Raw genomic sequence first — 56971 nt, 5'->3', positions numbered from 1 at the left:
AGGGGGCGCCGACGATCTCTTCGATCTCCTGCAAGGCACGCGTGAGCGCAGGCTGGGTCACGTTCAAGACGCGTGAGGCGCGAAGCAGGCTCTTTTGCCGGTCCAGCGCCTCGATGACACGTAGATGCCGGACCTTGATGCGGTGTTCGAAGAACACGGAGGACATGGTCATGGGGGTGGGCCTTACGTTGGGAAGTCGGATGGAAGCGCCCGGTCGGTGGCCGGGACGCGCAGCTCAGCGCGCCTCGGGCACACGCCGGGTCTGCATGAAGTCTTCGAACGACTCGCCGCGCATGATGGCGTAGACCTGCAGATTGGTCATGCGCACCACGCGGGCGAACTTCTCGATTACAAAAGAATTGGCGCCGTACTGCACCAGTCCCAGCCAGTCGCGCGCGCGGATCAGTGCCTTCTCACGCTCGGTGAGCTCGGCTTCCTGCATCAACACTTCAGCATCCTGCAAAAAGCGATCGCGCCATGGGGCGCGGATCATGTGCCAGAAGAAACGATTGAGGCGCAGTGCGCGATTGCTGGTACGCAGATCGAACAGATAAGTGCCGTCGATCTTGTCCATGCCGTCAACTTGCGGATTCATATGCAGGCCCTCATGCCGCGTTGGCGGTACGCGCCAGCAGCTCTGCCGAGCGCGGTGCATCGGCGCGCTCTTCGCCAGGCTCGTACAACACCACGGTCATCGCGGTGGTCGTCATCAGGTAGTAGTTTTGATGCAGTTTGCGGATCGGCCCATCCAATGCGCCGCGCATGGCCAGCCACATGATCTGCTCCACGCTCTCGGCACCGCCCAGGCGCACGTAGTCGGTGTGGGTGAGATCGGTCAGCGTTTCCGGCGCGTGCTGGAAGCGGTCCAGAAACTCCATGTCCCAGTCGGTGTTGTTGAAGCCGGTGCGCTCGCCATGGATCTGGTGGGATAGCCCGCCGGTACCGACGACCACCACCCTGAGATCTTGCGGATAGGACTCGATCGCACGACGCACCGCCTGGCCCAGCCGGTAGCAGCGGCGTGCGGTCGGCAGCGGGTATTGCAGGACGTTGATCGCAATCGGCACCACCGTGCCCGGCCAGTCAGGTACATGCGGCCACAGCAGCGGCAGCGGCGCAGCGCAGCCATGGTCGATCGGCTTGTCCTGAAAGACGGTCAGGTCGAATTCGTCGTTGACCAGGCACTCGGCGATATGCGCCTGCAGCTGCACATCGCCGCGGATCGGCGGCAGATTCCGCAGCCCTGCGCCTTCGTCGGCAACCGGAAAGTGCTCGCCGACGCCTAGCGCAAAGGTCGGATACAGATCGAAGAAGAAGGTCGTGCAGTGGTCGTTGTAGAAGAACACCAGCACGTCGGCCCGTTGTTCGGCCAGCCATTCGGCCACCGGCGTATAGCCGTCGAACAACGGCTTCCACACCGGATCCTGCTGTTTGCCCTTGTCGTAGGCCACGCCGATGGTGGGAACGTGCGAGGTTCCGATGCCGCCGATGATGCTAGCCATGCTTTGCTCCTGCGATGCGCCTCTACCAGGGAGGGCAGAGCGCACGTCATTGATTGAGTCAGGATCGACGGTGCAATGGATCCCAACACGGGCCACCACCCACTCTGGATGGCTAAAACGGTATCCTTGGGATCCAAATTGCCATCAAGCGATCTCATCCGCAAGTTTTTTATACAAGTAATTGCGAGTTTCCCCTTCGAAGGAACGTGCGCTGCGGTACGGCGCGAGAGAATGGAGCCAATGGCGAACAACCACCGATTGCAAGCGGTCCAGCAGCTGCGCGAATTGATCCTGTGCGGCACCTTCGCCCCGGGCGAGCGCATCACCGAGGCGGCCCTGGCCGAGCGCATGGCCATTTCGCGCACCCCCATACGCCAAGCACTGCCGGCGTTATGCCAGGAGGGCCTGCTGGTGCAGGCCGGCAAGCGTGGCTATGCGGTACGGCGCTTCAGCCAGCAGGAAAGCCTGGATGCCCTGGCGGTGCGTGCGCTGATGGAAGGCATGGCCGCGCGCACCGTGGCCGAACAGGGCGCGTCCACCGCATTGCTCTCTACGCTGCATGATTGTCTGTGCGAAGGCGACCGGCTGTTTGCCAAACGCAGCCTGGATGCCGGCGATGAGCAGGCCTATGGCGCGATCAATGCCCGCTTCCATCGCGCCATCGTGGTGGCGGCCAACAAACCAATTCTTACCGAGACGGTGGACCGCTGCACGCTGGTGCCGTTCGTCAGCCCGGTCAACGTGGTGTTCGGCCAGCGCTCTGCCACGCTAGCCTATGACGATCTCTATTACGGGCACCGCCAGCATGGCGCAATCGTCGCCGCCATCGAACAACGCGATGGCGCGCGCGCCGAATTGTTGTTCCGCGAACATGCCAATACGCAGCGGCACAGCATGGGGTTGTGAGTCTTCGGAATGGACGGTGCCGTGTGGAGGCAATGGCATCGATGCGCGTGTGGCGCTGGTCAGTCGTAGCTACCAGGCACGCGCGTCAACAGCAAACCACAGCGTTGTCCCACCATGCATGCCGACCACGACGGTCGGCGTGCATGGCAGCGTGCATGGCTATAACGAATGCACGAACATCAGATTGAAACTATTGCCAGCCACTGAATTCTCCACCTTGAGCGGCATGTACACGTTGAAATTGAACAGGTTCTTTTGGTCCATCCGCCAGGACAGACCAAGACCCAGATACACCTGCATGCGCTTGCTGTCCGGCACGCGCTGATCATTGGTGCGGTTGTCTTTCAATTGCTGCAGGTAGTAACCGTTCAGACCCACCCGCCACTGCTCGTTGAGTTTGAAAGAGGTGGCCAGATTGACCCAAACCGCATCGCCAGCCTGGCCATTGCGGAAACGGAACCCGGGAATCGGCGGCACACCGCCAGCGCGGCTGGTGCGAAAGTTGTAGAGATAATTGATGCGCGCGCTGGTTTCCCAGTCATCGCGGGGCTGCACGGTGAATGCCCAATGCGGCGCCACCGACCAGAACCCGGTGCTTTGGTTGATCGCCGTGTCGCGGTCGAACTTGCCTACCGGCGCAAACGCATCGATCGCAAAACGCTGAAAAAAGAACACCCGCCCATCGCGCATCACCGGCGGCATCTGCAGTGCCGGCCCGAACGAAATGTCGCCCATGCCGAAGCCGTTGCTGCTCAATCGCACCGGGCTGTCAGCGGCGAACGCGGTGTCGTAATTGACCAGCGGCACGATGGCGTTGAAGCTCAACGAACCGCTTTTCCACGTGTAGGGCGTCACATAGATGAGCTGCGTGAGCAACACACTGACATCAACCTGCGGGTCGCGAAAGGCAGGCGAATCGTCGCCGCTCGCGTTCTTGATGGCATTCAAGTTGTAGTGACGCAGATATTCGATGACGGTCCAGCCGGGCGTCATCGAGCCGAAGCCGTCCATGAAACTGGTGCCGCCAAGATTGATGCCTTGTGGAGGCGCTGCCGTTTCCGGCACGGCTTGCGCCAGCGCAGCGCTCGGCAATGCGCCAGCGAACAACGCCCCCACAACCAATGAGCACGGCCGGCGTGACAGTGCACGTAACAGGACAGAGCGACGACGGGCGGGGATGCGAACGCGTTCCACTGGGCGAATCTCCAATGCAAAGGGATGGATGACTGCGAGCGCGGCGTGGGGGGGAGAGCAGGACGGCAACGCGCGGCGCGAAACGCGCGCCAGCACCGTGCCCATGCGGGTGATTGCGGCTCAGCTGCCGATGCGCAGCAGCAACGTTCCAAGGCGTTGCTTGAACAACCAACGCTCCTGCTCGAAGACCAGCACATCGTCGAAACTGCCGAGCAGCGCGGGCGATTGCGCCGTCCACGGCGGCGACATCGAGGTATCGGCGGCGGTGTAGAGCAGCACGTTGCTGTGCGCGTGCGCCACCGTGGGCGATTGAATGTTGACCAGGGTGTTGAGCATCAGATGACACGTGGTCCGCGGCGGGCGCTCGCGGAAGGCCTGCAGAATCGCCACGCGGCCATGCACCGGCGCGTCGGGGGCGCTCGGGCGCGCGAACACGCCATCGTCAGTGAACAATGCAGCGAGCTGCTCGTGCTCGTGGCGATCGTTGTACAGCGCGAACCGGCGAATCAATTGCTCGCAGGCAATGATGATCGATGCATCGTCGTGCATGCAGCCTCCCTGAATTCCAGCAACACCAGTCGGCCCGGTCAGCAGCTGCCGCTGTGACGCAGACACTGCTTCACCTGCCCCATCACGCGGCCTGCAACCAGTCGCGCAACGCCGTCGTCACAGCAGCGGCTGCCTCGACCGGCGCCATATGCCCGCAATCTTCGAACACGGCCAGGCGCGCCTGCGGCATCTGCCGCGCCATGTCCTGATGCCGCGCCAGCGGGCTCCAGGCATCCTGGCGCCCGACCCCCAGCAAGGTGGGGCAGCGGATCTGCGCAAGCACCGGCGCGGCATCGGGTCGCTCCAGCAACGCGTTGACCTGGCCGGCGAAGCTCTGCGCGGTTTGGCGCTGCACCATCGCGCTGAGGTCTTGCATCAAGCCGGCATCGGCGATGCGTGCGGGGTGCAGCATCGGTGGCAGCCAGGCCCGCGCCAGCGCCTGCATGCCTTGCGTCTGCGCCAGATCCACCAGCGCCTGACGTTCCTCGCGTTCGCCATCGCGACGCGGCGCAATGCCGGTATCGAGCAGTGCCAGCCGCGTCACGCGCTCGGGCGCCTGACGCATGATGTCCAGCGCAACCCGCCCACCCATCGAATGCCCGGCCAGCGCAAACAGCGGCGGCGCAACAGCTAACACGTGGGCAGCCATCTGTCCGATGCTGTCGAACCCGGGGAAATCCAGCACCTGCACATCCACCAGATCTGACAGCGCGTTGCGCTGCGGTTGCCAGATGGCGGCGTCGCAGAGCAGGCCGCAGAGCAGCAGCAAGGTGGGTTTGGACGTGTGCAAAACGGAAGTCATGGCGCGACTGTAGCCACGCTGGCCGCGTGCGTCGTATGGAAGATGCGGCCTACGCTATAAGCGTGGAGACATAAATCGACGCTGCCGGCTACCCTGGGGCGGGCCGACAGACGCCAGGCGACTTACGCGCCGCCGCCGGAGGCGCGTTGCCACAACACATCGACCAGCGGCGGCAGCCTGCCGGCCAGGCCGAGCACCGATCCACGCAGCAGGGTCAGATGCATCTCGTCGTTGGAAAACACGTTGTTGATCGCATCGAAACCGTAGGCGGCCACGGTATTTTCGCTGCGGCGGGTGCGTGCCCAGCGCTGCAGGCGATGCGGCGCGGCCCAGTCCGCACGTTTGGCGAGCGCACCGCGCACTTCCGCGCGCAACGCGGCGACATCGCGCAGGCCCAGGTTGACGCCCTGCCCCGCCAGCGGATGCACCACATGCGCCGCGTCGCCCAGGGTCAGCACGCGGCCACTGACGTACTGCTCCACCAATTGCCGTTGCAGCGGAAATGCCGTGCGTGCGGAGGCCACACGCACTTCACCCAGCCGCGCGGCAAAGGCTTGGGTGAGTTCGCGCGAGAACGCCGCATCGTCCAGTTCCAGCACACGTTCGGCCTCGTTATCGGGCAACGTCCAGACAATCGAACTACGGCCATCGGCAAACGGCAGGAACGCCAGCGGCCCGGTGGTCAGAAAGCGCTGCCAGGCAGTGGCTTGGTGCGGCTGTTCGGTCTCCACGAACGCAACCACGCCGCGTTGTGCGTAGGCGTGCCGCGACACCGGCAGGCCGGTCAACTCGCGCAAGGTGGACGAGGCGCCATCGGCCGCGATGGCGATGGCCGCTTCCAGGCGGCTGCCATCGTCCAGGCGCAGGCGCACGCTGCTGGCGTCCTGCTCAAGCTCGACCACACGCGCCGGGCAATGCACCTGGATCCCGGCACTGTGCACGGCCGCCCACAGGCGATCGACCAGCAGCGCATGTTCGACGATCCAGCCGAGTTGTTCGCGGCCCAACGTATCGGCGTCGAAACGCAGCTCGCCACCACCGCCGGCGTCCCAGACCCGCATACGCCGGTACGGCTGCACGCGCGCGGCGCGCACGCTGGCCCACACGCCGAGACTCTCGAGCAGCTTGGCGTTGTCGGCGGCAAAGGCATACACACGCAGATCGGGCTGATCGGCATGCCAGCGCGCGGGCTCGCGCCCTTCCACCAGCGCAACGCTCAAACCTGCGTCGGCCAATGCCAGCGCGCAGGCGGCGCCAACCGCGCCGCCGCCGACGATCACCGCATCGCGCGTGCCGCGCCGGCTCATGCGATCCCCCGGCACAACTGCGGCACATCGCCACGGAAACCCATTGCCCCGCCGACCAGCATCGATTGCAGCGGCGCGGCCTGCGAGGTCGCGAGCAATCCCAGGCTGCGTAGCGGCCGCAGCAGCGGTGCCGGATTGCCGGTCAGCCGCGCCAGCCCGCTGGAGAAGCCGATCGTCTGCTCGCGGTCCACGCGTCGACGCGCCACATACTCGGCCAGCAACGCGCCGGCCCCGGCATCGCTGCGATCGTGCTCGATCAGTTCAGCGAGCGTCAGCGCATCGCGCAATCCCAGATTGAAGCCCTGCGCGCCGATGGGGTGCAGGGTCTGCGCGGCGTTGCCGAGCAACACCACGCGCTCGGCGACCAGGTCGTTGGCCAGCACCTGCACCAGCGGGTATGCGCTGCGTTCGCCGCTGGCGACAAAGCGACCGGCGCGCCAGCCGGCCGCACGCTGCAGCCGGGCCAGCCAGCCTGCCTCGTCCAGCGCGGCGACCACCTCGGCCTCGGCGCGCGCCACGCAGTGGATCGCGCCGTAGTGACGATCGCCCCGCGGCAGCAGCGCGGTCGGCCCATGTTCGCCGAAGCGCTCCCATGCGGTGCCATCCGGCGGCCTCGAAGCGCGCACGCGGGCGACGAACAAGGTCTGCAGGAAGTCGTGCGTGTCGGTCGCGATATGCAGCAGTTCGCGCACCGCGCTGTGCGTGCCATCGGCACCGACCACCAGCTTGGCGCGGACGCGCTGCTCGCCGTCGTCGCTCGCCAGCCGTACCGTACGCACGCCATCCTGCACCGGCTCCACGCCGATGCAGCGCGCCGGACGATACCGGCGCAGCCGCGTCAGTTCATCCAGGCGTGCCTGCAGGGCATCGCCGAAGTCGCGGGCCACCACCACTTGCCCAAAGCTGTCGCGCCCGTAGTCGGCGGCGTCCAGCTGCACGCGCCCGAAATCGCCGGCGCGGCTGACATGGATGCGCCGGATCGGCCCGGGCGGGCTGCGCAACTTGGCCATTACGCCCAGCACGCCCAACGCGTTGACGGTGGCGGCGGCGAAACTCAGATTGCGTTGGTCAAACACAGCCGGCGGGGTGCCGGCCGGAGTGGCTTCCACCAAGCCGACATCCAGGCCGAGGCGGTCCAGCGCAATCGCCAGGCTGGAGCCGACCAGGCCGCCGCCAACGATCAGAACGTCATGTGAGTCTGTCATCGGCACATGATAAGCCCTCGCCCGCAACGCATTGCGCGCGCCGGATGAGACACGTTGACGCGCCTGCCCGGTCCGCTGCGCCCTGACGACCTGCCCGTCGCCGGGCGCAGTGCAGCTGGTGGTGGCGCGAGTGCGCGGGGTTCCACGCTACACTCCCGGACCTGCAATCCGGCGACTTCCGCGCATGACTTCCCGCTCGCACGACACCCTGATTCTGAGCCTGCTCGCCATCCTGATGGCGGCGACGCGGATCAATCACTTCGCGCCGCTCCCGGACGCGTCCTGGGCAGTATTCTTCATCGGCGGGTTTCATCTGGCGGAGCGCAGCAAAGTTGCGTTCCCGCTGCTGATGGGCCTGGCAGTCGCGGTGGACTGGCTGGTGATCACCCGGCAGGGCATGAGCTTCTGGCAGCATTACTGCGTGTCGCCGGCGTACTGGTGCCTGATCCCGGCGTACTTCGCGCTGTGGGCCGGTGGGGTGTGGCTGCGCCGGCATTATCACGGGGCGCAGTGGTCTGCGCTGGTCGCGCTGGCACCTGCGCTGCTCATCGCAGTGGCGCTGTGTCAGCTGATTGCCCAGGGCAGTTTTTACTGGATCAGCGCCAGCGTGAGTGACCCCACATTCGCCGGCTGGTTCAAGAACTACAGCGACTGGCTATGGCCGTACCTGCGCAGCGCTGCGCTGTACGTCGCGGTTGCTGCCGTGATCCAGGTGGTTGCCGAGCGGCTGGCCGCCCCGCACCGCCAGCGCCAGGTCGGCTGAGTCATGGGCAACCGGCTTTCACGTATCTATACGCGCACCGGCGACGACGGCAGCACCGGGTTGGGCGATGGCAGCCGGACCGGCAAGGACGCCTTGCGCGTCAATGCCTATGGCACCGTGGATGAGGCCAATTCGGTGCTAGGCGTGCTGTTGGCTGCGCCCGGCGTGCCCCCCGCGGTCTCCGAGCTGCTGACCACCGTGCAGCACCAGCTGTTCGACCTGGGCGGCGAGCTCTGCATCCCCGGCCATGCCGCGATTCAGGCGGCCGATATCCAGGCCCTGGAACGCCACCTGGACCACTTCAACGAGAGCTTGCCTCCATTGCAGGAATTCATCCTGCCGGCCGGCGGCGAGGCTGCCGCGCGCTGCCACCTGGCCCGTACCATCGTGCGCAGGGCCGAGCGCGAGACCGTGGCGCTGTCGCGCCAGGAAGCGGTGCGCAGCGAGGCGATCGGCTATCTCAACCGTCTGTCCGACCTGCTGTTCGTGCTGGCGCGTGTACTTGCCCGTGTCGATGGTCAGCAGGAAGTGCTGTGGCGGCACGACCGGCGGCGCGGTTGACCATGTGCGCGGCACGGCAAAAAGGCTAACGTCACCTCATGCTGGTCTTTACCCACCCCGCCTGCCTCGGTCACGACGCCGGCCCTGAGCACCCCGAAAGCCCGGCCCGCCTCGAAGCAGTGGTCGAGGCCCTGCGCACAGCCTTTCCGGACCTGGACTGGCGCGAGGCGCCGCTGGCCAAGCTGGGCGACCTGTGCCGCGTGCACGAGCGCGAACAGGTGGACGCGGTGCTGGAAACCGCCTTCGAAGGCTATCGCCAACTCGATGTGGACACCCGCATGGTGCCGGCATCGCGTGCTGCGGCCCTGCGCGCCGCGGGCGCCGGCATCGCCGCCGTGGACGCGGTGATGCAGGACCTGACCCGCACCGCCTTTTGCGCCGTCCGCCCCCCGGCCACCACGCTACCGCGCAGGTGTCGATGGGGTTCTGCCTGTTCAATAACATCGCCGTGGCCGCCGCCCATGCACGCGACCGGCACGGCCTGGAGCGCATCACCATCGTCGATTTCGACGTGCACCACGGCAACGGCACCCAGGCGATCTTCGAGCGCGACCCGGCTGTGCAGTATCTGAGCACGCATCAGTCCGGGCTGTACCCGCACTCGGGCAGCGTGCACGAGCGCGGGGTCGGCAACATCCACAATCTGCTGCTACCGCCAGGCAGCGATGGCTTGCGCTTCCGCAATGTGTGGGAAGACGAGATGCTGCCGCTGATCGACGCCTTCCGCCCGCAGCTAATCCTGATTTCGGCCGGCTTCGACGCACATCTGCGCGATCCGCTGGCCGATTTGATGCTGGACGGCGACGATTTCGCCTGGCTGACCGGCGCATTGCGCGCCCTCGCTGAGCGGCATGCGCGGGGCCGGGTGGTGTCCATGCTGGAGGGCGGCTACGACCTGCAGGCCTTGCGCGAGAGCAGTGTCGCCCACGTGGCCGCCCTGCGCTGACCCTTTATCGCGCGCCGGTCGCGCCCCTTTTGCGATGAACCTCGCCCTCTCCGCACCGGCACTCTTCATTGCCCCTATGCGGGGTATGCGGCAAGCTAGTCGCCATTTTATTGGTTGAACCACGCGTGCGCCGAGCTCTCCGCCTGCTGCCCCTGCCCTTGAGCATCGCCATCTGCCTCCCGGCAATGGCTGCCGACAAGCCGTTGAACTGGGGTTTGTGCCCGGCCGTGGATCCCCTGCCAGGCTTCGACGGCGCACCCGCCGCCGACGCCAAGGCGGCCGAAATGCGCCAGCAGCTGCCGACCGACATCGAGGGAGACCAGCTGTCCGGCACCAGCACCACCCCGCAGTACCAGGGAAACGTGGCGCTCAAGCGCGGCGACCAGTTCCTGGGTGCCGACAACCTGCGCATGGACACCGAGACCGGCAATTACATCGCCGAAGGCAATGTCCGCTACCAGGACACCTCCTTCCGCATGGTCGCCGACCGCGCCGAAGGCAATCAGGACACCGACGCCCACAAGGTCACCAACATCCAGTACCAGTTGGTGGACCGGCGCGGCAATGGTGCGGCCGAATCGGTGGATCTGCAGGGCCAGGTTGGGCAGATGCACCGTTCAACCTACACCACCTGCGATCCCTCACAGCCGATCTGGCGCGTGCGTGCGCCGGAGATCGACGTCGACAACGAAGAAGGCTTCGGCACCGCACGCAATGCCGTGCTGCAGATCGGCAAGGTGCCGGTGCTGTACTTCCCTTGGTTCAAGTTCCCGATCGACGACCGCCGCCAGACCGGCCTGCTGTTTCCGCAGTTCGGCCTGTCCGGCCGCAACGGCTTCGACTACCTGCAGCCGATCTACCTAAACCTGGCGCCGAACTACGACGCGACCCTGCTGCCGCGCTACATGAGCAAGCGCGGTTTCATGTTCGGCACCGAGTTTCGGTATCTGTACGAAGGCGGTCGCGGCGAGATCACCGGCAACTATCTGCCCAACGACAAGTTGCGCGAGAAGGACCGTGGCAATGTCTTCTACAGCGGTTACCACAACCTCAATTCCCACTGGCAGGCGCGCAGCAGCATCTCCTGGGTCAGCGACACCCGCTATGTGGAAGATTTCACCAGCCGCCTGAACGGTATGGGCTCGGCGTCCAGCCTGCAGAGCACTGTCGGCATCTACGGCACCGGCGAGACCTGGACCGCCGGCCTGATGGCTGACCGTTGGCAGCTGACCGACTACACGCTGGACGAGCAGGCGCTGCCCTACAACCGGCAGCCGCGTGTGTATTTCACCTGGGAGAAGCCATTCGGCATCTTCGAAGCCGGCGTCTACGCCGAAGCCGTGCGTTTCACCCATGACGACTCCTACTTTGTCCAGCCTCCGAGCCCTAGCGCTCCAGGCGAAACAAACAACCGCGACGATAGCGACGAGTACGTCCGCACCAACATCCGCAACAAGGAATACGGCAGCGGCTCGCGCCTGGACGTCAAGCCTTACATCTCGATGCCACTGTCAGGCGCGGCTTGGTTCGTGACGCCAACGGTCGCGTGGCGTTACACCGCCTACCAGCTGGATTCGACCGTCGCGAATACCCCCCCGTTGACCGGCAACCGCACGCCCACGCGCAGTCTGCCGATCGCCTCGCTGGACGCAGGGCTTTACTTCGATCGCGAGACCTCGCTGTTTGGCACCAACTATCTCAATACGTTGGAGCCGCGCATGTACTACTTGTACGTGCCATATCGCGACCAGGACGACTTGCCGGTCTTCGATACCCGTCCGTTCACATTCAGCTACGGACAGCTGTTCCGCGACACCCGCTACACCGGCGCCGACCGCCAGAACGATGCCAATCAGCTGACCCTGGCCGTAACGTCGCGCTGGCTGCGCCAGGAGGATGGCCGCGAGAAGCTGTCATTGAGCGCCGGCCAGATTCTGTACTTCAACGACTCGCTGGTCACCATCAACAACAGCAACAACTCTGCTGCCGGTAGCGAACAGACTGTCGAGCAAGGCAAGTCCGCCTGGGTGGCCGATGCCAACTACATGATCAATGACCGCTGGTCGATGGGCGCCACGTATCAGTGGAATCCGAACTCGCGCAAGGAAGATCTTGCCAGCCTGCGTACGCGGTATCTGCTCAACAACGACGGCATCGTCAATCTGGCATACCGTTACCGCCGCAACCTCATCGACAATAGTGACCAGCTCAAGCAGGCCGATTTCTCGTTCCTGTATCCGATCAACCCCACCTGGAGTGCGGTCGGTCGTTATTACTACTCGTTGTTGGACCGCAAGCCGCTGGAAATCATCGGTGGCGTGCAGTGGGACAGCTGCTGCCTGGCAGTGCGCGCGCTGGTGCGCCGGTTCGTGCGCAACCGCGATGGCGAGATGGACAACTCCATCCAGTTCGAGTTCGTACTCAAGGGCTTGAGTTCGTTTGGTCAGAACACGGACCGCACTTTGCGCCGTGCTATTCTCGGCTATTACCGCGACGACCTGTACCTGGTCCCGCCCAGCAACACCACGACCAATCCGGACGATTACGATCCGAACCTGATTCCATGACCAAGCCTTTCTCTGTTCTTCTTGCCTCGTTGCTGGTGATCACCAGCACGGTCTCGCCGCTGGCATCGGCGCAGCAATCCCAGCCACTGGACCGCATTGCCGCCATCGTCGACGAAGACGTGGTGCTGCAGAGCGAGCTCGACCGTGCCGTACGCAACGTCAAGTCGCAGTACGCCGGCCGGGAAAACCAGCTGCCGCCGGACGATGTCCTGCAGCGGCAGGTGCTTGAGCGCTTGGTTCTGGTCAAGTTACAGGTCGGCCGTGCGGATGGCAGCGGTATCCGCGTCAGCGACGAGGAGCTCAACCGCGCCATTGCCAGCATTGCCCAGCAGAACGGCACCACGGTGGATGGCCTGCGCCAGAAGCTGGCGGCCGACGGCATGGCGTACGGCGATTTCCGCTCCTCGGTGCGCGACGAAATCATCGTGCAGCGCCTGCGTCAAAGCTTTGCGCAGAGCCGGATCAGCGTCAGCGAAGGCGAAGTGGATACCGCGCTGGCCCAGCAGGCCACGACCGGCAGCCAGTATCACTTGGCACACATCCTGGTGGGCCTGCCGGAAGGTGCGACTGCCGACCAGATCGCCACCGGTCAAAAGAAGGTCGATGGCGTCAAGGCCTTGATCGACAAGGGCGAACTGGACTTCTCCGCTGCAGCGGTGCGTTATTCGGATAGCCCGAATGCGCTGGAAGGCGGCGACCTGGGCTGGCGCAGCCTGGACGAAATCCCCAATGCGTTTGCCCAGCTGATCCGCGACATGCAGCCTGGCCAGGTGGCTGGCCCGCTGCGTGGCCCGAGCGGCTTCCAGCTGCTCAAGCTGGTGGAGATGCGCGACGCCAATGCCGGCGGCGAAAAGAAGATGGTCACCGAATACAACGCGCGCCACATTCTGGTCCGCATCGGCGACAACCAGACCGACGCGCAGGCCAAGGCCAAGATCGACACGCTGCGGGCACGCATTGCGGGTGGCGCCGAGTTCCAGGCCACGGCCAAGGAGTCCTCCGAGGACACCAACAGCCGCGGCCAGGGTGGCGACCTGGGCTGGTTCCCGGCCGATGCGTTCGGCCCGGACTTCGGCAAGCAGGTCGAGGGCCTGGCCGATGGCGCGGTATCCGAACCGTTCCGTACCCAGGCCGGTTGGCATATCGTGCAGCGCGTCGGCAGCCGTCAGACCGACATCAGTGCCGAAAACCAGCGTGCGCAGATCCGTGAAACGATCGGCCGTCGCAAGCTGGAAGAGGAATACAACCGCTACCTGCAGGAACTGCGTGGCGAGGCGTATGTGAGCTACCGCACCGGCGATCGTGCCGACGGCAATGCCACCGCCGAGCCCACCAAGAGCGCAGGACCGGCCACCCCGACCCCGCCGCCGGCACAGCCGGCGCGCTGAGTCGGTGATGGTGCCGTCGCTCGCGCTGGTGCCAGGCGAGCCGGCCGGAATCGGGCCGGAGCTGTGCATCCGGCTCGTCCAGCAGCCGCGCTCCGATGCGCGGCTGGTTGCTTACGCCGACCCCGATACCCTGAACAGCGCCGCAAAGGCGCTGTCTTTGTCTGTGCGCTTGCTCGACCCAGACCAGCCGGCACGCATGCCTGGCGATTTGCCGCTGTTTCCGATTCGCCAAACCGTCCCGACCCGCTTCGGCACTGCCGACCCGGCCAATGCAGCGGCCGTCATTGCCGGCCTGCGGACCGCTGCAGGCGACTGCCTTGCCGGCCACCTGCAAGGCATCGTGACCGGCCCGGTGCACAAGGCGGTCGTCAATGCTGGCGGTATCGCCTACACCGGCACCACCGAATTGCTGGCCGAGCAGGCCCAATGCCCGGTGGTGATGATGCTGGCCAACAGCATCGTGCGTGTGGCGCTAGTGACCACGCACCTGCCGCTGCGCGCGGTGGCCGATGCGATCACTGCCGACGCGGTTGAGCGCTGCCTGCGCATCACCCATGCCGCGATGCATCGCGACTTCGGCTTGGAACATCCGCGTATCGCCGTGCTCGGCCTCAACCCGCATGCAGGCGAGGACGGCCACCTGGGCCGCGAAGAACTGGACATCATCATCCCGCTGCTGACGCAGCTGCGTGGCGAAGGCATGCAATTGATCGGCCCGTTGCCGGCGGATACCGCATTCCTGCCGCAGAAGCTGCGTGGCTTCGACGCGGTGGTGGCGATGTACCACGACCAGGGCCTGCCGGTACTCAAATACAGCGGTTTCGAGCAAGCGGTGAACATCACCCTGGGCCTGCCCTACCCGCGCGTGGCGGTGGATCACGGCACCGCGCTGGAATTGGCCGGACGCGGCATCGCCGATCCGTCCAGCCTGATGGCGGCCACTGCGTTATGCGCCCGTCTGGCGGCACGCAGCTAACACCGCGCCGCTGGTGCGCGATTGCCGCAGGCTATGCGAGTCAGTTAACTGTTGCAGCCTGACACGCAGCACCGACGCCGCGTGCAGCCGCCGGCTCCGTTAAACTGCGCGCATGAATTCTTCCTTCAGCGCACCGGCCAAGAAGTCGCTTGGCCAGCACTTTCTTGCCGACCGGTATTACATCGACCGGATCGTCCAGGCGGTGGACCCGCGCGCCGGCCAGCACCTGGTCGAAATCGGCCCCGGACAGGGCGCCATCACCTTCCCGCTGCTGCGCAAGCACGGCGCACTGACCGTGATCGAATTCGACCGCGACCTGATCGCACCGTTGACCGAGGCGGCCGCGCCGATCGGCGAACTGAGCATCATCCATCGCGACGTGCTCAGCGTGGATTTCACCGACGTGGCCAACGGCACGCCGATCCGGCTGGTCGGCAACCTGCCTTACAACATCTCCTCGCCGATCCTGTTCCATGCGCTGGACCACGCCGCTGCGGTGGCCGACATGCACTTCATGCTGCAGAAGGAAGTGGTTGACCGCATGGCCGCCGGTCCCGGCAGCAAGGTCTACGGCCGGCTCAGCGTAATGCTGCAGGCGTACTGCGAAGTCACCGCGCTGTTCGTGGTGCCGCCGGGCGCATTCCGGCCGCCACCGAAGGTGGACTCGGCGGTGGTGCGATTAGTGCCGCGCGACCCGGCGACGGTCATGATCAACGACCGCCGCCGCTTTGCCGATGTGGTGCGCGCCGGCTTCGGGCAGCGTCGAAAGACATTGCGCAATGCCTTGTCCACCGTGTGCGAACCCGCGCATTTTGAGGCAGCCGGCGTGCGTCCGGATGCCCGCGCCGAACAACTCGAGGTCGCCGATTTCATCCGGCTGGCCAATGTCGAGCTGGCTTGAGCGCCGCTCCCACACTGTTTTATTTAGACTTTTCCCATGCAAGATGATCCCCGCTATCGGGTCGAGGTCGAGGTGTCGCCGCGCTTCCTCGCCCATCAATCGACCCCGGAAGAGGGCCGCTATGCCTTCGCCTACAGCATCCGCATCCACAACGCGGGCGCTGTGCCTGCACGCCTGATCGCACGCCATTGGCAGATCACCGATGCCAACGGCCGCACCGAAGAGGTGGACGGCGAAGGCGTGGTCGGCGAGCAGCCGTGGCTACGCCCCGGCGAAGCCTTCCATTACACCTCCGGTGTGCTGCTGGAAACCGAGCAGGGCCAGATGCAAGGCCACTACGACATGGTGGCCGACGATGGCACCGAATTCACCGCCCCGATCGCCGCCTTCGTGCTGAGCGTACCCAGGACGCTGCACTGATGACCGCTGGATTGATGGAGCGCACGCGATGAGCGTCTGGGCAATTGGCGACCTGCAAGGCTGCTACGACATTACCCAGCGATTGCTGGAGAAGATCAATTTCGATCCTGCACAGGACACGCTGTGGTTCTGCGGCGATCTGGTCAACCGCGGCGGCCAATCGCTGGAAACGCTGCGGCTGGTGCATTCGCTGCGCGCGCACAGCGTGGTGGTGCTGGGCAACCACGACCTGTCGCTGTTGGCGATTGGTGCGCGTTCGGAAGAAGAGCAGCGCAAGGTCAACCCGGATCTGCAGCGCATCGTGCTGGCCGAGGACCGCGACGTGCTGCTGGACTGGCTGCGCATGCAGAAGCTGGCGCACGTGGACCGCGAACTGGGCTGGATGATGATCCATGCGGGGCTGGCGCCGAAGTGGACCACGCAGCTTGCCGAAAAACACGCGCGCGAAGTCGAGCAGCAGCTGCAGGGCGGCGGCTATCGCAAACTATTGCGCAACATGTACGGCGATCAGCCGGGCTGGTCGCCCGGCCTGAGTGGGTACGACCGCAGCCGCGCGATCATCAACCTGTTCACGCGCATGCGCTATTGCACGCCGCGCGGCCGCATCGCCACCGACGACAAGGGCACGCCGGGCACGCAGGCACAGGGTCTGTATCCGTGGTTCGAAGTGCCGGGCCGGGTCGAGCGCGATCTCAAGATCGTGTGCGGACATTGGTCTGCGCTGGGGCTGACCATTACTCAGGGCGTGCATGCCATCGATACCGGCGCGGTGTGGGGCGGCAAACTCACCGCCCTGCAACTGGATACCGACGAACTGCGCGTGGTGCAGGTGCCGGGACGCGAGGTCACTGCCCCGACCGCACCTGCCGCGAATGCACCGCGGCGTCCACGCGAAGGCCAGGGCCGCCAGCGCGGGCGAGGCCGTGGGCGCGGCAATGCGGGGAATGTCGGCAACGGCAACGCCGCGCCAGCCAAGCCGCAAGGTGGCGGCGTTCCTGAGTAAGCCGCATTGAACCTGGCGCGCCGATCGCGCGCCGCATCCTTGCCGGCTCAGCGCCGCAGGTAATCCACAAAGGAAAACGCAAATGCATGTCGGTCGTCGGCCGCATGCACATGGCGATGCGTTGGCACCCACACCGCCGGGTCGATCGGGGGGAAGTGCGTGTCGGCGCCTTCCACCGCGGTGTCGACCTCGGTCACTGCCAGCACGTCGGCGCGCTCCATCGTCAGGCGATACACCTCGCCACCGCCGATCACGCACAATTCCTGCGCGCCGCCCTGCCCGGCACGTTCGATCGCCTGATCCACCGATGCCACCGCGTGCATGCCCGCGAACGGCACCTGCCCCGAGCGCGTCAGCACCAGATTCAGGCGCCCTGGCAGCGCGCGCCCGAGCGACTGCGCAGTCTTGCGCCCCATCAGAATCGGCTTGCCCATCGTCAGCGCCTTGAAGCGCTTGAGATCGTCCGGCAGCTTCCACGGCAAATCGTTATCGCGCCCGATGGCATTGTTACGGTCGAACGCAACGACCAGAATCAGCTTCATGTGTCTGGATACAGCTCGTTATAGATCTTCATTGCAGCATGCCTGCCAAGCATCCCAAAGAACAGAGTCGCAAGGTAGAGCAGGAAGATGGCACCCAATGCCGCCTGCGATTGCTCGCCTAGCACTCTCGTCAACTCCAGTCGCTCACCTTTGTAGAAGGCAATCCCGAAAAATCCGATCGGCGCGATGAGAACAATGCTTGTCAGATTAACGAACAGACTTGCCTGCATCGCCATCAGCGAGTCGGCAAGTTTCTCTCGTGCCTTGTTCGAATTCTTCGCCATGACACGCCTCTTCTTTGTCCAATGGAGATCAGCCTGCGTCTCGTCCGTTGAGATCAGGCTTACACCGCCACCGGCGCCTTGATCGCCGGATGCGGGTCGTAGCCCTCAATGGCAATGTCCTCGAAGCGGAACGCGAACAGATCGGTGACTTCCGGATTCAGGCGCAAGGTTGGCAGCGCGCGCGGGGCGCGTGTCAGCTGCACGCGCGCCTGGTCGAAGTGGTTCGCATACAGATGCGCGTCGCCCAGCGTATGTACGAAATCGCCCACGCCCAACCCGGTGGCCTGCGCCACCATGTGCGTGAGCAGCGCATAGCTGGCGATGTTGAACGGCACACCCAAAAAAATGTCGCCGCTGCGCTGGTAGAGCTGGCAGCTGAGCTTGCCGTCGACCACATAGAACTGGAACAGGCTATGGCACGGCATCAATGCCATCTGCGACAGCTCGCCGACATTCCAGGCGCTGATGACCAGGCGACGCGAATCCGGGTTGCGTTTGATCTCATCCACCAGCCACTGCATCTGGTCAATCTCGACGCCGTCAGGGCCGGTCCAGCGCCGCCACTGCTTGCCGTAGACCGGGCCAAGGTCGCCGTTGTCGTCTGCCCATTCGTCCCAGATACGCACCTGGTTGTCTTTCAGATACCCGATATTGGTATCGCCCTGCAGGAACCACAGCAGCTCGTGGATGATCGAGCGCAGATGCAGCTTCTTGGTGGTGACCAGCGGAAAGCCGGCGTTGAGATCGAAGCGCATCTGCCAGCCGAACACGCTGCGCGTGCCGGTGCCGGTGCGGTCGGACTTTTCGGCGCCGTGTTCCAGCACATGCCGCAACAGATCCAGATACGGCTTCACTTCGCGGCCTCCACGGCCGGCACCACCGGCTGCAAGACCGGCGCACGGCGCGACATCGCCAGCAAGATCAGGCCCACCGCAATCAACGGCAAGCTCAGAATCTGGCCCATCGTCAGCCAGTTGAACGCCAGATAGCCGATCGGCGCATCCGGCACGCGCACGAATTCCACGATGAAGCGGAACACGCCGTACAGCAACGCAAACAGCCCCGACACCGCATAGCGTGCACGCGGCTTCATCGAAAATACCCACAACACGACAAACATCACCACGCCCTCCAGCACGGCCTCGTACAGCTGCGATGGGTGACGTGCGAAGCGATCCAAGGCACCTGCGGCGTATTGCGCATGAATCTGCGCTGGCGCGATGTCGGCCAGTTCGGGGGCATGCGGAAAGATCACGCCCCAGCCCGCCTGCGTGAACTTGCCCCACAACTCGCCGCCGACAAAATTGCCGAGCCTCCCGAAGCCAAGGCCCAGCGGCACCAGCGGCGCGACAAAATCCATCACGTCGAAGAAGTGCAGACGATGCTTGCGCGCCCACAGCCAGCAGGCGATCAATACGCCCAGCAGGCCTCCGTGGAAGCTCATGCCGCCTTCCCACACCTTGAACAGGATCAGCGGATTGGCCAGGAACGTCTCGAACGCATAAAACAGCATGTAGCCGATGCGCCCGCCCAGCACCACGCCGAGCATGCCGTAGAACAGCAGGTCGGAGAACCCGTCCATGTCCACGCCGGGCAGACGGCCGCGCAGGATGCGCGAGCGGCCCAGCCCCCAGGCCGAGAAGAAGGCGGCCAGGTACATCAAGCCGTACCAGTGCACCTGCACCGGGCCAAGCGAGAAGGCAATGGGGTCGATGGCGTGCAGATAGATCATGCGGACCACGTATCACAAAAAAGCGAGGCGTCTATTCTGACACCTCGCACGCTCTCAGCCTAAGAGCTGTGGCCGATCGGGCAGCTCGTCTTCATGCTGCACGTGGGCGGCACGCGGGAAATGCGCGACCAGTAGCTCGGTCACCGCTTCGATGCCGGCCAGGACGGCCGCCTCGTACTGGCGCTCGCGCAGGAATTGCTGCATGCGCCGGCACACCTCCGCCCACTGCGCCTCCGGCACCTGGCTGCGCAGGCCGCGGTCGGCAACCACTTCGATGGCGTGGTCGGCCAGCAACAGATAAATCAGCACCCCGTTATTGGCTTCGGTGTCCCAGGTACGCAGCTGGGCGAACGCCTGTTCGGCGCGCTGGCGAGCGGTGTGCCCGCGCCACAGCGCCCCGAGCGGCAGGTCCGCCTCGACCGCCACCATGATCTGGCCGGTATGGGTGCGCTCGCTGGCTGCCACGGCCGCCGCGATCGTCTCCATGCAACCGGCTGGAAACCTGCGCTGCGCCGATGGCGCGAAGAGATGCCTGAGCCACCGCATTACCAGCTCCCCGAGGCGCCACCGCCTCCCGATGATCCACCGCCGCCGCCCCAGCCGCCGCCAAAACCGCCACGGCCACCGCCCCCGAATCCTCCAAATCCACCGCCGCCCCAGCCACCGCCGCCGACAAAGCGCCCCGGCGAGCCGGAGGTCAGGCCTGCCAACAGGCCGATGACGGCTGCACCGGCGCTGGCGAACAGCAACGACGTGAACACCAGGGCGGCACCGCCGGCGGCGACACCGGTCAACACGGCGCGCAATGGCCGCGGCAAAGCGCCGAGGATGCCGCGGGCCACCATGGCGACCACAAATCCGATAAACAACGCCATGATCCAGCCGCCACCGCGTGCACCATCGCCCACGCCGCTATCGGCGTGCCCGCTGACCGGGGCCGGCAGCGCTTCGCCTTCGATCAGGCCGGCCAGCGTCGCGGTCGCGTCGCGAATGCCGCCGCCGTAGTCGCCCTCGCGAAAACGCGGCGCCAGATACTCCTGGATGATGCGGTTGGCCACGATGTCGGGGATGACGCCCTCCAGGCCATAACCGGGCTGGATGCGGACGCGGCGATCATCCTTGGCCACCAGCAACAGCACGCCATCGTCCACGCCCTTGCGCCCGATTTTCCATTGATCGAACACCCGCTGGGCGTACTGCTCGATCGCCTCCGGCTGGGTGGTCGGCACGATCAGGATCTGCAGCTGCGCGCCCTTGCGTTGCTGCAACGCCAGAGCCTGCTGCTCAAGCTGCTGGATCTGTGCCGCATCCAGGGTGCCGGTGACGTCGACCACTGGCGAGCGCAGAGGTGGGATGGCCGCAAGATCCTGCGCCAGCACCGCGGTAGGCAGCAGTAATAACGCCATTATCCAAGACACCCACATGTGCGTTTTCCGCATGACCAACTCCTACCTAATAGCTGATGGTTAATCAGCACTGACAACTAGCTCTTCCTTCTCCCTGCGGGAGAAGGTGTCCCGAAGGGGCGCATAAGGGCATGGGCGAAGCTACTGACAGAGTCGTTACACGACACCTCCGCCTCCAACCACAACCCCAGTCCCTCCCGCGAGGGATAGGGGATTGATTGCCTGCATTTGAACGTTGGTTGATCAGGCAGGCGACAGCTTGGTCGCCTTCGCCTAGGTAGCGATTCACTCAACATTCCCTGCAGCACACCATGCAGTATTTAGACTGCGCAGGTGCATCTGTTTACTGCGCAGGCTGCGGTTGCTGCTGTGGCAGTTGCTGCTGAGGCGGTTGCTGCTGTGGCAGTTGCTGCTGAGGCGGTTGCTGCTGTGGCGGTTGTTGCTGCGGCGCTTGCTGATTGCCGAAATCCACCTGCGGCGCACGCGAGATCTGCGCTTCGTTTTCCACGCTGAAATTCGGCTTGGGCTGGTAGCCGAAGATCTTGGCGGTGATCACCTGCGGGAACGAACGGATGTAGGTGTTGTAGTCCTGCACGGTCTGGATGTAACGGCCGCGCGCCACGGTGATGCGGTTCTCGGTGCCTTCCAGCTGCACCTGCAGGTCGCGGAACGACTGGTCGGACTTGAGCTGCGGGTAATTTTCGCTGACCACCAGCAACCGCGACAACGCGCTGCCCAGTTCGCCCTGCGCCTGCTGAAAACGCTTGAGCGAGGCTTCGTCATCGGCATTGACCTGGATCTGCCCGACACGTGCACGCGCATTGGTCACTTCGGTCAGCACCTGACGCTCCTGCTGTGCATATCCCTGCACGGTGCGCACCAGGTTGGGAATCAGGTCGGCACGACGCTGGTACTGATTGAGGACCTCCGACCAACCGGCCTTGACGCCCTCTTCCTTTTGCTGGATCGCGTTGTACCCGCAACCCGACAGCGAGGCGGTCAGGAGCAGCAATACCAGGGCACGCATCAGGACAGACATGCAGGCGATTCCGTTGAAAGAGAGCCGCAGCATGCCATGCGTCAGGTCAAGCCGGCATACACATGCGCCTGCCTGGCGTGCAAGGTGACGCTGCACACCAGAGACATACGCAAGCATGTCCATCGGCCCTTCATGGTGATGGCGCCACGCCCGCCACTGCCAGCTCCTGTCAGCAGCATGCATCCACACACAGATCGTGCCTTACCCGAACCGACAAACGTCTCCAAGCGGATCGCCTGAAGCCAGACGAACGGCGTCCTTACGAATGTGGCGGGCAACGTCCATGGGAAGACACAGTTGTGCTTGATCCTGCCGAGCGCACCGGCGCACAGTGAGCGATGCAGGCGCACAAACGGAGAACATCAGTAGATGTCTGTCCTCAAAAGACCCGCGGCAACAGGATCAATCCCCAGCACAGCACCACATTGATCAAAAGTAGGAACACCGCTGCCGAGCCCATGTCCTTGGCGCGGCCGGCGAGCACGTGGTGCTCGGGGCCATAGCGTTCGATCACAGCCTCGATGGCCGAATTCAACAGCTCGGCGGCCAGCACGATCAACAACGGTGCAATCAGCGCGATGCGCTCCAGCGGCGACTGACCCAGCCAGATGCCCATTGGGGCCATGACCACGGCCAGGCAGACTTCCAGGCGGAACGAGGATTCGTGCAACCAGGCAGCACGCAAGCCCTGCCACGACCAGATCGCGGCCTTGAGCATGCGGCGCGGTCCGCGCGGCACGTGTCCTAATTGATCGGCCATGCCTCAGTGCTTCCGGCCGCAAGGGCGTGTCAGGGGACGGGGAAAACGCATGGTGTGGCCGCTGCTGGGGAAAGTGCGAATCTTGCACGGTGATGGTGCGTATCGCCAGCCACGGCCGAGTTTGCCGTCAGCTTGCAGACTGCTGCACCATGGGCAGCCCGCTTCATTGTTGTAGGCCTTCCACATGACTCGATCCACCTTGCGCACACTGCTGTGCAGCCTTGCATTGCTCTCCAGCCAGGCCATCGCGCAGGCCCATCAGGCTCCGTACGCCATGCCTGCGGTGCCCGCCCAGGTGTCCAACACGGCCTGGGAAGAGGACATGCAGCGCTTTGCCGCCAGCGATGCGCGCCAGCCGCCGCCCAGACACGGCATCGTCTTTGTCGGCAGTTCGTCGATCCGCTTCTGGGACACCCTGGCGCAGGATTTCCCAGGTAAGCCGGTCATCAACCGCGGCTTCGGCGGTTCGGAAGTGCGCGACAGCACTTGGTACGCCGACCGCATCGTGATCCCGTATGCGCCACGTCAGGTGCTGCTGTATGCCGGCGATAACGATCTCAACAGCGGCCGCACGCCCGAACAGGTGCGCGATGACGTGGTGGCGTTCGTGGCACGCATCCGGCGCGACCTGCCCGATACGCGCATCAGCTATCTGTCGATCAAACCCAGCCCCTCGCGTGCGCAGTTGCTGCCGTCGGTCATCGCCGCCAATCGCCTGATCAAGGACGCACTCGCGCCGCTGCCGCGTGTGGATTTTGTCGATGTCTACACGCCCATGCTCGATGCCAGCGGCAAGCCGCGCTCCGAACTGTTTCGCGATGACATGCTGCATATGACTGCAGACGGTTATGCCCTTTGGCGCAAGGCGGTGGCGCCTGTGTTGGAACAAAAATAGGGCGTTGGCTGAGCGATCTGAGGGCGCAGGCCATCGGATCGGCTGGTTGGCGCTGAAGCGACGGACCACAGGAAGCCTCATGCACATCGGGCGCAGCAAGGATGCAGCGCGCGGCGGCGTGGATGCTGGGCGCCGTGGTATTGCAGTAGCCATCTGAATCATCGCCACCGCACGCAACGCCAACCCGTCCAAACGGCCCGGCGCATGAAGCGATGCGAATCGTTCGGCACATCCGGCGCATGGCCACCCATGCGCACCTGCTACCCTCGTGACGCTGCTATCGGTCCGCAACGACGCGCTTGGCAAACCGCAAGCGGCTTATGCCACCACCACCGCCACCGAGGTCCCCACACCTGCTTCGCTATGCAGTTCGATCCGCCAACCGAAGCGGTCGCACAGCCGCCGCACGATCGACAAGCCCAGCCCAGTGCCCTGCGGGCGCGTGGGATCAGCGCGGAAAAACGGCTCGAATGCACGCACACGCGCCTCTTCGCTCATGCCGATACCGGTATCGCGCACCACGATGCGGTCCTGGGTGACTTCCACCTCGATGCTGCCGGTGTCGGTATAGGCGCAGGCGTTGCGCAACAGATTGCTCAGCACCACCCGCATCACCCGCGGCGGCGCGAACATCTGCAGGCTGCCCTCGCCGACCATACGTAAGGAGACCGGCTTGTCGCCGAGCAATTCGCGGGCGCTCTCGACCTCCTCGCTTGCCAGCTCTGCCGCGTCGAAGGTTTCGCTTTGCGGATCGATCTCCGCTTCGCGCGCCAGGATCAGGAAGGCATCGATCACCGCTTCCATGTCGCGGCCGGCACGCTGGATGCGACGCAGGCTACGCTGGGTACGTTGCGACAGTTCGTCGTCAGCCAGTGCCATGTCGCTGGCCACACGGATCACTGTCAGTGGTGTGCGCAGCTCATGGCTGGCATCGCGGGTGAAGTTGCGTTCGCGCGCGACGTGATCGCTGACGCGTTGGCCAAGGGCATGCAATGCGGCGGCCAACTGCCGAGTTTCACCTTGCAGCTCTGCTGGTAACCGCTCCGGCGACAGCTCGTCCACATCGGGATTGCGCGGATCCCAGTGCGACACGCGTCGCGCGAGCCAGCTGATCGGCGACACCAGGCGCTTGGAAACGCGGTAGGTGAACCAGGAAACCCCATAGATTCCCAGCAGCACGATGATGGCGGGCACAACGCCGAACCACCACGTCAGATGCGCGGCACGCGAACGCGGAAATACCAGATACAGGCGCCCTTCGGGACGTTGATCCACATAGACCAGCGCATCGGCTGCCCCTACCTCGCTGAAACCCGGGGACAGTGCCTGCAGCGCGCGCGGCGCCGCATTGGCGGTAGTACCGGCAGGCGAGAAATATCCTTGGATATTGCGTGTATTGGGCGGACGGTGGTCCGGCGTACTCCTGTGCATGCGCCAGAAGTGCACTGCCTCGTCGGCAAGCACAGTGCGCACCAGGCTGTACTTAATCACAAAGGAAATCAGATACCCGCCTAGCACGATGGCCAGGCTCGCCAGCGCGACCTGAAGCAGGAAGGCAAGACGTATTTTTCTCGGGAGCCCGTGTGGCATTGCTGCATCCAGGGGAGAGCGCCGGATTATAGGCAACGCTTCCGTAAGTCCGTCGTGCAACCAGGCGGCAGCACGGGGGAACGAGCGCGCGTGTGCGCCTACAGGATCAGCCGGCCGCCAGGTGGCGGCCGGCTGGCGACATCAGGCCATCGGCTGGGCGATGTCGGCAATGCGATAGCCGGCGCTCTGCACGGTGTGCAGCAGCGGGCGATCGAACGGCTTGTCGATGATCTTGCGCAGGTTGTACAGATGGCTGCGCAGCGTGTCCGAATCGGGCAACCCATTGCCCCAGATCTCGCGCTCGATTTCCTGGCGGGTCACCACGCGCGGCGATTCGCGCATCAGGATGGTGAGCAGGCGCAGACCGATCGGCGAGAGCTGCAGCTCGGTGCCGGCACGGGTGGCACGCATGCTGACCGGGTCGAGCACCAGGTCGGCGACTTTGAGCACTTCCGAACCCACCTGACGTCGCTCGCGACGGATCAAGGCACGCAGACGTGCTTCCAGTTCCTGAATCGCGAAAGGCTTGGTCAGATAATCGTCTGCACCGAAACCCAGGCCGGTGAGCTTGTCGTCCAGTGTGTCGCGGGCGGTCAGCATCAGCACCGGCGTGGACTTGCGTGCGTCGTTACGCAGGCGACGACACACTTCGATACCGTCCAGGCGTGGCAGCATGAGGTCCAGCACGACGACGTCGTAGCTGTTCTCGGCGGCCAGACGGTAACCGTCCAGCCCATCCTGCGCATAGTCGACCTCGAAGCCACGGCCTTCCAGGTATTCGCCGATCATTTCAGAGATATTGCGGTTGTCTTCGACGACCAGCACGAGGCCGGACGTTTCCTTGGTCTGACGCATGGACTTTCCTCGGTCTTCAGCTTTGTGAAACATGCCGGATCGGCGGTGGAAAGCACGTGAAGACCAGATAACGTCATGTGACGCGCTGGTTCAGCGGGTCAGCATCGGGCGCAACGCCGGCCATACCGTTTCCAGCACCCTGGGCTGAGCCGCAGCGGTCGGGTGGAGGCCGTCGGCCTGCATCAATCCGGGCTGCAAGGCCACCTTTTCCAGAAAGAACGGCACAAGCGCGGTGTTGTACTGTTTGGACAGATCGGCGTAGGTGGCTTTCAGACGCTCGCGATAGGCCGGGCCATAGTTGGGCGGCACGTCGATGCCCAGCAACAGTACCTTGGCGCCGGCCTGCTGGCTGAGTTGAATCATCTTTTCCAGGTTGCCCTTGAGCTGGGCCGGGGTCAGCCCGCGCAGCGCATCGTTGCCACCTAGCTCGATCACCACCACGCCGGGGCGATGCTTTTGCAACAGTCCGGGCAACCGGGTCAATGCGCCGGACGTGGTTTCGCCGCTGATACTGGCATTGACGACTGCCGGTGGCGTCGCCATGTCACGCTTCAGGCGTTGGTCGAGCAAGGTGACCCAGCCGGACTGCACCGGGATGTTGTGCGCAGCGCTCAGGCTGTCGCCCACCACCAGGATCGGCGCGGTCGTCACCGGACTTCTGGCAGAGGCAATCCCCGGCGCGAGCAGGGAGAGTGTCAGCAGCCACAGGACCAGCGCGCCATATCGCAGTGTTCTTTCACGCATTCGGAGATTCCTCATCGACAGTCTGGCCCCCCGCTCCAGCACCCGCACCGCCATCGACGTCCGCGAAGTCGGTAAATCCGTCAGTGGACCGGAGGGAACACTCCACATCCTCGACAACGTGAGCTTGACGGTCAGTGAAGGCGACAGTATCGCGATTGTTGGTGCGTCCGGTTCGGGCAAGACCACGCTGCTCGGCCTGCTCGCCGGGCTGGACCTGCCCAGCCGCGGCAGCATTGCGCTGTCCGGCCAGGATCTGGGCCAGCTCGACGAAGAAGCGCGTGCCGCCCTGCGCGCGCGTGAGGTGGGCTTCGTGTTCCAAAGCTTCCATCTGCTGCCGGCGCTGACCGCCGAAGAAAACATCGCGTTGCCGCTGGAACTGGCCGGGCGCGAGGATCCGGCGCGGGTGCGCGAGGTCTTGGAGGCGGTCGGTCTCAGCGCGCGCGCGCGCCACTACCCGCGCCAGCTGTCCGGCGGCGAGCAGCAACGTGTGGCGCTAGCTCGCGCGTTCGTGGCCAAACCGCGGATCCTGTTTGCCGATGAGCCCACCGGCAGCCTGGACCAGACCACTGGCGCGCAGATCAGCGACCTGCTGTTTGCGCTCAATGCCACCAGCGACACCACGCTGGTGCTGGTGACCCACGACATGACCCTGGCGCAGCGCTGCCATCACATCTACCGCATCGACAGCGGCCGCCTGCACGCCCAGCCCGGTTCGGCCGCATGAACGTGCTGCGCCAAGCCGCGCGCGCCGTGCGCCGCGAATTCCTGGCCGGCGACCTGCTGACCGTGTTCGCCGCGCTGGTGCTGGGCGTGGCGGTGATGACGGCCGTCGGCACGCTGGTCGATCGGGTGACCCTGGCGCTGACCTCCAGCGCGGCCGAGGTGCTCGGCGGTGACCTGGGCGTGACCGGACGCCAGGAGATTCCGGCCGACTTTGCCGACGAGGCGCAGCGACGCGGCCTGCAACATACGCGCATGGTCAGCTTCCCCAGCGTGTTGTTCCATGGCGAGTCCAGCCAGATGGCCAACATCCGCGGCGTCGGCGCCGGTTACCCGCTGCGGGGACAGTTGCTGGTGTCCAAGGACGGCAGCGGCGTCGAAGGCAAACCTGCCACGGCGCCGCCGCCGGGTCAGGCCTATGCCGACCCGCGTCTGCTCGAGGCGCTGGGCCTGCGGGTGGGCGAGCAGCTGGAATTCGGCGCCGGCCATCTGACCATCACCGGCGTGCTGCGTGCCGAGCCGGATGCATCCGGCGAACTGATGCAGCTGTCACCGCCGTTGTTGGTCAATCGCGCCGATATCGACGGCGCCGGACTGCTCGGCCCCGGCAGTCGCGCTTCGTACCGGCTGATGTTCGCCGGTGCGCCGGATGCGATCGCCGACCTGCGCGCCTGGCTCAAGCCGCGCGCCAGCGAATATCGCCTGGTCGGCATCGAAGACACCCAGCGCGGCATGCGCGCAGCGTTCGATCGCGCCGGCCGGTTCCTGGCCTTGTCGGCCTTGCTGGCAGTGCTGCTGTCCGGCGTGGCCACTGCGCTGGCGGCCAACCGGTTCGCGATGCGCCGCATCGACACCGTGGCAGTGCTGCGCTGCCTGGGCGCCAAGCAGCGCGACATCCTGGCGATGCTGTCGCTGCAATTGTTGTTGACCGCGATCCCGGCCTGCCTGGTCGGGATCGGGCTGGGCATGCTGGCGCAGGAAGGCCTGGTGCAGGCGCTGGGCAGCCTGATTCCGAACCGGCTGCCGTTGCCGCAGGCCACCCCGGCCCTGGCCGGTGCAGGCATCGGGCTGGTGCTGTTGCTGGGCTTCGGCCTGCCGCCGCTGCTGCGGCTGCGCAATGTGCCGCCGATGCGCGTGCTCAACCGCAGCTTTGCCGCAGTGCCGCCGAGCTCCCTGCTGGTGTACGCCGCCGCATTGGCGGCAACGCTGGCGCTGACCGTGTATGCCACAGGCAACCTGGTGCTGGCCGGCTGGGTGCTGGGCGGCCTGGCCGCGCTGGCGGTGGTGGCGATGTTGCTGGGACTGGGATTGCTGGCGTTGTTGCGGCCGATCCAGCACCGCCTGCGCGGCGCCTGGAAGCTGGGCCTGGCCTCGCTGACGCGCCGCCGCGGATTGAGCGTGGTGCAGTTGGTCGGCCTGTCGCTGTCGTTGTGCGCGCTGCTGCTGCTGGCGGTGGTCGGCCCGGGCCTGCTTGGCCAATGGCGCGACCGTTTGCCGGCGGACACGCCCAACTACTTCCTGATGAATATCCAGCCCGAGCAGACCGAGCCGGTATTGCAGACCTTGCGTGGCCTGGGTGTGGAGGACGCGGCGGTAGAGCCGTTTTCCACCGGTCGCCTGGTGGCGATCAACGACAAGCCGCCGGTCCGCGGCGACCGCGACCCGGCCGACGATGGCGACGGCGACAACCGCCCGGTCAATTTTTCCTGGCGCCATGCATTTCCGCCGGCAAATACGCTGTTGCAGGGCAAGTTCTGGACAGCCGACAGCACCGCAGCGGAAGCGTCGGTGGAAGAAGGCTGGGCACAGCGCTATCAGCTCAAGCTCGGCGACCGCATCACCTTGTTGCTGGGCGAGCAACAGCGCAGCTTCACCGTCACCAGCATCCGCAAGGCCGATTGGGATTCGTTCCGGGTCAACTTCTTCCTGCTGCTCAACGAAGGCGCGGTGGGCGATGCGCCGTACAACCTGATTTCCGCCTTCCATCTGCCGCCCGGTAGTGCGCCCAAGCTGGCCTCGCTGAGCCGCGACTACCCCAATATCTCGGTGCTGGACATCGATGCCATCCTGGGCCGCGTGCGCGAGGTGATCGACCAGGTGGCGCAGGCCGCGCAACTGGTGATGGGCTTCAGCCTGCTGGCCGGCGTACTGGTGCTGCTGGCCGCGTTGCAGGCCACCGCAGGCGAGCGCCGCTACGACAGCGCGGTGCTACGCACGTTGGGCGCACGGCGTGGGCAATTGCGTGGCGCGGTGCTGGTGGAATTCGGCGCATTGGGGCTGCTGGCCGCGGGCCTGGCGGTCACGGCTGCGGCCGTCATCGGCGCGGTGGTCGGGCAGCAGGCGTTCGACATCGCGCTGGCGCCGGATTGGCCGCGGCTGCTGCTGGGTGGTGCATTCGGGCTGGCATTGAGCTTGCTCGCAGGCTGGTCGGGCACGCGGCGCATCCTCTCCACGCCCCCGGCATTGGCGCTGCGCACCGAATAAGGCAGGCCATAGGCGCGGCCAAGTGTTGAAGATTGGCTGCGGAATGCGCCACCAGAGGCGCTCCATGACCCACCATCATGGAGCGCGGGGCCTGTGCCGCCGCGATAGACGTGGCCAGTGTCGCGACGCATATATCCGCAGCGCATAAGCACCTTGCAAATCGTACGTTCGCAGCGGCGGCATGACTGCCTAGAGTGACCAGTCCGGTCGCCGTTCGGGCGGCCTTTGCTGTCGTCGAGGTGCGACCGTCATGGCTAGCGTGAGTTCTGCAGCGCGCGTGCAATCGCTGCGCAACGATGCCACCGCTGCACAGGCGTCCGGCGTGCGGATCGTGCCGTTCGATGCGCCGCTGGGTGCGCAAGTCCTGGGGCTGGACCTGTCGCAGCCACTGGATGCCACCACCTTTGCGCGCATCCATCAGGCGCATCTGGACCATCACGTGCTGGTGTTCCGCGATCAGCGCATCACGCCTGCGCAGCAGGTGGATTTCAGCCGTCGTTTCGGGCCGTTGCAGATCCATGTGTTGCGCAACTTCCAGCTACCCGGGCATCCGGAAGTGCTGGTGGTGTCCAACATCAAGGAAAACGGCGAGCCGATCGGGCTAGGCGATGCCGGGCATTACTGGCATTCGGATCTGTCGTACAAGGAAACGCCAAGCCTGGGCTCGCTGCTGCACGCGCAGGAACTGCCCAGCGAAGGTGGCGACACCTTGTTCGCCAATCAGCATCTGGCCTGGCACACGCTGCCCGAGCCGCTCAAACGCCGCGTGCAGGATCTGCGTGCCGAACATAGTTACCTCGCCAAATACGAAGAGCTGCGCGCACGCAACCCGTGGCGCCCTGCACTGACGCCCGAACAGATTGCCGAAGTAAAACCGGTGCAGCACCCTATCGTGCGCACGCATCCGGAAACCGGTCAAAAGGCGCTGTTTGTCAGCGAGCACTTCACCACCCGCATCGTCGGCTTGCCCGAAGACGAAAGCGAAGCGTTGCTGCAGACACTGTTCGAACACAGTACCCACGATGCATTGGTGTACCGGCATCAATGGCAGCCGTACGACATGGTGTTCTGGGACAACCGCTCGGTCATGCATCTGGCCGCGGGCACGCCCGATCACCTGCGGCGCCGGCTCAACCGCACCACCATCGAAGGCGATGCGCCGTTCTGAGCGCACGCCTGTCCCCTCCCCCTTCGACTGGAGCGCCGAATGCGTTTGACCGTCACCTCTCACGCGCCTTGCAAACGCCGCACAGTCTCCAAGCGCGTCGCAGTGTTGTTGCTGGCCGCACTGCCGTTGCTGCTGAGTGCCACTGCGCAGGCAGAAGGAAAGCTGCGCATCGCCAAGCAGTTCGGCATCGTCTACCTGCTGCTGGACGTGGCACAGGATCAGAAGCTGATCGAGCAGCAAGGCAAGGCCGCTGGCGTGGACATCGACGTGCAGTTTCTGCAGTTGTCCGGCGGTGCGGCGGTCAACGATGCATTGCTCACCGGCTCGATCGATATCGCAGGCGCGGGCGTCGGGCCGTTATTCACGATTTGGGACCGTACCCATGGCCGGCAGAATGTGCGTGGCGTGGCCTCGCTGGGCAATTTCCCTTACTACCTGATCAGCAACAATCCGCGCATCAAGAGCATTGGCGACTTCACGCCGCAGGACCGCATAGCGGTGCCGGCCACCGGCGTGTCGGTGCAGTCGCGCTTTCTGCAGCATGCCTCGCAACAGCGCTGGGGCGACAAGGGCACCCATCAGCTGGACCCGCTGCAGGTAGCGTTGCCACACCCGGATGCCGCCGCGGCGCTCATCCGTGGCCGCACCGAAATCACCGCGCATTTTGCCAGCCCGCCGTTTCAGGAGCAGGAGCTTGCGCGCAACCCGGCCGCGCATATCGTCACCAGCTCCTACGACATCGAAGGCGGGCCATCGTCGGCCACGGTGTTGTACGCGACCGAGAAGTTCCGCCACGACAACCCCAAGACCTATCGCGCGTTTGTGGCCGCGTTGGACCAGGCGGCGACCTTCGTCACCGCGCACCCGGAGCAGGCGGCGGACATCTTCTTGCGTCGCAATGGTTCAAGCATCGATCGCGCGCTGGTCCTGCAGATCCTCAAGGACCCCAAGGTGCACTTCACCGTGGCGCCGCAGAACACGCTGAAGCTGGGCAAGTTCATGCAGCACAGCGGTGCGATCAAGCAGGCGCCCGCCAAGGTGGGCGATTATTTCTTCGACGATCCGCTGATTGCGGACGGGAGCTGAGCGATGCGTGTGCCGCTGCTGCAAGTCGATCATGTCAGCCTGGAATACGCGTCCGCGCAGCGCGTGGTGCGCGCGACGCATCGGGTGCGCTTCGACGTGCATGAAGCCGATCGCTTCGTCCTGCTGGGGCCGTCGGGATGCGGCAAGTCCACCTTGCTCAAGGCGGTGGCCGGCTTCGTCAACCCGCGCGAAGGACAGATCCGTCTTGACGGACACGCGGTGACCGGACCCGGGCCGGATCGGGTGGTGGTGTTCCAGGAGTTCGACCAACTGGCACCGTGGAAGAGCGTGCGCGAGAACGTGGTGTTCGGCCTGCGCACAGCGCGCCAGCTGAGCCGCGCCGAAGCACGCGAGCGTGCCGACGACAGCCTGGCGCAGGTCGGATTGAGCGCGTTTTCCGAGGCTTACCCGCACACGTTGTCCGGCGGCATGAAGCAGCGCGTTGCCATCGCACGCGCGCTGGCAATGCGTCCGCGGGTGCTGTTGATGGACGAGCCGTTCGCCGCGCTGGACGCGCTGACGCGCTCGCGCATGCAGGCGCAGGTGCTGGAGCTGTGGGAGCAATTGCGCTTCACCCTGTTGTTCGTCACCCATTCCATCGAAGAAGCGCTGGTGGTCGGCAACCGCGTATTGCTGCTGTCGCCCCATCCCGGCCAGGTGCGCGCCGAACTCAACGCGCACGCGTTCGGTCCGCACAGTGCCGGCAGCGTGGCGTTTCAGCAAACCGCGCAGCGCATTCACCGCTTGCTGTTCGACCTGCCCGACGCCGCGCTCGACAACGAGAAGGTAGCGCCGTTACGTCGCCCGGCCATCCGTCAACGCGAGGCGCTGCCATGAGCCGCAGCACTGCCGCCCGGCTGCCCCCGCTCCCGCCGGTACGCGCCGAGTACGAACTGGCCGTGCAGCCGCTGGACCCCGCACTGGTCGCCACTGCGGCGCCCGCGCGTTGGCGGGCGCCGCCATGGGTGCGCAAAGCGCTGGTGCTGGTGGTGCTGATGGCAGCCTGGGAAATCGCCGCACGCGTGGTTGGCGACGACCTGATGCTGCCCAGCGCATGGCAGACCGCACGCGCGTTCTACGACGGGCTGTTGTCGGGCGAATTGCTGCGCCGGGTTGGCGCCTCATTGCGGGTGCTGGCGCAGGGGTATGCGCTTGGCGTGTTGCTTGCCTTCGTACTGACCGCCCTGGCCGCCTCCACGCGCTGGGGCCGCGATGTGCTGGGCACGCTGACGGCGATGTTCAACCCGCTGCCGGCCATCGCGCTGCTGCCACTGGCCCTGCTGTGGTTCGGGCTGGGTACCGGCAGCCTGGTATTCGTCCTGGTGCACTCGGTGCTGTGGCCGCTGGCGCTGACCACCTACGCCGGCTTCCAGGCGGTGCCGGACACCCTGCGCATGGCCGGGCGCAATTACGGATTGCGTGGGCCGCGCTACGTGGCGCAGTTGCTGATTCCCGCCGCGCTGCCGGCAATCCTGTCCGGGCTGAAAATCGGCTGGGCCTTCGCCTGGCGTACCCTGATCGCTGCCGAGCTGGTGTTCGGCGCTACCTCCGGCCAGGGCGGCCTGGGCTGGTACATCTTCCAGAACCGCAATGAGCTCTACACCGACAAGGTGTTCGCCGGCCTGGCCATGGTGATCGTGCTGGGACTGCTGGTGGAAGGCGTGGTGTTCCAGGCCATCGAACGGCTCACCGTGCGGCGTTGGGGCATGCAGCGCTAGAGCAAGCCCGCCAGAGCGAGCCCGTCGGCACGGTCGCGTGCGCTTAACGGCGCTGGCTTATGCTGCCGGCCCCTTTCCTGCCTTCCGCCGTCATGCCCACCACCGCCTTCACTGCGTACCTGTACCCGATCCTGCTGCTGCTCGCCAGCAACGTGTTCATGACGTTCGCCTGGTACGGGCATCTGAAGTACAAAAGCACGCCGCTGATGATCGCGATTCTGGTCAGCTGGGGTATCGCGTTTTTCGAATACTGCCTGCAGGTCCCGGGCAACCGACTGGGCAGCGCGGTGTATTCGGCGCCGCAGCTCAAGGGCATGCAGGAAGTGATCACGTTGCTGGTGTTCGCCGGCTTCTCGACCTTCTACCTGGGCCAGTCGCTGAAGTGGAATCACTGGGCGGCGTTCGGCTTGATTCTGGTGGCCGCGTTTTTGATGTTCAAGGAATAAGGCCTCCTGGCCTGTAGGAGCGCGCCTGGGCACGACGGGCGTCACCAGGACGCAAGGTCGCGCCCGGGCGTGCTCCTGCGACAGCCGATGGTTAGTTCGCTGGTTCCACCCACTGCGCGAACACCGCGTCGATCTGCGCGTCCTTGACCGGTTTGCCCTTCTGCACGGTCTCGGCCTGTTCAAACATCGGCATGATCATTGCCATGCCGTCCGGCTTTGTCTTCAGGTGCAGGCCGGGCGACGTGTCGAGAAGCCTGGCCCAACGCGTGCGCACCTTGGCCCAGTAGCCTTGCGTGCCCTTCCAATAAGCGTAGGCCGGTGCAAAGTCGACATCGGTGGTCTTGCGGTAATCGTTGAAGCCGAACTCGCGCACGATGGCTTCCTGGCCGCCATCGGGCTTGCGCAGCACCTTGGTGTTGAACTGTTCGTGGGTCCAGCCGTTGGGCGTGAGCGTATGCCGGTTGATCACCGACAGCGCGTTGTAGTCGCTGCGCTTGGTGTATTCGCGGCGCGGCAACGGGCGCCAGCTCGGGTCGCTGGTCCAGGTCGGGTGACCATCGGCGTAGTCCCAGCGCCCGGTGCCGCAGTAGCGCGGCGCATCGCTCACCTCGAAGACGCATTGGGTCCAGGCGCCAGCCGTCACCGCCGCCGGTACTGCGCGCACCTGCCAGGTCTGATCGGAGCTGAATTCGAAACGCTGCGGCGCCTGGTAAACCCAATCCTGCCGCCAGTGTTTGGTCACGTGCTTGGTCTTTTCATCCACCAGCAGGTGTTGCAACACGATCTTGCGTGGCGTGTCTTCCACCACGATCACCACCTCGTTGGCGCCGCTGCGCATCGCCGACGCGCGCTCGTAGCCGGGCTTGAGCAACACGGTTTCGTCGAAGGCGAAATCCACCGCGTATTCGCCTTGCATCGCCAGGATGCTCTGGCGATCGCGCTCTGGGTCTGCAGCCGCAGCAGCGACTACCGGTAACAGGCTCAGCATCATTGCAGGAAAACGCGGGGACAATCGGTTCATCGGAACTCTCGGTCGTGGTCGTGGGAACGTCAGCGGCGCAGGCGCAGCAGCGACGTGGTCATGTCAGCGGGATCGGTACCGTGCGAGCTGGCCTGCACAGCGCGCGAGGCGGCAGCGCGTGCGCAGCAGCAATCGTCCACTGCCACACGCCCGTCGATACCCTCTTCGTGGGCCAGGCGCGCGGCAACCTCCGCGCCGAGCGCGGACACGGTGGCAAGGCTGGCCACCAGCGCCGGCTGGCGGCTGGCGGTGGACTGCAAACGCAGTGCGCTCAACCGCCAGCTCTCACCGCGCATGCGTCCGGCCAGCCGACGCCACAAGCGCTCGCCCACGCCCAGGCCGTGCGCTTCCGTCGGCAGTGGCGGCAAGCGCGAGACCAGGCGATCCCAATTCAAGAAATCGCTGTCCGGCAACAGGTACAGCCGCCAACAGCATTGGCCGTCGGCACCGAAGAACCAGATGCTTTCGCGCACGCCATCGCTGTCCACCTGGCGTGAGGCGGCCGCGTCGACCGCGCGCTGCCAGCCATCGAGTTCATTGCCCAGCGCGGGACGATACAAACACAGCACCGTGCCCAGTGCCGACAACTGCGGTGCGCGCGGCAATGCGGCGCGGCTGGCACGTGCACCCGAGGACAACGGCAGTGTGTGGGCGATGGGCATGGCGGCTACCAGCTCACTGCCAGGCTGACCGACGCCGTGCGTCCGGCGCCGGTGAACCGGTCCAGCACCGTGCTGCTGGCCAGCGTGCCGTTGGGCAGCGCGTTCCAGTCCACGTAGCGGCGATCTGCCAGATTGAAGATGCCTGCGGTGACCTTGGCGCCGGGTGCGAATTCCCAGTGCCCCATCAGATCCAGCGTGGCGTAGCCGGCCGGGGTGTAGTAGCTGCCCAGCTGCGGGCGGCGCTTGCGTGCGACGAAGGTACCGATCAATTCGGCGCCCCAGCCATCGCGATCGAAGGCGACGCCCAGCGTGCCGCGCAGCGGGTCGACCGAATTCAGCGGCGTGTCGTCGGTGAGGTTGTCGCCTTGCGAATAGGCCACCGCGCTGTTCAACGACCAGCCCTGCCAACCGGCCAGCGCGCCCAGATCCAGCCCGCCACGCGCTTCGGCACCCTTGATCACCACATCGTCGACATTGCGCGACTGGAACAGCATCAGGCCTTCCGCGTTGACGCCAGCCGGCGCATACGATTCGATGAAGTTTCGGTAGTCGGTGTAGTACACGCTCACCCCCAGATAGCCGACGGCATCGTTGAAGCGCAGCCCCAGCTCGCCGCCGCGACTGGTCTCCGATTTCAATTCCGGGTTGGCGATGGCGGTGTAGCGCGCCTGCAGATTGGTGAAGCCGATATTGACGTCGTTGTACGGCGGCGCGCGAAAGCCGTGCGCATAGTTCGCATACATCGACCAGGCCTGCGAGAACCGCCACACCGCACCGAATTTCGGCGACACCTGCGTCTGGTCGATGGTGGCCACCGCCACGCCCGGATTGTCTTCGCGGAAGATGTCGTCCAGCTGCGGCGCCAGACGGAAGTAATCCACGCGCACGCCTGGCGTCAACGACAACCTGCCATCCAGCAGATCGATTTCGTCCTGCGCGTACAGGCCCAGCTTGGTGGTTTCGCTGTTCGGGAAATCGCGCACCGGGAACACGTCCTGACCCACCCGGTTGCTGACCGCACCATTGACCAGATTCACCGAATATCCATCGCGCTTGGTGCGCGTATCGGTCCAGGTGCCGTCCAGGCCGTAGGTGATGTCGTGCGTGAGCGCCGCAGTCTCGATGCGCTTGTGCGCATTGATCAGCAACCCGTACACGCGCTGGTCGAAAGTGTGTTCGTTGTGGCGGCGTGTGTTGTTGCCACGCAACTCGTCGGTGCGTTGCAGGCTTTCGCTGTCCTGGCGATAGAGCTGCCATTGCAGATCGTCGGCCAGCGCCGCGTCCAGCGCGTCCAGTTCATGCCGCAGCGACACCCGCGCACGGGTCTGATGATCACGACCGTCCTGCGACAGGATGCGCAGCGACGGCGTGGTCACCCGCGGGTCGATGCCGCTCAACGCTTCGATGCTGCCGTAGTCCTCATTACCCTCGACGGTGAGCTTGAACCGTTGCTGCGCGTTCGGTGCGTAGACCAGCTTGGCCAGCACGCTCCGCCCGTCGATGGTCTGCGGATTGGCTGCGGTGCGGGTGAAGTCGCGGCTGCGGTTGTCGCCCTGGTTCTGCGCTTCCTGGCCCTGGCGATGCGCCACGGCCACCATGCCGCTCCAGCGCTCGCCGCCGAATGCGGCAGTGGCACCGGCAAACACGCCGTTCCAGTCGCCTTCGTAACCGAACTTCAGCCCGACATAGCTGCGCTTGTCGGCGCTCAGGTAATCCGACGGGTCCTTGGTGACGAAAGCCACCACGCCACCCAGCGCATCGGAGCCATACAGCGAGCTGGCCGGTCCACGGACGACCTCCACCCGTTTGAGCGTTTCAAGATCGACAAAATTGCGATTGGCATTAAGGTAACTGCCGAACGCGAAGGTGTCCGACACCGGCACGTTGTCCACCAGGATCGCGACGCGGTTGCCATCCAGCCCGCGGATGCGGATGCCGCTGGCGCCGGCAAAGCGGCCGCTGTTGCTGGTCACCGACACGCCGGGCGTATAGCGGAACAGGTCCTTGAGTTCGCGGACCAATTGGTTGTCCAGTTGTTCGCGGTCGATCACATCCACCGTGCCCGGCACGTCGATCAGCGCGCGTTGGGTACGCGTGGCAGTGACCTGCAAGCGGTCGAAGTCGTGCACCTCACGCGCAGCGTCGCCGCCGGCGTCTGATTCTGCAGCGTGGGCACACAGCGGAACACCAGGCAGCGCAAGCGACAGCGCGACCACCAGCGGATGCAGGCGAATCATCTAGGAACCTTTGCGGGAGAACCCCCGGCAGAGCGCTGCGGCGTGCCGCATGCGGCAACCGGGGGTGGAGAGGTAAGCGGTGGGCAGCGGCGGCGTGCCCATGTCGATGGTGCGGCAAACTGCAGGTCGGGCAGGCGCCGGACTGCGAAGCGCAGTCCGGCGAAACGTCACTTGCGCGCACGACGCCACAGAAAGTCCGCGACAGACGACGGGGGCGCGCCCTTGAAACGATGACGCGACACCGGTGCATGACGGCTGCGGCCGTGCGACCGCGATCAGGTCGCCAGCATCGGCCCGGCAGGAATTACTTGGTCAGAATGAGCTTGTCGTTGCTGGTATGGCGCAGGCGATAGACACGGTCGCCGTGCTGGATCAGCACTTCGCGACGGCCCTTGAGCAGCGCCTCGCTGCTGATGAGGTCTTCGGCAGGAACAACACGCGGCACGGCGCGGTCGCGCAGGTTGACCGGTTCGGAGCGGAGCAGCACGGGATGAGCGGTCATGATCTGGTTCTCCAGTCGGTTGGCCAGACAAATAATAACCATTCTCATTTAATGATCAAGAGCCATTCTCATTTAGGTCGCTAAATCTTTGCATCGCCTCGCAATTGTCGATTGACGCAACCAATCGCTAGTGCTGCGAGACTCAGCGCGTCGCCGCGTCCACCCGCTCCCAGCCCGCCGCGTCCACCTGCGTCGCTGTCTGTAGCGCTCCCAGGTTTTCCTCCAGCTGGGACACGCGACTTGCACCCAGGATCACCGTGGACACATGCGGGTTGCGCAGGCACCAGGCGATGGCCAGCCGTGCCGGGGACTGCCCGAGTTCGGCAGCCACCGCGCAAAATGCGCGCGCCCGCTCAAGACGGCGCGACTCGGGCGTGCCCAGCACTTCCTCCTGCAACCAGGCATTCTCCGGCTGGCCCAGGCGGCTGTCCGCCTCTACACCGCCGTTGTATTTGCCGGTCAGCAGGCCCGATGCCAGTGGCGACCAGATCGTGGTGCCCAGCCCGGCCTCGCACAGCGGCGCGTACTCGCGCTCCAGACGCTGCCGGTGCAGAAGGTTGTACTGCGGCTGCTCCATCGCCGGCGCATGCAGGTGCTCCTGCTCGGCGATGGCGATGGCCGCGTGCAGCTGCTCGGCGCTCCACTCGGAGGTGCCCCAGTACAACACCTTGCCCTGGCGGATCAGCGCATCCATCGCGCGCACGGTTTCCTGGATCGGCGTGTCCGGATCAGGGCGATGGCAGAGGTACAGATCCAGATAGTCCACCCGCAGGCGCTTGAGCGCCGCATGGCAGGCGTCGGTCACGTGCTTGCGCGAGAGTCCGCGCTGGGTCGGGCGCGGGCTGTCCACCGCCCCGAAGAACACCTTGCTCGACACGCAGTAGCCATCACGCGGCAGGCGTAGATCGGCGATCACATCGCCCATCACTTCCTCGGCGCGGCCGCGTGCATAGACCTCGGCGTTGTCGAAGAAGTTGATGCCGTTGTCCCAGGCCGCGGCAATCAGATTGCGTGCCTCGCCGCGCCCGATCTGCTTGCCGAAGGTCACCCAGGCCCCAAACGACAAGGCCGACAATTGCAGCCCGGTGGAACCCAGACGACGGTAAAGCATGGCGATCTCCTGCAACCTCCAGGGCACCTGCCCCGGACCGGCTTGCGCAGTTTACCGGGCCGGGGGCCTGCGCACGCCTGTGACGGCCTTCTGAATGCCGCTTGCCTTGCCGGCCGACACCCCCTGCTCTAGGCTTCTCGTTTTGCCGTTGGCAGCCCGGGGATTGGAATGGTCGAAGGTTTGGGAAGGATCGGTTTCGGCCTGTTCGGTCTGGCGGTGCTCATCGGCATCACCTGGCTGTTTTCGACCAACCGCCGCGCGATCGACTGGAAGCTGGTCGGTACTGGCCTGTTGCTGCAGATCTCGTTCGCCTCGCTGGTGTTGTTGGTGCCGGGCGGGCGCGACGTGTTCGACTCGTTGGGCAAGGGCTTTGTGAAGGTACTGAGCTTCGTCAATGAAGGCTCTACCTTCATTTTCGGCAGCCTGATGAACATCGAAAGCTACGGCTTTATCTTTGCGTTTCAGGTGCTGCCCACCATCATCTTTTTCTCTGCGCTGATGGGCGTGCTGTATCACCTGGGCGTGATGCAGGTGGTGGTGCGTGCGATGGCCTGGGCGATCACCAAGGTGATGCGCGTGTCCGGCGCGGAAACCACCAGCGTGTGCGCCAGCGTCTTCATCGGCCAGACCGAGGCGCCGCTGACGGTGCGCCCGTACATCCCCAAGATGACCCAGTCCGAATTGCTGACGATGATGATCGGCGGCATGGCGCATATCGCCGGCGGCGTGCTGGCCGCGTATGTGGGCATGCTCGGCGGCAGCGACCCCGCGCAGCAGGCGTTCTACGCCAAGCATCTGCTGGCCGCCAGCATCATGGCCGCGCCGGCCACGTTGGTGGTGGCCAAGCTGCTGGTGCCGGAAACCGGCACGCCGCTGACCCGCGGCACGGTCAAGATGGAAGTGGAAAAGACCACCAGCAACATCATCGACGCGGCCGCGGCCGGCGCCGGCGATGGCCTGCGCCTGGCGTTGAACATCGGTGCGATGCTGCTGGCCTTCATTGCACTGATCGCCTTGATCAATGCGCCGCTGACGTGGCTGGGCGAAGTGACCGGCGCGGCGGCGGCGCTGGGCCGGCCGACCAACTTGTCGACCATCTTCGGCTACGTGCTAGCCCCGGTGGCCTGGGTGATCGGCACGCCGTGGGCGGACGCGACCACGGTCGGCTCGCTGATCGGCCAGAAAGTGGTGATCAACGAATTCGTCGCCTACACCGAGTTATCGCAGATCGTGAAGGGCCAGGTCGCCGGCGTGAGCCTGAGCGAAGAAGGACGCCTGATCGCCACGTACGCCCTGTGCGGCTTTGCCAACTTCAGCTCGATCGCCATCCAGATCGGCGGCATCGGTGGGCTGGCACCGGAACGTCGTCACGATCTGGCCAAATTCGGCCTGCGTGCGGTGCTCGGCGGTTCGATCGCCACCTTCATGACCGCTACCATTGCTGGCGTGCTCTCGCACTTCGGTTGAGGCGGCGCGGGTTCATCGGTGTCGCGGTCTAATCGCCGCACGCCACGTTTCATTCAAGTCATTCAAGCAAGCAGGTATTTATGAGTTCGGTCGTCGTTGTCGGGTCTTTCAATGTCGATCACGTGTGGCGCTGCGATGTGCTGCCCGCGCCGGGTGCCACCATCGCCGGCCGCTACAGCACCGGCCCGGGTGGCAAGGGATTCAATCAGGCGGTCGCGGCCGCGCGTGCCGGTGCCAAGACGCATTTCCTGTGCGCGCTGGGCGACGATGCCGGCGGCGCGCTGGCGCGCTCGCTGGCCGCGCACGACGGCTTTACGCTGATCGCCGAACCGAGCAATGAGCCGACCGGCACCGGCGGCATCTATGTCGACGGCCATGGCCGCAACACCATCGTGATCGGCGCCGGCGCCAACTCGGTGCTGAGCACCGGGTTCGTCGACAACCAGCGCGCGCTGGTGGCTTCGGCCCGCGTGCTGCTGGCGCAGTTGGAATCGCCTGCGGAAACCATCGAATCGGCACTGGCCCTGGCACACGAATGCGGCGTACTGACCGTTCTCAACGCCGCGCCGGCCAATGCCCCGACCTCGATCGGCCTGCTAAAACTCTCGGATGTGTTGACTCCGAACGAAACCGAGTTCGCTGCCCTACTCGGCCGCCACGTCGGCGAGCGCATCAACGCCGACGATGTGGCGGCGCTGGACGGCAACACGCTGCATTCGCTGTGCCGCAAATTGCTGCCGGGTGGCACCGTGGTGGTGACGCTGGGCGCGGTGGGCGCCTTTATTTCGCATGCCGAAGAGCAATTGCGCGGCGATAGCGCGGCGCATTACCGCGTGGGTGCGGAGAGCGCGCAGACGGTGGACACCACCGGCGCCGGCGACGCCTTCAACGGCGCGCTGGTGGCCTCGCTGGCGCAGTCGCCCGGTGCCAGCTTCATCACCCATGTGCGCTTTGCCACCCGCTACGCCGCCCGTTCCACCGAGGTGGAAGGCGCTGCGGCGTCGATGCCACGGTTGTTGCCGGACGCCGGCTGACGGCCTGCGCCGATGGCGGTATCGGCTTGCTTCACTCTCTCTGATCAACCTGAGAACCCGTCGCCGCGACGGGCCTGCATCACGACAAGGAGCGCTCGATGCGTCGTTTTTTCCTGATCCCGTTCATTGCGCTGTGCGCGGCGCTTGTCCCGCTATCCGCCGCTGCGCAGCGCTGCGACTGGAACGGCACGGCCAGCGATGTCGACCGCGCTGCGGTGACGGTGTCCGCAGACAGCCTGCAACAGGCGATCGCGCCCCACTACGACGATGCCGATCAGGAAGACGGCGCCGCGTTGGCGCGCACGCTACTGCAGCGTGCGCAGTCGCCGCAGATGCCCGGCAAGCTGGACGGGCGCTGGAAGGTGCGCTCGATCCAGGTCGACCAGGGGTTTGCCTATGCCTACCCCTACTTCAAGGCCGAGATCAGCCGCGATGCCTGCGGCTATCGCTTCAGCAAGATCAGCGGCTCGCAGCGCCGCAGTGGCACGCTGTATCCACTGGCCAAGGACAGCCGCGAGTTCGCGTTCCTTGGTGCCAGCACGGTGAACGACGAACCGGAAGGCCGCTACGCACCCGGCAACATCTCCGACGGCACCAACGGCAACAGCGTCGGCCGGCTGGTCGCACTGGGGCCGGACGAACTGCTGCTGATCCTGGACGGCGGCGCCAAGGGCTTCGAGCTGTACCAGCTGATCCGCTGACCTGGCATCTTCCGCCGGGTCGCGTTCCCGCAATCCGGCTGGATGCTGGCCTCCGGCTCAGGTGCGCGCTTGTGGCCGCGCGCCCCTCCGGCGGCGACCGAGTTGGCAGCAGCGGCGCCCGCAGCGACAATGCCTGCATGCAGATCGGCCCCTACACCATCGCCCCCAAGGTGATCCTCGCCCCGATGGCGGGCGTCACCGACAAGCCGTTCCGGTTGCTCTGCAAGCGGTTGGGCGCCGGGCTGGCGGTGTCGGAGATGACCATCTCCGATCCGCGCTTCTGGGGCACGCGTAAGTCGCTGCACCGCATGGACCACGCCGGTGAACCGGACCCGATCAGCGTGCAGATCGCCGGTACCGAGCCGCAACAGCTAGCCGAAGCGGCGCGCTACAACGTCGACCACGGCGCGCAATTGATCGACATCAACATGGGCTGCCCGGCCAAGAAGGTCTGCAATGCCTGGGCCGGCTCGGCGTTGATGCGCGACGAGGCGCTGGTGGCGCGAATTTTGCGCGCGGTGGTGCAGGCCGTGGATGTGCCGGTGACGCTGAAGATTCGCACCGGCTGGGACTGCGATCATCGCAACGGCCCGACCATTGCACGCATCGCGCAGGATTGCGGTATCGCTGCGCTTGCGGTGCATGGGCGCACCCGCGACCAGCATTACACCGGCACTGCCGAGTACGCCACCATCGGCGAGATCAAGGCGGCGCTGCAGATCCCGGTGATCGCCAATGGCGATATCGATTCGCCGCAGAAGGCCGCGCAGGTGCTGCGCGACACCGGCGTGGATGCGGTGATGATCGGCCGCGCCGCGCAAGGGCGGCCGTGGATCTTTGGCGAGGTGGCACATTACCTGGCCACTGGCGCGCTATTGCCGGCGCCGACGCTGGCCTTCGTGCGCGACACCCTGCTTGACCATCTGCAGGCGCTGCATGCGTTCTATGGCCAACCGCAGGGCGTGCGCATCGCCCGCAAGCACCTGGGCTGGTATGCGAAGGATCACCCCCAAAGCGCCGACTTCCGCGCCGTGGTCAACCGCGCCGAAACGCCCGAAGCGCAGCTGGCGTTGACCAGCGATTATTTCGACGCCTTGATTGCCGGCGTCGCACTTCCGCTGCCGAACGCCGCCTGAGGATCCGGGCTGCGCGCACGCACTGCGTGCGCCGCGTACTGTCATCCGGTGCGCCATGGCGTGGGGTGACTCAAAAAACCTGGCGCGCAGTCGCCAAGATAGGCAGGAACGGCGCGCTTGGACTTGCAGTGGACGAGTGTTATCGCCGGCGGCCGCAAGCGCGTCTTGTGGGCGGCTCTTATTGTGTCGACGCTGCCGGCGTAGAAACCGGCGTACTGACCTTTTCCGGATCGCCGGTCAACGCCGTACCGGTGGGTGCATGCCAGATGCGGCGCCACATCTGCGCGAGCACCGCGCCGATCTGATCGCGTGCCACCGGCGCGCGATAGGCCGCCTGCACCTGGCGCGGCACGATCGGCTGCCACTTGCCGTCTTCGCGGTGCGCCACAACGAAGTTGAAGTTGTAGTCCGGCTCCAGGCCCATGCGCAGATCGCTGAGCATCAGGTCGTCATCGACCAGGCGGGCACGCATGAAGCCGCGGTTGAACCAGCTCAGGCGGCGTACCGAATCGAACGCGGCCACCTCGCCCAGCGCCTGGGTATTGCTGGAAAACCCGCGAAACTGCATCGGCCCGGTGTCGGCCACCAACGAACGCTCGCCGATCACATAGCCGTTGGGCGTCATCGCCACCACCCGCCATAGCAAGGTGTTGAGCGGCATCGGCACCGAAAAACGCGGCGCATCCACCAGCCCCATCGCCGCCAGCGCGCGGTCGGCTTCCTGATCGACCAGACGCTTGGCGATCAACGACCAGCCCAGATACGCCGAACTCGCCACCAACCCGATCACCAGCACGTGCTGTGCAAGTGGACGCGCGCGTGCAAACCAGGCCACCGCGCAGGCCAGCAACAGCCACAGCGTGTAGGCCGGGTCGATGATGAACACGCTCGACCACATGGTGGGATGCGGCTGCAGCGGCCACCACAACTGGGTGCCGTAGACAGTGAAGGCGTCCAGCAACGGGTGGGTGATCAGCGCCAGCTGGATCGCCCAGAACCAGCGCTTGGGCGCGCTGGCTACCCGCCCGTTGCCGTAGCGCCGGAACAGCCACCAGATCAGCCAGCCAAGCAACGGCAGCACGAATAGCGAATGGCTGACGCTGCGGTGGACGGTCATCAGGGTGACCGGATCGTCGGTCAGCGGCAGCAATGCCAGCGAATCGAGGTCGGGCAAGGTGCCCAGTGCCGCGCCAGCCAACAAGGCAGCGCGCCGCTGTCCGGGCGGCGCGATGGCGGCGGCAATCGCGCCACCAAGAACGATCTGGGTCAGGGAATCCATCGCCCGATGCTAGCAGGCCCGACATGCACGGGCGGGTATCGCGCCACGCACTTTCAGTCGGCACACAGCTGCGTCTGGGCCGGTCTGCATCGAAGCTGCGTGGCGGGGGGCCAGCAATGCGTCGCAGCACCGACGCAGTGCGCCACCGCATTGGAAAGGCGAGCGCGAGCGCGGCCTGGAATCGACATGCCTCACGCACGGATTGCGGCCTCTGCGCGGTACCGGCACCTCACGGCCTGCTGCTCGAGCGTTTTGTCGGCCGCACTTAACCCCACGGCATCGCGTTCAGGCGCACAATGCAACGGACACACGGGGCGTGTATCATCCGCACCCATCTTTTCATCCGAATTAAGGGATATAAGCCTGATGTCCAGCTACCTGTTCACCTCCGAATCGGTCTCCGAAGGCCATCCGGACAAGATCGCCGACCAGATCTCCGACGCCGTGCTGGACGCCATCCTGGCCCAGGACAAGCGTGCCCGCGTGGCGTGCGAGACCATGGTCAAGACCGGTGTGGCGATCGTCGCCGGCGAAGTGACCACCAGCGCCTGGATCGACCTGGAAGCCCTGACCCGCAAGGTGATCCTGGACATCGGCTACAACAGTTCCGACGTCGGCTTCGACGGCGAGACCTGTGGCGTGCTCAACCTGATCGGCAAGCAGTCGCCGGACATCAACCAGGGCGTGGACCGCAAGAAGCCCGAAGAACAGGGCGCCGGCGACCAGGGCCTGATGTTCGGCTATGCCACCAACGAGACCGACAGCTTCATGCCGGCGGCCATCCATCTGTCGCACCGCCTGGTCGAGCAGCAGGCCAAGATCCGCAAGAAGAAGAACTCGGCGCTTGCCTGGCTGCGTCCTGACGCCAAGTCGCAGGTCACCCTGCGCTATGAAGACGGCGTGGCGACCGCGATCGATGCGGTGGTGCTGTCGACCCAGCACGACCCGGGCATCAAGCAGAAAGACCTGATCGAAGCGGTGCGCGAGGAAATCCTCAAGCCGGTGTTGCCGGCCAAGTGGCTGCACAAGGGCACCAAGTTCCACATCAACCCGACCGGCAAGTTCGTGATCGGCGGCCCGGTGGGCGATTGCGGCCTGACTGGCCGCAAGATCATCGTCGACACCTACGGCGGCTGGGCCCGTCACGGTGGCGGTGCGTTCTCGGGCAAGGATCCGTCCAAGGTCGACCGTTCGGCCGCCTATGCCGCGCGCTATGTGGCCAAGAATGTCGTCGCCGCCGGTCTGGCCGACCGTTGCGAAGTGCAGGTCTCCTACGCCATCGGCGTGGCCGAGCCGACCTCGATTTCGGTCACCACCTTCGGCACCGGCAAGATCGCCGACGAGCAGATCGAAAAGCTGATCCGCAAGCATTTCGACCTGCGTCCGTTCGGCATCATCCAGATGCTCGACCTGATCCACCCGATGTACCAGCAGACCGCGTCTTACGGCCACTTCGGCCGCAAGCCGAAGGACTTCACCTACACCGACGGTGCCGGCGTGCAGCATTCCGCCACCTCGTTCTCGTGGGAAAAGACCGACCGCGCCGACGCCCTGCGCGCCGATGCCAAGCTGAAGTAAACCGCGCGCTCTTCGGAGTGCGTGTGTGTCGCAATGGGCCGCTGACGCGGCCCATTGCGTTTTTAAGGCCTGCCGCCCGCACACGCCCCTGCGAGGCACATCTCTACGATAGGTGAAGGGTCAAAGCCCCTCTCCTTCCGGGAGAGAGGTTGGGGTGAGGGCGAAGTCGCGCTACGCGGCACGTCCATTAGGCGGCGCGCGTCCCCTCATCCGCCCCAACGGGACACCTTCTCCCGACGGGGGAAGGGTCAACGCCCCTCTCCCTGCGAGAAAGGATTGGGGTGCGGGGCCAAGCCGCACTGCGCGGCATCGGTTGCCTCAGACAGGCAGACGCGCTTCAAGCAGACGTCACAAGAACGCGCCTACGGATCCAGCTTCAGCTGCTGCTCAAGCGCCTGTGCAAATGCCGGCAATGGGCACGCCATGCGCTGTTCGGGCGCACAGACATCCAGGGCCAGTTCCTGTTGTAGCGGCGGGTGCGCCAAGTCGAGCGGTGCAAGAGTGCGCAGTTGATCCAGCGATTGCGCCAGATAGCGGGCACGCACCACATGCGTTCCGTCGGGTTGACGCCACAGGCCGAGCAGCAACGCACCGCCCAGCGGTGGGTCGTCGGCGCCGTAGCCAGGCAGATGGAAGTGCACGCCGAGCAGACTGCTCAACGCGGCGATATGCGTGTCGCTGCCGACAAACAGAGACACCCTGGGTGCGCGCGCATTGCCGAACCGTTGCAGCACCTCGCGTGCCAGCGGTGCGCCCGAGCGCTGCGCCATGTAGTGCGGGCGCGCGTAGATATCGAACAGCAGCGCATGCAGGCGCGAGACCTGCGCCAGGCGTTCGGGGGTGGCGCGGCCCCAGCCGACCTGCGACAGCGGCAGGCCGTCGGCGTATTGCAGTAACAGCACTTCGCCGGTGCCGGAGGTCAGATCGATCGGGCCGCCCAAGGCCAGTCCACGCCCATTGGCCGATGGCGCCAACGTGGAGGGCATGCGCGCAAAGTCGCAGGGCGTGCGCGTGCAGCCCAGGATCTGCTGCATCGCCTGCAATTCGGCCGCATGGCCGTGCAGCACTGCGGCAGGGCCACCGGTCTGCCGCTGGATAGACGCCACCGCGGCTGCCGCATCGAACGCGACTGCCCCGGCCTCGATCGGCCGGAACAACGGATCGTTGCTCCCGGCCTCGCGGTGCCCGGCGACGATGCCGCATCCGGGCGCCAGTGCGCCGGCCAGCAGGGCACCGCTGTCGATGGTGCGCTGATCGGTATTGGCCCAGACCGACACGCTCCCTGGCGCCGGGCATCCTGTGCGCGGCAGCAGCGCCTGCTGCGTCAACCATTGACGCAGATACTCGCCGCTCAGTCGCACTGCGGTGCGCCCGCGCGGGGTCAGCAGGCTGGCCGGGGTGGACCAGTGTGGCCAGGGTTGATCAGCGTACTGCGCGGCGGCCGCTTCGCCCTGCAGTGGCGCACGCACGCCGTGACGGAACACCACCACCATGCGTTCCAGCTGCTCGGTTTGCCGGTCTGCGGCGACAGCCTTGCCGTGGACACCAGTCTGCGATCGATCGCTCACTCCAGCTGGCGACCCGCTACGCGACGGCGATGCACAGCCACCCAGCCCCCCGAAAAGCGCCATCAGCAGGCACACACCGGTGATCGCAGGCGCGATAGCGCGACGCTGCCCCGGCGTGGCGCGCAGTGCGGGCGAAGCGATCCCCATCGCATCTCCTGTGGCCTTTCCACATGGCGCCCCCTGCGGCGGCTGCCCGTCGCCAGCCAATGTCACGCAGCGCGATGCCCTCCGCCCTGTGCTGCCGCCCCACTCCGCAGAGCGGTATTGGTATTGCTGCACACCCGCTGACACGCACCACCCTGCACGACCAGAATCAGAACACATACTTGGCGGTCACCAGGCTGGTCATGCCGGAATCGACGATATCGGAAATCGCCGTGGTGTCGTGCCCCACATGCGCCCAATAGCTGTGCTGCTTGGTGAGGTTGGCGACCGACAGATCCACGCGCAGGTGGTCGCTCGGCGCGTAGCCCAGATGCAGGTCGACGCGGGTGATCGGCTTGATCCACAGATTGTCCCAGCGCGCGCCCTGGTTGAGATAGTCGTACACCGACACGTATTCGCCGGAGTAGTGGTAACTCAGATTGACCGACCACGGCCCCTTTTCGTAGAACACTTCCGCATTCGCCAGCAGATTTGGGGCGTTCTGGATGCGTTCGTGCGCAAAGCCTGCTTCGCCCAGATCCACACGCGTGGTCTGGCGGGTGACATTGGCGCCGATGCCGATGCCATCCAGCGGTGCAGGCAAGCCCTGGAAGGTCTGCCGCACGGCGGCTTCCACGCCCAGCACGCGGCCGTCGCCCCCATTTTGCGGGCGCACGAAGCGGGTGCTGGCACTGCCGCTTTCGCCCGCGTTGGCCGCGTCGGAACCACTTTCGTAGATGTAGTCGGTCAGGCGTTTGTAGTAGCCCGCCAGCATCGCGTGGCCGCCCGCCGCGTTCTGCCATTCGCCGGACAGATCCACGTTGAGCGACTTGATCGGTTTCAGGTCCGGGTTGCCTTCGGTGATGATGGTCTGGCCATCGCTGGAAATATCCGTGGAGCGACCACCGCCCAGTTGCACGAATGCCGGCCGCGTATAACTCGTCCACACCGAGCCGCGATACACCGCGCTGTCGCCCGCAGGCCGGTAATTCACGAACACGCTCGGCAAGACCACGTTGTAACGCGTGCGGTTGTTGGCGAACGCACCGACCTGCTCGGCCCCGTTGACAGCCGCCGGCTGCGCCCAGAACGTATTGGTGATGGCGGTATGTTCGAAGCGCACGCCCGGCAGGATTTCCCAATCGCCGCTACGCAGTGTCGCCATCGCGTAGGCCGCGCTGACTGCCTCGGTGGCGCGCATGGTATTGCAGTTGAGGTTATTGATGGCCAACTGTCCGCAGCTGTCGAAGCTGGCCGGCGTCAGCGTGCGTGCGATCAGGTCGTTGAGTGCGGCATTGCTGAGCCGCACCGTGGGCAGCGCGTATTGCCCCGGATACACCGAATCGTAACGCTGTGCGATCAGCCCGGTATCGCGCAACAAGGTGCCGTCGGTGTACTTGGCATTGGTCCAGTCGCGATCGGTGAAGCTGCGCGAGCTGTCGACATACTTCACGCCGAAGGCAATGCGACTGAGCAGGCCGTCATCGAAATCGTAGCCCACGTCGAACTTGCCACCCCCCTTGTCCTGACCGCTGTATTGCTTGGAAAGTTGCCCGGTGCGTCGCGCGAACAGGCCGCCTACATCCGATGCCTGCGCCTGCATCGCCGGGGTCAATAGCGGGATCGGGAAGCCGTCGCCGTCGTAACTGATGAAGCGGTTGGCGCCGTAGGCGAAGTTGGTCGAGGTGTATTGATCGTTGCGCGCGGAAATTTCCACGTGATCTGGGCGATCGTTGTTACCCGTGCCATAAAAGATGTTCGGCGCGAACGTCCAATGCCCCAGCTGTTTCTCAGCACCTAGCTGGATGGTGGCAAGGTCGGCTTCTTCCGGATTTGTTTCGTACCAGTAGCGCACTGCGACGCGATTGATCTGCGGTTGATAGACGCCACTGCTGCCGATCTGGGTGAAGCTGACATTGGCCGGTACGAACTGCGTGTAGCCGGTGTTCTGCTCGGTCTTGGCGAAAGCGTAGGTCATGCGCGCATACAGATGCAGGCTGGGGTCCACACGCCAATCGAAGGCGGCATTGCCGCCGTAGCGGCGCGTATTGCCTTGCGAATAGCCGATGTTGACGCCTGTGCTCTGCAGCACCTGTTGCGGGTCGCTGCCTGCCGCCAGATTGCCGCTGGCATCGGCACGCGCAAATTCCCACGAACCATCGTTGCGCGCGGCCGACGCGCCGGCTACCTCGCTGTTCACGAAATGGCGTTCGTCGTAGTACGCGCTGACCGCCACACCAAACTGCCCGGCATCGCCAAAGCGTGCATGCCAATCGCCGGCGGCGCCGCTTCCCAGTCCGGAATCGCCGTAATCGCGTGCGCGGCTTTCCATGCGGCCGCTCAAGGTCACGCTGCCGCCTCGGCGATCAGGCGAGTCGAAGGCGCTGGGCGTGCGGTAGTCGATGGTGCCGCCGATCGCATCGCCATCCATGTCCGCGGTGGAGGTCTTGTTCAACACGATGGTCTGCAGGCCGGAGGGCGGCAATAGGCTCAATTGCACGCCGCGGCTATATGGCATGCCCTGCGCGACGTTGATGCCGTTGATCAGGTTGACGTTGTATTCGGCATTGAGGCCGCGCACCGACGAAAACATACCCTCGCCACGTGCTGCGCCATCGATGCCGCCGAAATACGACTGCCCGGTATTGATCACGTTGACGCCCGGCATCAGGCCCAGTGCTTCGGCCACGTTGTGCACGGCGGTCGTCTTGAGATCGTCGGCCGACAACACGTTGACGGTGTTGGTCGCGGCCATCTGCATGTCGGTTGCGTTGTAACGGGTGGCGGCAACGGTGACCTTGTCCAAGGTGGCCATCTCGCCCTGCGCAGGCGTTGCGGAGGACGGCGCTGACTGTGCGGCTGCATGGCCGCAAAACATGGACAACGACACGCACAAGGCCTGCGACAGACGCGAAGGACGCAACAACGCACAACGAGCGATCATGATCAAATCCAATGGTGCAGCAGCGCGCCATGGACTCATGCCACGGCGGAGCAGCCGCGATGTGGGGAGAGCGATGTGGCCTGCGGCAGCGGACCTGCATCACACCTGCTAGCAGGCGTCGCGCATGGTGGTGACGGCATATTGCAGTGCGATGACGGACACTGCAGGCATGACAAATGCGTGCAGCACGCGCGCAAATCGGCATAGTCGCTGGCGTATGGAAGCCCGCATCGCTGCCGACATGCGCACACAGCCGCTGGCGCAGGTGCACATGTGCCTTCGCGGGACGCGACGTGAGTACGCATGACGCGAGGGCGCCGTGGTGTCTGCAGTGTTGTTTGCAATACCCCGCCTTCCCGCTTTGGAGAAGGCGCCCACCTTGCGTCGACGCTGCAAGCAAGAGCGATGACGCGACCTGCCGCATGACGGCTGTACGACCATTGCGAAACGCGCACCTAGTGCGCGCCTGCGCCTGAGGCCAAGATCACCCTTGGCGAAATCGACGCCTACGCAACACGCAGGTGTACCGGTTCACACTCACTCAGTCTTGCAAACCTCGCTCACGTGCGCAGGAAGATCTCGACGCGGCGATTGAGCTGACGACCGCCCGGATTGTCCTGGCCGTTGACCGTATTGGGCGCCACCGGTTGCGACTCGCCATAGCCCTTTGCACCGGCGCCCTGTGCGGCGCCGCGCGTGCGTAACGCGGCCAGCACCGCATGGGCACGGCGCTCGGACAGCGCCTGGTTGTAGGCGTCGTCGCCTTTGGCATCGGTATGCCCGCGCACTTCCATCTGTTGGGTTGTCACCTTGCCGAGCGCGGCCGCCAGCGTGTCGAGTACGCGCACGGCATCCGGGCGGATGTCGGACTTGTCGAAGTCGAACAGGATGCGGTCGTTCAAGGTAATCAGATAGCCGCATGGCGTACCGGGCGGTGCGAACTTCTGCAACGGCGGGAAGCGGCCGGCCGGCGGCACCTTCGGCAGCGGCGGCATCCGCACCTCGCGCGGCGGGGTGCCCACCGTTCCGGTTCCGTCGCCGCGGTTCTGCACCAGGCCGTCCGGCCCGTTCCAGGTGCCCGAGCCATCGGCATTAATGGTGACCAACCCACGCGGGCCGTTCCAGGTACCACTGCCATCGCCGTAGTTGTCGATCAGGCCGCTCTTGTCGCTGTTCCAGGTGCCAGCGCCCTTGCCGTTCAAGCTGATCAACCCGGCCGGGCCGTTGTAGGTGCCGCCGCCGTTGGACTGCACGTCGATGAGAGCGTCGCCGCCGCCCTGACCGGACGCGTTGATGGTGCCGCTTCCATCGGCATTGACGTTGACCAGGCCGCCCTCGAAGTTGGCGGTGCCGCTGCCGTCGGCTTTGAGGTTGAACAGGCCACTATCGCCGTTGCGCAGCAGGTTGCCGTTGGCGTCGACGCTGGTGATGCCGGCATCGTTGATCAACGTACCGCCATCGCCGCAGCGCGCGGGTGCAACACTGACGCCCTCGATCGGGTCGAGAGTGTCCTGCAGCGCGTCTTCCAGCGCGCGCTGCGCCGGGGTCACGCCGACGATCTCGGGGACGACGATGGTCGGGATAGCCGGAAATTCCGGCACGCTTTCATCCACTGCTGCGGGCGCATCCGGCGCACTCTTGGCCTGTGCCACCTGAGGTGCCGCAATCCCCGGATCGGCAGCAGTGGCCGCATCCTTCGAACCCTCGCCACGGCCGCAACTCACTAACAACAGCGAGGCCCACAGCACCGTTGACTGCTTGCGCATCGCGCCTTCCTTGTTCGAGCCTGTACGAGACGTGCCTGATAGCACGAGCACGGTCAACAAGGTGCTAAGGCCGGTGCGGATGGTTGCCGAAGACAGTGGCGACGTGACCGCCATGGCTCGCAGATGACCGCTGCGCGAAGAGTAAAGACCAATCAAAGCACTGGTGTGGCGCGGGGCAGGAGCGACAACGAGGTTGTCAGAAGGCTAGCTACTGGATGCAAAGGAAAAGCGGCAACCATCCTGTGTCCATCGCGCCCGTCATCAGTACGGCACGCAGCGCGCATCTGCGTTCTTGCTCTCCTGTATTTTCGGCAAGTGCCCTCGGCACTCAGCGATGACGCGCGCAATACCTCACAACACCGCAGGGGTCGTCGCAGGCGCGGGCGATACGATTTGCGCAGGCGCCTGCCCAGCCTCGGCCTGCAACTGCGCATGCAGGATGCGGCGGATTTCAAGGATCGCCTGTGGGGTCTCCTGCACGCTGTGCCAGGACGTCACCACCAGTTCGGACGCAGCGCCGTCCAGATGCGCGCTGCGATACGGCACCAACCCATCGTCGGACTCGGCCAGCGGCACCTGCGGGTTCTCGCGGCCGATGATGGTGTGGTATCGCACCCGTGGCGAGATCGGCAGATCCATCGTGGCGCGTACGAACGGGTCGGTATCGCGCAGATTGTCGATGCTGGTGGGCGGCAATAGGCGGCCCTTGCGCCGGTCATCGCCACCCTGCCCTTCGCGTTCGCTGTTGGCCAGATCCTGCAGCACATCACCGAAGCGATCCAGCAGGGCGATCGGCAGCCGCACCATACGCCCGACGAAGCGCCCGAGCCCACCTTCGGCCAATGGCGTGCCGCGGTGCGGCGCGGCGATGAAGATGGCGCGGTCGATCTGTGGCATTGGCGAAAAATGCAGTAACGGCGCTAGCTTGGCACGCACACGCGCACCGCGTTCGCCTTCCAGCCGATAGTCCTGCAGCAAGGCGTTCCAAATCTGCTCGCCGGACGCAGACACCAGCAAGCGCCCGATCACTCCGCCCATGCTGTGGCCGATCAACACCATGTCGTGCGAGGCGATCGCCGTGCCGGACGGGTCGAAGTGACGCAGGCTGCGCTCCACCAACGCCTGGATTTCCGCACGATTGACCGCAATCGGCGCGTTGGTGGGGTAATACACCTGCCAGATCTGATAGCGCTGACGCAATGTTTCGTCGCCCATCACTTCATTGGCCACGTTGACCCAGGCTTCCGGGCTGCTGGCCAGCCCGTGCAGCATCAGCAGCACGCGGCGATTGGGGTCGTAGGGCTGCATCAGATACAGATGCGGGCGATCGATGCCGCGTGCGCTGCCCAGCATCGAGCGCAACGATTGCGCGGCGAAGCCCGACTTGGCCAGCCACAACCCGTAGGCGGCGGTGAAGTTGGCCGCCAGCGGCACATGCTGCCCATGCAACACCACCTCGTTCTGGCGATACGGGTCGTACGGCACCATGGTCACCGCATCGGTGCGCAGCACTGCGTCCAGGGTGCCGCCATCGAAACGCAGCAGCAGCGTTGCCGGTGCATACGGCATCTCGCTGAAGGTCGGCATGGGGCGTTCGGGCGGCACACGTGCGGCAACGGCTTGCTGCAGGGCCAGCCCGGCCGGGTCGCCGACCACCTGCGGGTCCACTTCGGCCACCAGTTCGGCACCGAAGCCATCGCGTCGATAGGTGCTGCGCAAGCCATTGAAGCGCAGCGCCGAGGCGGCAAAGATCGCGCGCGGCGTATTGCCGCCACCCGGTAACCGATATGCGGACATATCGACGGCCACCTGCCAAGCACCCACCTGCGTCGGTGTCGGCACCGTGTCGCCGGCCTGCTGCGCGCGCGCGAACAGGCGCTCAACCACCTGTTTCACGGCGTAGTTGTAGTAGTCGCGCACCTGCGTCTGGCGGTTTTCGAACGCGCGCGCACTTGGCGCGCGCTCGGTGAAAAACAGATACGCGTAGGCATGCCGCGCGGCTTCCAGCCAGGCCTGCACCGCCGCATCGCTCATCTGCGCCGGGTTGCGGCCGCTCAGGTCGATTGCATGCGCCGTCCATAGCTCGGCTTGCGTAGCCAGACGGCGCTCATCGCCAAGGCCCGCCACCGTGGCGAGCTGCTGCACGCAAGGCAACGGCTGCTGACGGCAGGCCTTGGGTTGCAGCCCGGCCACCTGCAAGGTCTCGCTGCCGGCCTGGCTGAGCGCACCGGTGCTGAGTACATCGCCACGCGTCTGTGCGATGTAGTCGCCGCTGTTGCGCGATTGCACCGTGACCATCGCGCAGCCGCTCAACCACGTGCATGCAAGTAGCGCCACCAACAGCAAAGCCGCGCGACGAAAACGCCTGTGCTGTATCACCGCGCTGCGCTCGTCGACACGCCAGGCGCAGGCGCCTGCGGCATGCCGGCACGAATGCGTTCGGAAAAATCCAGCGCGGTATCGGCGGCAATGGCTCGCGCGGTGAAATGTCCGCGCTGCTTCAACGTCGTAAAGTCATAGCCCGGCATCAGGCCGTGATGGTCGTACGCGTATTGGTCGGCATAGCCGGACAGCAGCAAGCGGTGATCCAGCGGCAAGGTGGGCTGCAGCTGCCGCACCAGGGCGAAGACGATCGTGGTGCAATTACTGGTCAGCGTGTTGTAGAAGGCCGGCTTGCGATTCAACTCGTTGGCTAGCCCGACATAGCCCATGAACATGCGGCGCAGGCCGGCCTTGGGAATGGCCAGCCGATACAGATACATGTCCTCGCCACGCACATTGGTGCGCACGCGCAGGATGTCGCGCTCGTCGGCGGCCACCAGGGTTTCTTCGAAGCTGCGAAAGAAGCCGCCTACCGCAGAAAAGGATTCGCCGCGTTCCTTGCGGATTTCCAGCGAAAACACCACGTGCGAGCCGTCGTCGAAGCCGAACGACACCAGCGTGTGGGCAATCGCCGGGCCCATCCAGTACGACAAGGCCAGATCGGCGCTGACCAGGCGGTCCAGATCGTAGCGGCGGGTTTCCCAGCGTGGGACGTAATTGGTTTCGCTATGCCAGTCGAAATTGCGCACGTTGTGCAGGGTCACGAGATTGCCGCGCACTTCCGGTTGCAGACGCTGGGCGACATCATCGGCCCAGTCGCGGTCCTGGCTGGGCTGCATGAGACCCCACGACACCGCCAGCACCACGAACGCGGCACCGAAGATGCCCGCCAGGGCCCAGTTCTCGCGCCCACGGCGCAAGCCCCACAACGCGGCCAACGCCATCGCGCACCACGATGCCACCCAACCGCCACGCACGACGGCATTTCCGGTGAGCGCGAAATAGATCGCCAGGCCGCCCCACAGCGCTGCCAGCACCAG

52 protein-coding genes and 1 pseudogene (2 of these 53 only partly in view) are annotated in these 56971 nt (G+C 65.3%); 23 read left to right on the top strand and 30 right to left on the bottom strand.

Annotated elements, in window-relative coordinates; all coding sequences use genetic code 11:
- From BJD12_RS17315 to BJD12_RS17305, 3 genes are all read right to left on the bottom strand, one after another.
- A protein-coding gene (locus BJD12_RS17315; protein ID WP_005995121.1) for a LysR substrate-binding domain-containing protein crosses the window boundary here: on the bottom strand, positions 1-172 show its start. Its footprint begins 830 nt before the window's first position; 172 of the gene's 1002 nt are visible here — the first part of the coding sequence; its start codon is at positions 170-172; the stop codon falls past the left edge of the window.
- Between the two features lie 63 nt (positions 173-235).
- A complete protein-coding gene (locus BJD12_RS17310) occupies positions 236-595 on the bottom strand; it encodes a protocatechuate 3,4-dioxygenase subunit alpha (protein ID WP_005995122.1) in 360 nt (119 codons plus the stop codon).
- 10 nt (positions 596-605) lie between these two features.
- Positions 606-1502 (bottom strand): gallate dioxygenase, encoded by an 897-nt coding sequence (locus BJD12_RS17305; RefSeq protein WP_005995124.1) that lies wholly within the window; start codon positions 1500-1502, stop codon positions 606-608.
- 231 nt (positions 1503-1733) lie between these two features.
- Between BJD12_RS17305 and BJD12_RS17300 the strand changes: the two genes are divergently transcribed.
- Positions 1734-2408: a GntR family transcriptional regulator gene (locus tag BJD12_RS17300; RefSeq protein WP_005995126.1), complete on the top strand. Its 675-nt coding sequence runs from the start codon at positions 1734-1736 to the stop codon at positions 2406-2408.
- A 159-nt stretch (positions 2409-2567) separates the two neighbouring features.
- Here BJD12_RS17300 and BJD12_RS17295 read toward each other — a convergent pair whose 3' ends face one another.
- From BJD12_RS17295 to ubiH, 5 genes are all read right to left on the bottom strand, one after another.
- Positions 2568-3602, bottom strand: a complete 1035-nt coding sequence (locus BJD12_RS17295; protein ID WP_042828332.1) for a SphA family protein — start codon at positions 3600-3602, stop codon at positions 2568-2570.
- 120 nt (positions 3603-3722) lie between these two features.
- On the bottom strand, positions 3723-4151 hold the full coding sequence (locus BJD12_RS17290) for a nuclear transport factor 2 family protein (RefSeq protein ID WP_005995129.1): 429 nt from the start codon (positions 4149-4151) through the stop codon (positions 3723-3725).
- Between the two features lie 82 nt (positions 4152-4233).
- Positions 4234-4953, bottom strand: coding sequence for an alpha/beta fold hydrolase (locus BJD12_RS17285; protein ID WP_005995131.1), 720 nt, complete (start codon positions 4951-4953; stop codon positions 4234-4236).
- Positions 4954-5075: 122 nt separating this feature from the next.
- Positions 5076-6260 carry a UbiH/UbiF family hydroxylase gene (locus BJD12_RS17280; protein WP_005995133.1) on the bottom strand — a complete coding sequence of 395 codons (1185 nt, stop codon included), beginning with the start codon at positions 6258-6260 and terminating at the stop codon, positions 5076-5078.
- Entirely contained in the window at positions 6257-7465 is a 1209-nt protein-coding gene (ubiH, locus tag BJD12_RS17275) for a 2-octaprenyl-6-methoxyphenyl hydroxylase (protein WP_005995135.1), read from the bottom strand. The genes BJD12_RS17280 and ubiH overlap by 4 nt, the downstream gene beginning before the upstream one ends.
- A 184-nt stretch (positions 7466-7649) precedes the next feature.
- Here ubiH and BJD12_RS17270 point away from each other — a divergent pair, with 184 nt between their 5' ends.
- From BJD12_RS17270 to BJD12_RS17230, 9 genes and pseudogenes are all read left to right on the top strand, one after another.
- On the top strand, positions 7650-8228 hold the full coding sequence (locus BJD12_RS17270) for a hypothetical protein (protein ID WP_005995137.1): 579 nt from the start codon (positions 7650-7652) through the stop codon (positions 8226-8228).
- Between the two features lie 3 nt (positions 8229-8231).
- Positions 8232-8789: a cob(I)yrinic acid a,c-diamide adenosyltransferase gene (locus tag BJD12_RS17265; protein WP_005995139.1), complete on the top strand. Its 558-nt coding sequence runs from the start codon at positions 8232-8234 to the stop codon at positions 8787-8789.
- A 38-nt stretch (positions 8790-8827) separates the two neighbouring features.
- Positions 8828-9735 (top strand): annotated as a pseudogene (locus BJD12_RS17260) (histone deacetylase family protein).
- A gap of 125 nt (positions 9736-9860) precedes the next feature.
- Complete coding sequence (lptD, locus tag BJD12_RS17255) at positions 9861-12302, top strand: LPS-assembly protein LptD (protein WP_042828327.1); 2442 nt, start codon at positions 9861-9863, stop codon at positions 12300-12302.
- Positions 12299-13690, top strand: a complete 1392-nt coding sequence (locus BJD12_RS17250) for a peptidylprolyl isomerase (RefSeq protein WP_005995146.1) — start codon at positions 12299-12301, stop codon at positions 13688-13690. The genes lptD and BJD12_RS17250 overlap by 4 nt, the downstream gene beginning before the upstream one ends.
- A gap of 7 nt (positions 13691-13697) precedes the next feature.
- Positions 13698-14666 (top strand): 4-hydroxythreonine-4-phosphate dehydrogenase PdxA, encoded by a 969-nt coding sequence (gene pdxA / locus BJD12_RS17245; protein WP_005995147.1) that lies wholly within the window; start codon positions 13698-13700, stop codon positions 14664-14666.
- A 112-nt stretch (positions 14667-14778) separates the two neighbouring features.
- Complete coding sequence (rsmA, locus tag BJD12_RS17240; protein WP_005995149.1) at positions 14779-15567, top strand: 16S rRNA (adenine(1518)-N(6)/adenine(1519)-N(6))-dimethyltransferase RsmA; 789 nt, start codon at positions 14779-14781, stop codon at positions 15565-15567.
- Positions 15568-15603: 36 nt separating this feature from the next.
- Positions 15604-15987, top strand: coding sequence for a Co2+/Mg2+ efflux protein ApaG (apaG, locus tag BJD12_RS17235; RefSeq protein WP_005995152.1), 384 nt, complete (start codon positions 15604-15606; stop codon positions 15985-15987).
- Between the two features lie 28 nt (positions 15988-16015).
- A complete protein-coding gene (locus BJD12_RS17230; RefSeq protein ID WP_005995154.1) occupies positions 16016-16990 on the top strand; it encodes a symmetrical bis(5'-nucleosyl)-tetraphosphatase in 975 nt (324 codons plus the stop codon).
- A 47-nt stretch (positions 16991-17037) separates the two neighbouring features.
- Here the strand turns inward: BJD12_RS17230 and BJD12_RS17225 are convergent, their stop codons facing one another.
- The 8 genes from BJD12_RS17225 to BJD12_RS17190 form a co-directional block, all read right to left on the bottom strand.
- Positions 17038-17532, bottom strand: coding sequence for a dihydrofolate reductase (locus BJD12_RS17225; RefSeq protein ID WP_005995156.1), 495 nt, complete (start codon positions 17530-17532; stop codon positions 17038-17040).
- Positions 17529-17816, bottom strand: a complete 288-nt coding sequence (locus tag BJD12_RS17220; RefSeq protein ID WP_005995158.1) for a hypothetical protein — start codon at positions 17814-17816, stop codon at positions 17529-17531. Before BJD12_RS17220 ends, BJD12_RS17225 begins: the two co-directional genes overlap by 4 nt.
- A 59-nt stretch (positions 17817-17875) precedes the next feature.
- Positions 17876-18670, bottom strand: a complete 795-nt coding sequence (locus tag BJD12_RS17215) for a thymidylate synthase (RefSeq protein WP_005995160.1) — start codon at positions 18668-18670, stop codon at positions 17876-17878.
- A complete protein-coding gene (gene lgt / locus BJD12_RS17210) occupies positions 18667-19548 on the bottom strand; it encodes a prolipoprotein diacylglyceryl transferase (RefSeq protein ID WP_005995162.1) in 882 nt (293 codons plus the stop codon). The genes BJD12_RS17215 and lgt overlap by 4 nt, the downstream gene beginning before the upstream one ends.
- Before the next feature lie 54 nt (positions 19549-19602).
- A complete protein-coding gene (locus BJD12_RS17205) occupies positions 19603-20094 on the bottom strand; it encodes a TPM domain-containing protein (RefSeq protein ID WP_005995164.1) in 492 nt (163 codons plus the stop codon).
- Positions 20094-20987, bottom strand: a complete 894-nt coding sequence (locus BJD12_RS17200) for a TPM domain-containing protein (RefSeq protein ID WP_005995165.1) — start codon at positions 20985-20987, stop codon at positions 20094-20096. The genes BJD12_RS17205 and BJD12_RS17200 overlap by 1 nt, the downstream gene beginning before the upstream one ends.
- Positions 20988-21297: 310 nt before the next feature.
- A complete protein-coding gene (locus BJD12_RS17195; RefSeq protein WP_228997696.1) occupies positions 21298-21993 on the bottom strand; it encodes a LemA family protein in 696 nt (231 codons plus the stop codon).
- A gap of 379 nt (positions 21994-22372) precedes the next feature.
- The gene (locus BJD12_RS17190) at positions 22373-22753 is read right to left on the bottom strand and encodes a diacylglycerol kinase (protein ID WP_039427137.1); all 381 of its coding nucleotides are present in this window, start codon (positions 22751-22753) and stop codon (positions 22373-22375) included.
- Positions 22754-22937: 184 nt separating this feature from the next.
- On the opposite strand from BJD12_RS17190, the gene BJD12_RS17185 reads away from it, so the two are divergent.
- Positions 22938-23648 carry an SGNH/GDSL hydrolase family protein gene (locus tag BJD12_RS17185; RefSeq protein WP_005995171.1) on the top strand — a complete coding sequence of 237 codons (711 nt, stop codon included), beginning with the start codon at positions 22938-22940 and terminating at the stop codon, positions 23646-23648.
- Positions 23649-23966: 318 nt separating this feature from the next.
- Here the strand turns inward: BJD12_RS17185 and BJD12_RS17180 are convergent, their stop codons facing one another.
- The 3 genes from BJD12_RS17180 to BJD12_RS17170 all read right to left on the bottom strand — a co-directional run bounded on the left by BJD12_RS17180 (position 23967) and on the right by BJD12_RS17170 (position 26852).
- Positions 23967-25238, bottom strand: coding sequence for a sensor histidine kinase (locus tag BJD12_RS17180; RefSeq protein WP_005990244.1), 1272 nt, complete (start codon positions 25236-25238; stop codon positions 23967-23969).
- A 141-nt stretch (positions 25239-25379) separates the two neighbouring features.
- Positions 25380-26093, bottom strand: a complete 714-nt coding sequence (locus tag BJD12_RS17175) for a response regulator transcription factor (RefSeq protein ID WP_002811889.1) — start codon at positions 26091-26093, stop codon at positions 25380-25382.
- A 90-nt stretch (positions 26094-26183) separates the two neighbouring features.
- Positions 26184-26852 (bottom strand): arylesterase, encoded by a 669-nt coding sequence (locus tag BJD12_RS17170; protein ID WP_039426828.1) that lies wholly within the window; start codon positions 26850-26852, stop codon positions 26184-26186.
- Between the two features lie 109 nt (positions 26853-26961).
- Between BJD12_RS17170 and BJD12_RS17165 the strand changes: the two genes are divergently transcribed.
- The 7 genes from BJD12_RS17165 to BJD12_RS17135 all read left to right on the top strand — a co-directional run bounded on the left by BJD12_RS17165 (position 26962) and on the right by BJD12_RS17135 (position 34459).
- A complete protein-coding gene (locus BJD12_RS17165) occupies positions 26962-27561 on the top strand; it encodes an ABC transporter ATP-binding protein (protein ID WP_042827770.1) in 600 nt (199 codons plus the stop codon).
- Positions 27558-30041 (top strand): ABC transporter permease, encoded by a 2484-nt coding sequence (locus BJD12_RS17160; RefSeq protein ID WP_005990236.1) that lies wholly within the window; start codon positions 27558-27560, stop codon positions 30039-30041. The genes BJD12_RS17165 and BJD12_RS17160 overlap by 4 nt, the downstream gene beginning before the upstream one ends.
- Before the next feature lie 250 nt (positions 30042-30291).
- Positions 30292-31209 carry a TauD/TfdA dioxygenase family protein gene (locus BJD12_RS17155; protein ID WP_005990234.1) on the top strand — a complete coding sequence of 306 codons (918 nt, stop codon included), beginning with the start codon at positions 30292-30294 and terminating at the stop codon, positions 31207-31209.
- Positions 31210-31248: 39 nt separating this feature from the next.
- Positions 31249-32295, top strand: coding sequence for an ABC transporter substrate-binding protein (locus BJD12_RS17150; protein WP_005990232.1), 1047 nt, complete (start codon positions 31249-31251; stop codon positions 32293-32295).
- Positions 32296-32298: 3 nt separating this feature from the next.
- Entirely contained in the window at positions 32299-33132 is an 834-nt protein-coding gene (locus tag BJD12_RS17145; RefSeq protein WP_005990230.1) for an ABC transporter ATP-binding protein, read from the top strand.
- Complete coding sequence (locus tag BJD12_RS17140) at positions 33129-34013, top strand: ABC transporter permease (protein WP_005990228.1); 885 nt, start codon at positions 33129-33131, stop codon at positions 34011-34013. Before BJD12_RS17145 ends, BJD12_RS17140 begins: the two co-directional genes overlap by 4 nt.
- A 92-nt stretch (positions 34014-34105) precedes the next feature.
- Entirely contained in the window at positions 34106-34459 is a 354-nt protein-coding gene (locus BJD12_RS17135) for a DMT family protein (RefSeq protein WP_039425729.1), read from the top strand.
- A gap of 91 nt (positions 34460-34550) precedes the next feature.
- On the opposite strand, the gene BJD12_RS17130 is transcribed toward BJD12_RS17135, so the two are convergent.
- From BJD12_RS17130 to BJD12_RS17110, 5 genes are all read right to left on the bottom strand, one after another.
- Positions 34551-35480, bottom strand: coding sequence for a DUF6607 family protein (locus BJD12_RS17130; RefSeq protein WP_042827768.1), 930 nt, complete (start codon positions 35478-35480; stop codon positions 34551-34553).
- A gap of 29 nt (positions 35481-35509) precedes the next feature.
- Entirely contained in the window at positions 35510-36142 is a 633-nt protein-coding gene (locus BJD12_RS17125) for a hypothetical protein (protein WP_005990223.1), read from the bottom strand.
- A gap of 5 nt (positions 36143-36147) precedes the next feature.
- On the bottom strand, positions 36148-38379 hold the full coding sequence (locus BJD12_RS17120; RefSeq protein ID WP_058564076.1) for a TonB-dependent hemoglobin/transferrin/lactoferrin family receptor: 2232 nt from the start codon (positions 38377-38379) through the stop codon (positions 36148-36150).
- A 304-nt stretch (positions 38380-38683) separates the two neighbouring features.
- On the bottom strand, positions 38684-38923 hold the full coding sequence (gene hemP / locus BJD12_RS17115; RefSeq protein WP_005991480.1) for a hemin uptake protein HemP: 240 nt from the start codon (positions 38921-38923) through the stop codon (positions 38684-38686).
- A 100-nt stretch (positions 38924-39023) separates the two neighbouring features.
- Positions 39024-40007, bottom strand: a complete 984-nt coding sequence (locus BJD12_RS17110) for a potassium channel beta subunit family protein (protein WP_005991481.1) — start codon at positions 40005-40007, stop codon at positions 39024-39026.
- A 153-nt stretch (positions 40008-40160) separates the two neighbouring features.
- Between BJD12_RS17110 and BJD12_RS17105 the strand changes: the two genes are divergently transcribed.
- From BJD12_RS17105 to dusB, 4 genes are all read left to right on the top strand, one after another.
- Complete coding sequence (locus BJD12_RS17105) at positions 40161-41459, top strand: NupC/NupG family nucleoside CNT transporter (protein ID WP_005991484.1); 1299 nt, start codon at positions 40161-40163, stop codon at positions 41457-41459.
- An 80-nt stretch (positions 41460-41539) separates the two neighbouring features.
- Positions 41540-42493, top strand: coding sequence for a ribokinase (locus BJD12_RS17100; protein ID WP_005991487.1), 954 nt, complete (start codon positions 41540-41542; stop codon positions 42491-42493).
- 98 nt (positions 42494-42591) lie between these two features.
- The gene (locus tag BJD12_RS17095; protein WP_005991490.1) at positions 42592-43194 is read left to right on the top strand and encodes a DUF4893 domain-containing protein; all 603 of its coding nucleotides are present in this window, start codon (positions 42592-42594) and stop codon (positions 43192-43194) included.
- Positions 43195-43331: 137 nt separating this feature from the next.
- Positions 43332-44330, top strand: coding sequence for a tRNA dihydrouridine synthase DusB (gene dusB, locus BJD12_RS17090; protein ID WP_042827906.1), 999 nt, complete (start codon positions 43332-43334; stop codon positions 44328-44330).
- Positions 44331-44508: 178 nt separating this feature from the next.
- Here dusB and BJD12_RS17085 read toward each other — a convergent pair whose 3' ends face one another.
- Positions 44509-45609, bottom strand: coding sequence for a metal-dependent hydrolase (locus BJD12_RS17085; RefSeq protein WP_005991494.1), 1101 nt, complete (start codon positions 45607-45609; stop codon positions 44509-44511).
- Positions 45610-45975: 366 nt separating this feature from the next.
- Here BJD12_RS17085 and metK point away from each other — a divergent pair, with 366 nt between their 5' ends.
- Entirely contained in the window at positions 45976-47187 is a 1212-nt protein-coding gene (gene metK, locus BJD12_RS17080; protein ID WP_005991496.1) for a methionine adenosyltransferase, read from the top strand.
- 362 nt (positions 47188-47549) lie between these two features.
- Here the strand turns inward: metK and BJD12_RS17075 are convergent, their stop codons facing one another.
- The 5 genes from BJD12_RS17075 to BJD12_RS17050 all read right to left on the bottom strand — a co-directional run.
- Positions 47550-49079 (bottom strand): histidine-type phosphatase, encoded by a 1530-nt coding sequence (locus BJD12_RS17075; RefSeq protein ID WP_074059433.1) that lies wholly within the window; start codon positions 49077-49079, stop codon positions 47550-47552.
- Positions 49069-51843, bottom strand: coding sequence for a TonB-dependent receptor (locus BJD12_RS17070; RefSeq protein ID WP_042827908.1), 2775 nt, complete (start codon positions 51841-51843; stop codon positions 49069-49071). The genes BJD12_RS17075 and BJD12_RS17070 overlap by 11 nt, the downstream gene beginning before the upstream one ends.
- A gap of 560 nt (positions 51844-52403) precedes the next feature.
- Positions 52404-53609, bottom strand: a complete 1206-nt coding sequence (locus tag BJD12_RS17060) for an OmpA family protein (protein WP_050812862.1) — start codon at positions 53607-53609, stop codon at positions 52404-52406.
- 351 nt (positions 53610-53960) lie between these two features.
- Positions 53961-55985, bottom strand: coding sequence for an esterase/lipase family protein (locus BJD12_RS17055; protein WP_050812863.1), 2025 nt, complete (start codon positions 55983-55985; stop codon positions 53961-53963).
- Positions 55985-56971: the 3' portion of an Lnb N-terminal periplasmic domain-containing protein gene (locus BJD12_RS17050; protein ID WP_005991506.1), read on the bottom strand. It continues 51 nt past the right edge of the window; only the last 987 of its 1038 coding nucleotides appear in the window; its start codon lies off the right edge, out of view; the stop codon is at positions 55985-55987. The genes BJD12_RS17055 and BJD12_RS17050 overlap by 1 nt, the downstream gene beginning before the upstream one ends.

It is taken from the genome of Xanthomonas vesicatoria ATCC 35937 (genome assembly GCF_001908725.1).
GTDB lineage: Bacteria > Pseudomonadota > Gammaproteobacteria > Xanthomonadales > Xanthomonadaceae > Xanthomonas > Xanthomonas vesicatoria.
Note: the sequence above shows the minus strand (reverse complement) of the source record. Positions and strands in the feature narration are given on the sequence as shown.

Bases quoted from the DNA above. Each gene is read 5' to 3' on its own strand.
- BJD12_RS17310 (WP_005995122.1), bottom strand. From the start codon at position 595: ATGAATCCGCAAGTTGACGGCATGGACAAGATCGACGGCACTTATCTG.
- BJD12_RS17305 (WP_005995124.1), bottom strand. From the start codon at position 1,502: ATGGCTAGCATCATCGGCGGCATCGGAACCTCGCACGTTCCCACCATC.
- BJD12_RS17300 (WP_005995126.1), top strand. From the start codon at position 1,734: ATGGAGCCAATGGCGAACAACCACCGATTGCAAGCGGTCCAGCAGCTG.
- BJD12_RS17290 (WP_005995129.1), bottom strand. From the start codon at position 4,151: ATGCACGACGATGCATCGATCATCATTGCCTGCGAGCAATTGATTCGC.
- BJD12_RS17285 (WP_005995131.1), bottom strand. From the start codon at position 4,953: ATGACTTCCGTTTTGCACACGTCCAAACCCACCTTGCTGCTGCTCTGC.
- BJD12_RS17280 (WP_005995133.1), bottom strand. From the start codon at position 6,260: ATGAGCCGGCGCGGCACGCGCGATGCGGTGATCGTCGGCGGCGGCGCG.
- ubiH (WP_005995135.1), bottom strand. From the start codon at position 7,465: ATGACAGACTCACATGACGTTCTGATCGTTGGCGGCGGCCTGGTCGGC.
- BJD12_RS17270 (WP_005995137.1), top strand. From the start codon at position 7,650: ATGACTTCCCGCTCGCACGACACCCTGATTCTGAGCCTGCTCGCCATC.
- BJD12_RS17265 (WP_005995139.1), top strand. From the start codon at position 8,232: ATGGGCAACCGGCTTTCACGTATCTATACGCGCACCGGCGACGACGGC.
- BJD12_RS17250 (WP_005995146.1), top strand. From the start codon at position 12,299: ATGACCAAGCCTTTCTCTGTTCTTCTTGCCTCGTTGCTGGTGATCACC.
- pdxA (WP_005995147.1), top strand. From the start codon at position 13,698: ATGGTGCCGTCGCTCGCGCTGGTGCCAGGCGAGCCGGCCGGAATCGGG.
- rsmA (WP_005995149.1), top strand. From the start codon at position 14,779: ATGAATTCTTCCTTCAGCGCACCGGCCAAGAAGTCGCTTGGCCAGCAC.
- apaG (WP_005995152.1), top strand. From the start codon at position 15,604: ATGCAAGATGATCCCCGCTATCGGGTCGAGGTCGAGGTGTCGCCGCGC.
- BJD12_RS17230 (WP_005995154.1), top strand. From the start codon at position 16,016: ATGAGCGTCTGGGCAATTGGCGACCTGCAAGGCTGCTACGACATTACC.
- BJD12_RS17225 (WP_005995156.1), bottom strand. From the start codon at position 17,532: ATGAAGCTGATTCTGGTCGTTGCGTTCGACCGTAACAATGCCATCGGG.
- BJD12_RS17220 (WP_005995158.1), bottom strand. From the start codon at position 17,816: ATGGCGAAGAATTCGAACAAGGCACGAGAGAAACTTGCCGACTCGCTG.
- lgt (WP_005995162.1), bottom strand. From the start codon at position 19,548: ATGATCTATCTGCACGCCATCGACCCCATTGCCTTCTCGCTTGGCCCG.
- BJD12_RS17205 (WP_005995164.1), bottom strand. From the start codon at position 20,094: ATGCGGTGGCTCAGGCATCTCTTCGCGCCATCGGCGCAGCGCAGGTTT.
- BJD12_RS17200 (WP_005995165.1), bottom strand. From the start codon at position 20,987: ATGCGGAAAACGCACATGTGGGTGTCTTGGATAATGGCGTTATTACTG.
- BJD12_RS17195 (WP_228997696.1), bottom strand. From the start codon at position 21,993: ATGTCTGTCCTGATGCGTGCCCTGGTATTGCTGCTCCTGACCGCCTCG.
- BJD12_RS17190 (WP_039427137.1), bottom strand. From the start codon at position 22,753: ATGGCCGATCAATTAGGACACGTGCCGCGCGGACCGCGCCGCATGCTC.
- BJD12_RS17185 (WP_005995171.1), top strand. From the start codon at position 22,938: ATGACTCGATCCACCTTGCGCACACTGCTGTGCAGCCTTGCATTGCTC.
- BJD12_RS17180 (WP_005990244.1), bottom strand. From the start codon at position 25,238: ATGCCACACGGGCTCCCGAGAAAAATACGTCTTGCCTTCCTGCTTCAG.
- BJD12_RS17175 (WP_002811889.1), bottom strand. From the start codon at position 26,093: ATGCGTCAGACCAAGGAAACGTCCGGCCTCGTGCTGGTCGTCGAAGAC.
- BJD12_RS17170 (WP_039426828.1), bottom strand. From the start codon at position 26,852: ATGAGGAATCTCCGAATGCGTGAAAGAACACTGCGATATGGCGCGCTG.
- BJD12_RS17160 (WP_005990236.1), top strand. From the start codon at position 27,558: ATGAACGTGCTGCGCCAAGCCGCGCGCGCCGTGCGCCGCGAATTCCTG.
- BJD12_RS17155 (WP_005990234.1), top strand. From the start codon at position 30,292: ATGGCTAGCGTGAGTTCTGCAGCGCGCGTGCAATCGCTGCGCAACGAT.
- BJD12_RS17150 (WP_005990232.1), top strand. From the start codon at position 31,249: ATGCGTTTGACCGTCACCTCTCACGCGCCTTGCAAACGCCGCACAGTC.
- BJD12_RS17145 (WP_005990230.1), top strand. From the start codon at position 32,299: ATGCGTGTGCCGCTGCTGCAAGTCGATCATGTCAGCCTGGAATACGCG.
- BJD12_RS17140 (WP_005990228.1), top strand. From the start codon at position 33,129: ATGAGCCGCAGCACTGCCGCCCGGCTGCCCCCGCTCCCGCCGGTACGC.
- BJD12_RS17135 (WP_039425729.1), top strand. From the start codon at position 34,106: ATGCCCACCACCGCCTTCACTGCGTACCTGTACCCGATCCTGCTGCTG.
- BJD12_RS17130 (WP_042827768.1), bottom strand. From the start codon at position 35,480: ATGAACCGATTGTCCCCGCGTTTTCCTGCAATGATGCTGAGCCTGTTA.
- BJD12_RS17125 (WP_005990223.1), bottom strand. From the start codon at position 36,142: ATGCCCATCGCCCACACACTGCCGTTGTCCTCGGGTGCACGTGCCAGC.
- BJD12_RS17120 (WP_058564076.1), bottom strand. From the start codon at position 38,379: ATGATTCGCCTGCATCCGCTGGTGGTCGCGCTGTCGCTTGCGCTGCCT.
- hemP (WP_005991480.1), bottom strand. From the start codon at position 38,923: ATGGTTATTATTTGTCTGGCCAACCGACTGGAGAACCAGATCATGACC.
- BJD12_RS17105 (WP_005991484.1), top strand. From the start codon at position 40,161: ATGGTCGAAGGTTTGGGAAGGATCGGTTTCGGCCTGTTCGGTCTGGCG.
- BJD12_RS17100 (WP_005991487.1), top strand. From the start codon at position 41,540: ATGAGTTCGGTCGTCGTTGTCGGGTCTTTCAATGTCGATCACGTGTGG.
- BJD12_RS17095 (WP_005991490.1), top strand. From the start codon at position 42,592: ATGCGTCGTTTTTTCCTGATCCCGTTCATTGCGCTGTGCGCGGCGCTT.
- dusB (WP_042827906.1), top strand. From the start codon at position 43,332: ATGCAGATCGGCCCCTACACCATCGCCCCCAAGGTGATCCTCGCCCCG.
- BJD12_RS17085 (WP_005991494.1), bottom strand. From the start codon at position 45,609: ATGGATTCCCTGACCCAGATCGTTCTTGGTGGCGCGATTGCCGCCGCC.
- metK (WP_005991496.1), top strand. From the start codon at position 45,976: ATGTCCAGCTACCTGTTCACCTCCGAATCGGTCTCCGAAGGCCATCCG.
- BJD12_RS17075 (WP_074059433.1), bottom strand. From the start codon at position 49,079: ATGTGTTCTGATTCTGGTCGTGCAGGGTGGTGCGTGTCAGCGGGTGTG.
- BJD12_RS17070 (WP_042827908.1), bottom strand. From the start codon at position 51,843: ATGATCGCTCGTTGTGCGTTGTTGCGTCCTTCGCGTCTGTCGCAGGCC.
- BJD12_RS17060 (WP_050812862.1), bottom strand. From the start codon at position 53,609: ATGCGCAAGCAGTCAACGGTGCTGTGGGCCTCGCTGTTGTTAGTGAGT.